The sequence below is a fragment of the Azohydromonas lata genome, assembly GCF_034427735.1.
GTDB classification, from domain to species: domain Bacteria; phylum Pseudomonadota; class Gammaproteobacteria; order Burkholderiales; family Burkholderiaceae_C; genus Azohydromonas; species Azohydromonas lata.
Map to the genome: position 1 here is coordinate 1 of NZ_JAXOJX010000025.1, position 54,567 is coordinate 54,567.

The window sequence follows — 54,567 nt, forward strand, 5'->3', positions numbered from 1 at the left end:
GTTTAATTTCGTTAATAATTTGCTCTCTATTGGCGGAACAAAACAGATAAGCCCTCTGTGTCAATTTTGCATTTTCTGCCTCCTCGCGAGTTCTTCGTTTGCGCTCTGCTTCTCGTGCTGCCTCGACTTCAATTTTGATTTTCGCTTGCCTTGACTGTTCTTCCGTTTTTAGACGTCCAGCGGCAGCGCGCTCCGCCTCTTTCTTGCGTGTATCAAAGCCCATTGGATCGACTGCTCTATCACATGCTAATTGATAAGATTCTGGCTTGAGATTCACGTACCCATATACATACTCAAAGGGCTGTTTTCCAACATAGCCGCCAAAACTGTTTTTTGCATTTACAAATCCACATGCGTTTCCGTTCGGAAAGCGGCGAACTTCGTAGAAGCGTGCTGATTCAGGGTCTTTTAGGATATCCTTTATGGCTTCTTCGACGCCTGAGATCGCGGACTGAGACAAGATTTCCAATATCGCCGCGGCAATAAGTTTGTATTTCATATTTTCACTTGCACAATGCAGTTGGGGGTTATTGGCGAAGGCTTGGCCTCTCGACGACTTTATAAGATCCGAACCTCAATAATTGTGTAGTCACTGCCACCCAACTCGCTCCGCGAGTTGGGGAGCGGTAGACGTTCAACGTTCTACCCAACTCCCTGGCTTAACGTCGAACCCAGGTTTGGGAGGCATTCAGTAAGTCGTGCGGTTGCGGTCTCGGCCAGTTTAGTGTCGCTCGCAAAGGGGTTCTCGGACTTTCAGTGCATTTTGGTGCGGCTCACCGGAAAAAATCTAAAGGGATCAAAAGCTTGCGTGGATCCTGGCTGCTGCCTCGGTAGTTGTCGTATGACGTTTTGCATCAGAAACGCCAGGGCGCTGGTTGCGGCCGGTACGGCCAACGTGGCAAAGCGTCTGGCATGCGTCGTTGACGCCACTTGATCGAACAGCTCCCGCTCTCCGGACCGGCACGCTGCGGACGGCGTCATGCAGCCTCGTGCACGTGCCTAGGGCCCGCGCTATCTCAGGGCGGCCTTCAGCAGCGGTGACCTGCCCGGAGGGTGACCACGTTCAAACCCGGGCCGGCCGGCGCCGCCGCACCACCGCGGCGACGGCACCCAGGCCGCAGAGCATCAACGCCCAGGTCTGCGTCTCGGGCACGGGCGTCAGCAGCAGCGAGTAGCGCAGCGCCGAGCCGGCGGCGACGCCCATGGCCAGGATCTGCCCCTTGTCGTTCACCCGGGTCGCTTCGCTCACGTCGAAGCGCTGCGCCGCGGCGGGTACAAGCAGGTCGTTGAGGTCGAGCATCCGGCCGTCGAGGTAGAGGAAGCCGGCGCTAGCCGTCGTTTCCGAGGACACGCCGCCCACGATCCAGCCGCGGTTGTTGATGTCCTCGGCGGCGGCGTTGCCGTCTGGCCCGGTACCACTGAGCAGCCCCAGGTCGCGCGTGACGCCGCCGCTGTAGAGCACCGCCCGCTGGCCCAGTCCGGGCACGTAGTTCCAGCCGACGACCTGGCGCGCGTTGTTCACGGCAAAGACCGAGGGCAGCGTGCCTTCCTGCAAGCCCGGGATGCGGGTCACGGTGCCGCGCGCGTACAGGAAGGCGAAGGCCTGGGTTGTGGAATCGCTGTAGTAGGCGTTGCCAACGATGACGTCACGGTCGCTGATGTCCGTTGGGCTCATGAAACCGCGTGCGCCCAAGCCCGGCCGTGGCAAAAAGGTCGTGGCTTGGCCGTCGAAGAAGAAGCCGCCCGGGTTCGCGCTGCCCACGAGGCCCACAGCATGCCCCGCGGCATTGAGCCCGGTGGCCAAGCCGGCGCCCCGCCGCGTGGTGTCGGACGGCGTGAGGTCCCGGACCTGGCCGTCGAAATAGATGCCGGGGTAGTAGCTGTGGACCCTGATGTCGCTCACGGCAATCTGGCCATGGTCGTTGATGGCGTACACCATCGCCAGCGGGTCCAGCCCCTGCAGCTGCCTCACCCGGCCGCCATCGTAGAGGAAGGCGCCGGACTCGCCGTCAAAGTAGCGGGTGCCGACCACCTGACCCAGATTGTTGAGCCCAGCAGCGAACGTGTTGGTGCTGGAGTCGCCGATCACGTCCACGCGAAAGCGCGGATCGGCGGCTTGCACAGCGGGAGCGGAGAGCGTGACGACCACGGCCAGACAAAAGGTGCCAAGGTGCCGTGCAAGGAGCTTCATGTGCACACCTCTTCATCGGGAGAAGCCGCACTGGAGCCCGCGGCGCTCTCCCGCACGCCACCGGCTTGGCGAATTGAAGCGCCGCGCCAGGGGGTGCCGGGGTTGAGCCGAAACAGCATCCCGTTGAGCGCGGTGCGGTGATCACGGTAATGGCGCCCTAGACCACCCGGCTCGCTGCCGGAGGGTTCACGGCCTCAGCACTCGCGCAGATCCAGGCGCCGCCGTGCCGTGGCGCCGACCGTGACCAAGCCGACCAGCATGAGCGCATAGGTCGAAGGCTCGGGAATACCGGGCACCGTGCCGTCAGTCTGCACGCCCCACTTTCCCCACAGCACGGCCTTGTGGTCCAAGTCGTTGCGCAGGAGCACCGACACTTGCCCTGTCGCGTGCTGGAAGTCCGCCGGTGACGCCGCGCTGGTCTGGGCGCTGATCTGCAGGCTGGGAGCCGTGCCTTCGATAAACGGGCTTTGAAACTTGAAGCTGGCAAAGGACGTTTCCGTGCCGTCCAGATCGCGGTAGTCGTGCGGCGCATCCGTCCACGGCGTGGCCCAGGCATCCAGCGTGTACTGGGCCGTGATGCGTAGCCCGGTGTGGGCCGATAGCACGAACAGCGGCTGCCCGGGCTGCGTGCGGTAGCGGGCAGCGGACACGTAGGCGGGGCCGTGCGGCGGCCCCCCCGAAGGGAACATGCTGTTGTCAAAGCTGCCGCCGGCAAACAGGCCAGCCGGCGTGACCGAAGCAAAACCGGCGAACGCGCCCGTACCGTAAGCAAGATCGGCAAATGCCGGCACCGAGAAAGTGCCCGTGGCCCGGTTGCAGGCAGCGTCAGAGCCGCAGTAATGGCCCAAAAAGGTCTGCGCTAGCGCCGCGCTTGTGAAGCCCACCGACGGGGTGATGCCGTCGTCGCGGGCCAAGTCCACCAAATCGTAGCGCAGCCCCGTGAGGCTGGCGCTAGCGCCAATGGCAGCCATTGCGGGGGCCGCCAAGGCGGCCAGCAAGGGAGTGAACAGCAACTTCATCACGGCAACTCCATCGCAACGCGAGCTGGGTTGCCCGGCGCTTGCGGCGGCGTTGATGCCGCAAACGCGACAGCCCATACCCCGAACACGATGGATGCGGCAGGCCACGTCAAAAAGCCAGAAAGCGTCACGGAAGTAAGCACATTTGTGACGCGACCCGACCAACCGCTGCAGGCTTGTCTGGCGACAAAGCCTACGCTGCGATCGAAAGCTTCACTCAAGCGGCAGTCGGGGCCGCGGTGGAACTGCGCACGACCAATTCGGGCATCAGCACACGCGTGGAGGGCGCCAGAGCCGGGTCGCGCAGGTGCTCCAGAAAGAGCGCCGCGCCCTGCGCGCTCATTCCCTCCACCGGCACGCGCACGGTGGTCAGCGGCGGGTCTATCAGGTCCACCAAGGGCATGTCGTTGTGGCCCACCAGCGAAACGTCGCGCGGCACCGACAGCCCGCGCTGCCTCAGCACGTCCAGCGTGCCCAAGGCAATCAGATCGTTGGCGGCAAAGATGGCCGTTGGCAGCGAGCCCTGCGCCCCACTGTCGAGCAGCTGCATGGTCGCCGCCTGGCCGGCTGCCCGGGTAAAGGCCTTGGCTTCCACCACCGGGCAGGGCCCCAGCCCCAGGGCACGCGACATCTCGACAAAGGCCTCGCGGCGTGCCCGGCCCGTGGACGACACGGCCGGACCCGCCACGTGCGCGACAGCGCGATGCCCCAGCCCGGCCAGGTGCTCCAAGACCAGGCGCACGCTCTCGCGGTCATCACTCACCACGCTGGAGAAATGGCGGTCGCCGGTACCGCGGTTGATCAGCACCGTCGGCAGCGCGCGCTGGCGCGCGGCCTCCAGCATGGGGTCATCGCACTCGGCGGCCAGGATCAGCAGACCGCTCACCTGCCGGTTGGCCAAGGCCACGATCAATTCCCGCCGTTCCTCGGCCGCTGCCGGCGTTTGCACCACCAGGCACAGCAGGCGCTGCTGCCGCAGCGCCTGCTCCAGGCCCTGCACCAGCGGGCCGAACAGCGGGTTGCCCAGGTCCGGCACCACGATGGCGGCAATGTTGGTCTGCTTGGTGCGCAGCGAGGCGGCCACGGCGTTGGGCTGGTAGCCCAAGTCTCGCGCGATGCGTTCGATCTCGGCCCGCTTGTCCGGCGAAACCTTGCCGCTTACCCCACGCAGGGCCCGCGACACCGTCGCTGGATGCACGCCGGCCGCTTTGGCGATGTCATCGATCGTGACCGGCACAACGGCAGGCTGGCTCATCTGAAGCTCCAAATGCGGGCAAACGATTGCCCCAATTCTAGCCCTTGTGCTCTGAGGCTTGGCAAGGTCGGCCGCGAAATCCGGTGACTGAACAAGGAATGCGTCTTGACCTGGGGTAAATGCGTCGCCTAACCTTAAGGCAATCGATTGCCCTCAAGGAGACCACGCAATGGCGACGACCGACAGATCTCTTCCCTCTACCAACCCTGAGGCATTGCTGGCGGCCGTGCTGCAGGCCAATGAAGGCACGGCCAACCCGCGCCTGAAGCAGGTGCTGGCGGCGGGGATACGGCACTTGCATGCCTTTGCCCTGGAGGTGGATCTCGCGCCGCAGGAGTTGCAGGCCGGACTGGATTTCCTGGTGGCCATTGGCAAAGCCACGGGGCCGCGCAAGCACGAGGGCATCTTGTTGGCGGACATCCTGGGCCTGGCCACGCTGGTGCAGTTGCGCAGCGCGCGTCACGCCATAGAAGCCGGCGGTACCGAACCGGCACTGGTGGGCCCGTTCTGGCGCGCCAACCAGCCGCTGCGCCCAAACGGCACGACGATCAGCTCACCCAGCACGCCCGGGCCGCGCTTGCAGGTGTTCGGCCGCGTCACCGCGCTGGACGGCAGCCCCATCGCCGGCGCGCGCGTCGAAACCTGGCAAGCCTCGCCCAAGGGCATGTACGAGAACCAGGACCCGGAGCAGGAGGACATGAACCTGCGCGCACGCTTCGAGACGGACGAGGACGGGCGCTTCTCCTTCGTCAGCGTGCGGCCCGCGGGCTACCCGGTGCCCATAGACGGGCCCTGCGGCGAGCTGCTGGCCGCGCAGGGCCGCAAGGTTATGCGCCCCGCGCATCTTCACTTCATCGCAGCGGCCGAAGGCTACCGGGTGCTGGCCACGCAGTTCTTCGACATCGAGGACCCGAACGCCTTCGAGGACGTGGTGTTCGGCGCCGTGGGCTCGCTGCTGCGTAGGTTCGAGCCGGATGGCGAGGGCGGCTACCGCCTTGAGGTCGAGCTGCGCCTTGAACCGGGCGAGACCCGGCTGCCTCACTGCCCGCTACCCTGAATTTCCCTGTGAGAGATCCCATGCAAGACAGAAGCTTTGCTCCCCTGGAGCGCCTGGACGGCGAAGTGGCCGTGATCACGGGCGGCAACGGTGCCATCGGCGCCGCGACGGCCCGCCGCCTGGCCGCGCTGGGCGCGCGCATCGTGCTGCTGCACAAGGGCAACCCCGCGCAAGCCGCGGAGATGTTGGGCACGCTGCCTGGCAACCAACATCTGGCCGTATCGGCCTCGGTGACCGACAGCGCCTCGCTGGCAAGGGCCGCCCAGGAGGTGCAGCAGCACACCGGCGGCGCGTCCATGCTCGTGAACGCCGCCGGCTTCACGCGGCCCGTGCCGCCGGCCGACCTGGACGGGCTCACCGACGAGCTGATCGACGACATCTTCGCCGTCACATGGCGTGGCAGCTTTGCCGCCATCCGCGCCTTCGCGCCGCAGCTGCGCGCCTCGGGCGAGGCGCTGGTGGTGAACGTGTCCTCCATTGCCGCCTTCACCGGCCTGGGAAGCAACCTGGCCTACGCCGCGGCCAAGGCCGGTGTGGACGCAACCACCAAGGCACTGGCCAGGACGCTGGGGCCGCAAATCCGCGTGCTGGCCGTCTCGCCCGGCGTGGTGGACACGGCCTTCGTTTCGGGGCGCGATGCCGACTTCAATGCCCGCGTGGGCGCCACGCTGCCACTCAGGCGCGTTGGCACGGCCGACGACGTCGCCGCCGCCATCACGGCCTGTGCCACTTCGCTGCGCTACGCCACCGGCTCCATCCTGGTGGTCGATGGCGGGCGTCACCTGGGCTGAAAAGGAGAACGACCATGGACCAAGTCACCGTCCTGACTTGCGCCGTCACGGGCAATCTCACGCGGCCTGAGCAGTCGCCGCACCTGCCAATCACACCGGCACAGATCGCCGAGGACAGCCTCGCCGCCGCCGAAGCGGGCGCCGCGGCCGTGCACATCCATGTGCGCGATCCGCAGACCGGCGCGCCGTCCATGGAGCTGGACCTCTACGGCCAGGTGGTGCAGACCATCCGGCGCCACAACCCGGACGTCATCATCAACCTGACCACCGGCCCCGGCGGGCGCTTCGTGCCCAGCGATGAGGACCCGCGCCTGGCCGGCCCCGGCACCACGCTGCTGCCGCCCGCGCGCCGGGTGGAACACATTGCGGCCTTGCAGCCCGACATCTGCTCGCTGGACCTCAACACCATGAATTCCGGCGAGCAGGTGGTGATGAACACGCCCAGGAACGTGGCCCGCATGGCGCGGCTCATTCGCGAGGCCGGTGTGGTGCCGGAGCTGGAGTGCTTCGACAGCGGCGACCTGGTACTGGCCAGGAAACTCATGGGCGATGGTGTGCTGCAGGCGCCGGGCCTCTTCACCCTCGTGCACGGCGTGCACTACGCCATGCCGTTCTCGCCGGCAGCCCTGGCCTACGCGCAATCGCTGTTGCCTGCGGGCGCCTCCTGGTCCGCCTTTGCCATCGGCCGCCAGGCTTTCCAAGCCGTGGCTCAGGCCTTCTTGCTGGGTGGCAACGTGCGCATCGGCCTGGAGGACACCGTCTACCTCGAGCGCGGCGTGCTGGCCAGGAGCAATGCCGAGCTCGTGACCAAGGCCAGGCGCATTGTCGAAGACCTGGGCGGGCGCCTGGCTTCAGCCGCCCAAGCGCGCGCGATCTGGCAGTTGCCCCCCAGCAACAAGCGTTGAGCCCAATCCCAATCCCTATCCCGCCCGGCCACCTGCCGGACCAATGATCCTTTCACGGAGCCCCTGATGACCTTCACCAACGCCGGACGCAAGCTCGTCCTGACCGCCAAGGCCGCTGATGCCCAGGCCATCTCACCCCAACTGCTGCCCGCGGAGTTTCCGGTTGCGCCTGAGGGCCACGCCGTCGTTGAAGTCAAGGCCGCTGCCGTCAATCCCAGTGACGTCAAGGCGGCGCTTGGGCTGATGCCCCATGCCGTGTGGCCGCGCACCCCGGGGCGCGACTTCGCCGGCGTTGTCGTGGCCGGTCCCGGCGAATGGCGTGGCGTCGAGGTCTGGGGCACCGGGGGCGATCTCGGCATGGTCCGCGATGGGACCCATGCCCGCTACCTTGTATTGCCGGTGCAGGCGCTGAGCCGCAAGCCTGCCAGCGTGTCGCTGGCCGCTGCTGCCACGGTGGGGGTGCCCTTCATCACCGCCCACGAGGGCCTGCGCCGCGCCGGGCTGCGCGGCCGCGGCCAGACCTTGCTGGTGCTGGGCGCCAACGGCAAGGTCGGCCAGGCGGCCATACAGCTCGCCACCCGCGCCGGCGCGCGGGTGCTGGGTGTCGAGCGCGACGCCGGCCGCTACATCGGCCACGCCAGCGGCGACGTGCAGCGATTCCGCGCCAATGATCCGGAGCTTGCCGAACGGATCAAAACCGCCACGCAGGGCCGCGGCGTGGACATCGCCTACAACACCGTCGGCTCGCCCTACTTTCAGCTGGCCTTGGAAACGCTCGCCATCGGCGGCACGCAGGTGCTGATCTCCACCATCGAGCGCAGCGTGCCCTTCGACATCCTGGCGTTCTACCGGCGCAATTTGCAGATGCTCGGCGTGGACAGTCTCAAGCTCACGGCGTCCGAATGCGCCACCACGCTCAACAGCCTGCTGCCCGGCTTCGATGACGGCTCGCTCAAAGCCTTCGAAGTGGACGACGCCACGCTGCTGCCGCTGGAGCAGGCCGCCGAGGCCTATCGCCGCGTGCTCTCCGGGTCTACCGAGCGCATCGTGCTGGCGCCCTGAGGGATTGTCTGCCATGCATGACGTTCGCATAGAAGACGCCCCGCGCTACGACGCGCCGGGCCATGCCCTGATGACCATGCGCCGCCTGCAGGGCCGTGAAGCCGGCCCGGCCGACAGTCTCTGGATAGGCCTGTCGGTCATCGAGCCCGGTGGCGGCACAACCCTCAGCGCCTCCGGAGTCGAGAAGTTTTACGTCGTCCTCGAAGGTGAGCTGGAGGTCAGCACGCAAGGCGAGGCCGCGGCGACAGCCACGCTCAAGCCCCTGGACAGTTGCCGCATCGCGCCGGGTGAGCCACGCCGGCTGCACAACCGCACGGCCATGGCCTGCAAGGTGTTGTTGGTCATGCCGCACGAGAACAGCCAAGCGGAAATCCACCGTGTCGAAACGTCGTCTTCAAGGGCTTAGACCCATGGGATGCCCGTTTGAACCTGTCTCACAGGATTTTTCGACCTAAAAGGCAATCGATTGCCTTTTACCAATCCGGGTACCCGGAAGAACAGGAAACCATGCATCACGGGAGACAAATGAAGGTGGCGGCGGCTTGGGTGGCGTTGCTGGGCTGGGGGTCGTGCGCTTGGGCACAGGCACCGGAGGCCAACCATGTGAATGTCTACGGCCGTATCAACACGGGCATCGAGCATGTACGCATCAGCGGATCGGACATCGGGTCACTGACGCGGTTGAGCAATTACCGCTCGGTGGTGGGCTTCCGTGGCGAAGAGGCGCTGGGAGACGGCCTGAAGGCGTTGTGGCAGATCGAAGGCGGCTTTTCCCTGGACAGTGGCGCGGGCAACATGGCCAACCGCGACACGCGGGTGGGGCTGGCGGGCCCTTGGGGCACGGTCTTCGCCGGCGTGTGGACGCTGCCCTACACCTCGGCCACCTCGACCTTCGATCCCTTCTACCCGACCACGGCAGGCTACATGGCGCTGATGGGCAACGGCTCCGCGCCGAACGCCACGCACCTGTCGGACACCAGTTCCTTCGACCGCCGCCAGGCCAACCAGGTCCAGTACTGGTCGCCCAATTGGAAGGGTTTGTCGGCCCGCGTCGCACACGGCCTGCGAGAGGATGTCAATCGTGACACCGGCGCCAAGCCATCGCTTTGGTCCGCCTCGGTGAGCTGGGAGGCCGGCCCATGGCTGCTTACCGCCGCGCACGAGCGGCATGGAAACTACCAGACGGCCACGACCACCGACACGGCCAGCAAGCTGGGTGCGGCATGGCAGTCGGGTCCGGTGCGCCTGGCCGCGGTGGTGGAGCGGCTGCGCTACGGCACAGCCACGGGCGAGCTCAAGCGCAACGCGTGGTACCTCTCAGGCACCTACCGCCTGGGTCCCGGCAGCGTGCGCGTGGGCTACACGCGCGCGGCTGACGGCAAAGGCCCGTCCGCGGAGACCGTCGGTTTCTTCCGCAGCGGTGCGGACACCGGCGCCTCGCAACTCACGCTGGGCTACGAATACCCGCTGTCCAAGCGCACGGCGCTGCAGGCGTTCTACAGCCGCATCCGCAACGATCGGGATGCGATTTATGACTTCGCCATCAACGAGCTTGGCGTCGGTCCGGGCGAGCGCCCTTCCGTCGTGGCCGTAGGCATGCGCCACAGCTTCTGAGCTGCGGCGCGACATCGTCTGTTTGCACGAGTCCTGTCCTCTTGAAGGAGTCATCATCATGATCACCACCTTGAAATCCGCGCTCACTGGCTTCGCTGTCACGCTGGCGCTTGGCATATCGCCCGCTTTTGCCCAGTCGCCGGCCCCTTTTTCGAGCAAACCCATCACTTTCGTGGTCCCGTTCACGGCCGGGTCGGGCACCGACGTGGTCGCGCGCGTCATCAGCGACCACCTGTCCAAGGCTTTGGGCCAGACCATCGTGGTGGACAACAAGGCCGGCGCCGGCGGCACCCTGGGTGCGGCACAGGTGGCGTCCTCCACACCGGACGGCCTCACCGTGCTGATTCATTCGGCCGGACACGTGGCCAACGCGGCGCTCTATCCCAAGCTGAAGTACGACACGCTCAAGGACTTCACGCCCGTGGCGATGCTGGCAACGCTGCCCAACGTGCTGGTGGTGTCACCGGCCAGCGGCATCAAGTCCGTGGAGGACCTGGTGCGCAAGGCGCAAGCCAATCCCGGCAAGATGACCTACGCTTCCGCCGGCAATGGCAGCGCCACGCATATCAATGCCGAGAAATTCCGCATTGCCGCGCGGATTCAGGCATCACACGTGCCTTACCGCGGCACACCGCCCGCGCTGATGGACGTGGCAGGCGGCCAAGTGGACTGGTTCTTCGCACCCCTTGTCAGCGCGCTGCCTCTGATTCAGGAGCAGAAGGTCGTGCCGCTGGCCGTGGGCTCCCAGGCGCGCTCCGCGGCCATGCCCAAGCTGCCGACCACGGTGGAAGCCGGCTTCCCTGGGTCCGACTACACCTTCTGGGTTGGGATGTTCGTACCGGCCAAAACGCCGGCCGATACCGTCAAGCGCCTGGCCGATGCAACTTCCAAGGCACTTCAGATGGCCGAGGTCAAGGCAGCACTTGAGAAGATCGGTGCCGAGGTGCCCACCCTGAGCCAGCAACAATTCGCGGACGGCGTGGCAAGGGAGATGTCATCCACCTCGGCCTTGATCCGACAGGCCGGCATACGCGTCGATTGAGCTGATGCCGCGGTGTCGGTCGATGCCGGACGGCTTCTTCGACACCCTGGAAGACGTTAAAGAGCTTCTACCGCGAAGCCAGCAGCGCTCCAGCTCCCGGCACGACCGGTTCGAGGCCCAAGTGATCGAGCATCCTGCGCGCCGTGCACACCGCCGTGGACACGGTCGGGATACCCAGCATGTCCTCGATGCGCTGCAGCGCCGGTAGCGAAGGCATCTGCACGCAAGCCGAGGCCACCACCACATCGGCACCGTCGGTGTCGAGCCGCCGGACGTCCTCGATCAGCTGCATCGGGTCGCGCCGGCCGACTTCCAGGTTGTCGGGGATATCGAAGCTCAGGGAATCGATCACCTCGATGCCCTCGTGCTCGATGTACTGCACCACCAAGTCGGTGAGTGGCCGCATATACGGCGCCATCAATGACACCCTCTTGGCACCCAGCGCCTTGAGCCCGTCGACCAGCGCGCCGGCAGAGGTCATCACCGGCGCCAGCGAGTGATTGGCGCGTGCAATCTCGGTGAGTTCATGCTCCACCTGCCGGTGGTATCCCGGGCCCATGGCCATGATGGCCACCAGGCAGGCGGTACTCATGACGTCCACGCGTGCATCAGCCAACTCGGCGGCGCAGCGCAGGCCCTCCTTGTTCATCGCTTCGAGCTCTTCCCTGGTCACCTTGTGCATGCGCATGCGGCTGGAGTGGAAGGTGAAGTGCGCCTCGGGTCGCAGTGCCTCGCGAGCGCGCAGCATCGCAGGAATCTCAGTTTCCATCGTGGTGTTGGAGCTCGGCACGATCTGGCCGATGCGGTAGGTCCGTGCGTTCATGTCGGGGTCCTGTTGGCGCTGGATCAGTCGAGCTGGATGCGGGCCTGCTTGACGATGTCGGCAAAGCGGCGGGTGTCGGCGTCGATGGCGGCGGCGACGTCCGAAGGCGCCCCGCCCCACGGCTCGAAGCCGAAAACGGCCAGGCGCTCCCGGACTTCAGGAGCCATCAGCGCACTGCCGACCCCAGCGTTGATCTTCTCGATCACGGCCTTGGGCGTGCTCTTGGGCGCGAACAGCGCCACCCAGGTCTTGAGCTCGAAGCCGGCCGGTCCGGCAGCCTCGGCCACCGTGGGCACGTCGGCGTAGCCCGGCAGGCGCTTCGGCGCCGCCACGGCCAGCAGCCGGACCTTGCCGGCCTTGTGGAGCGGCCCCACGGTGGCCGCGGTGCCGAAGGCCCAGGCCACCTCGCCGGTAGCCACGGCCGAGTAGAGCTGGGGCAGCTCCTTGAACGGCACGTGCGTCATGCGGGTACCGGTGGCCGCCTCCAGCATCGAGGTACCGACATGGGCGACGCTGCCCATGCCCCAGGTGCCGTAGGTGAGCCTGCCGTCCTCGGCCTTGGCCGCCGCCACCAGGTCGGCCACCGTCTTCCAGGGCGAGTTGCCCGGCACGACGATGAAGAAGTACGTCGAGTACAGCGGCGACACCGGCTCGAAGTCCTTCGTCGGCGAGAACGGCAGCTGCTTGTACAGGTGCGGCTGCAGCGTCACGTGGGTGTTGTCCACGGCCAGCAGGGTGTAGCCGTCCGCCGGCGCACGCCTGACGTCGCCCACCGCCAGCCAGCCGTTGGCGCCGGGCTTGTTGTCCACGATGACCTGCCGGCCCCAGTCCTTGCCCAGCTTCTCGCCCACCTGGCGCACCACGGCGTCGGGGCCGCTGCCCGCGGAGTACGGCAACACGGCCCGCACTGCCTTGGCGGGAAACGTCTGCGCCGCGGCGTGGGCCACCAGGCCCAGGGCCAGGACGGTGCCGGCGCACAGCCGGCGATGTTTCAGCAATGTCGTCACGGTCTTGTCTCCGGTCATGGTGGTCGTGCCGTCAGGCCGCCACGGGTTGTGGATGCAGCTGCTCGTAAGCCGCCGTGAAATGCGGGTCGCGCCGGCGCAGGTCCTCGTGCGTGACCTGGCCCGTGCGACGCATGTAGTCATAGGCGAAGCTCACCGGGTCCAGGTGCATGCGGACGGCAACGTTCTCGTACCAGTCGAGGCTGCGGGCCGCGGCAGCCTGGAACGTGGACGACGCGGGGCGCCGGGTGCCCTCGAAGGCTGCGAAGGCTGCGTCCAGATCCGAGGGATGCTCGGCGATGGCGTGGTGCAGCGCGATCGCGTCCTGCATCGCCATGCGCGTGCCCGAACCGAGCGAGAAGTGCACGGTGCGCAGCGCGTCGCCAAGCAGCACGATGTTGCGGTGCGTCCAGCGCTCGTTCTTGACGATGTTGGCCTCGAACCAGAGCGAACGGTTGGTCAGCAGCTCGTTGCTGCCCAGGTCGGCGGCGAACACCTGCGCACAGTAGCGCCGGCTCTCGTCCTCGCTCATGCGGTCCAGGCCGGCACGCTGCCACGTGTCCGGATTGACTTCGACCAGGAAGGTGCTCAGCTCAGGGCTGTACTGGTAGCTGTGCGCAATGAAGACGCCGTGCTCGGTCTCGCGGAAGATGAGCGACACCGGGTGGAAGCGCTGGCGCGTGCCGTACCAGGCGAACTTGTTGCGCCGCTTCTCGAAGCTGGGCTGGAAATGCTGCGCGTACTGCCGGCGCACGGCGCTGTTGCCGCCGTCGGCCGCGATCACGAGGTCCACCTCGCGCGAGAGCGCCTGCACGTCCTCGATGCGGCGCCCGTACTCCACGTGGATGCCCTGGCGCTCGCAGGCGCGCTGCAGCACCCCCAGCATGTCGATGCGCGAGGTGCGCGAGAAGTGGTTGCCGTGCACCTGCACGCGCGTGCCGCGGTGCACGATCTCCATGTAGTCGCAGCGTTCGTGGTGCGCCGTGAACTCGGTGAAGAACTCGGGATCGGCCTCGCGCAGGAAGCCCAGGCCCACGTCGGAGAACACCACGCCCCAGCCATAGGTGGCATCGCGAGGGTTTTGCTCGACGACGTGGATCTCGTGGCGAGCGTCATGCTTCTTGGCCAGCAGCGAGAAGTACAGGCCGGCCGGGCCGGCGCCGATGACGGCGATCTTCATGGGGTGGTCTCCTGGTGGGATGCGTGGAGGCGGCAGTCGGCCTGGTAGCGCTGCAGGGCCGCTCGGAAGGCGGTCGGAATCGAGATTGAGCGGCGCTCGTCACGCGCCACGCACACCGGCGTCAGGCGCGACACGAAGACCACCTCGTCGTCCGGCGTGCGGGCAGTGACGTCGAGCACATAGGTGCGCTCGTTGATGGCGGCCACCGTCACCGTCATGTCGAAGACGTCGTCGGGCCGCAGCGAGCGCCGGAAGTCGAACTCCAGCGCCCGGGTCGGCGTGCCGAAGCCTTGCTCATGCTTGGCCCGCTGCGGCGTGGTGTCGAAGAGTGCGCCGTAGAAGAGCTCGGCGGCGCTGATGACGTAGTCGGCGAAGGTGGCGGTGTAGACGACGCCGGCGGGGTCGCATTCGCCCCAGCGCACGCGCCGGCGCACCACCAGCGGCACAAGGCTGATGACCTGTTCGGTGCTGATCACGGCCGGCTCCCTGCGGCCGCGGCGGCCTCGCGCGCCAGCGTTTGGGCGATATGGCGCTTCAGTGCCGGCTTGTCGAGCTTGCCCACGCGCGTGACCGGAAAGGCCTCGATGCTCTCGACGCGCTCGGGGCACTTGTACTTGGCCAGCCCCTGCGCCACCAGAAACTGCGCCAGCTCGGCCACGTCGGGCGCGCGCTGGCCCGGGCGCGGGATGATGAAGATGCAGCCCTTCTCGCCATAGAACGGGTCGGGCATGGCCACGAGCTTGGCATCGGCCACGGCCGGGTGCCGGCTCACGAAGGACTCCACCTCCTCGCAGCCGATCTTCTCGCCGCCGCGGTTGACGTTGTCGCGCAGCCGCCCTTCAAAGGCGTAGCAGGTGACGCCGTCCACGACGTGCGCGCTCATCATGTCGCCGGTGCGGTAGAAGCCGTCCGAGGTGAAGGCCCGGGCATTGGCCTCGGGCGCGTCGAAGAAGCCCGGCAGCGTCGCGGGGCCGCGAAAGCACAGCTCCCCCATCGCGCCGGGTGCCACCGGCGTCTCGGAGCCCGGCTCCAGCAGCCGGATCTCGTCCTGGGCACAGCCCGAGGCGCCCTGCGTGTGGTGGCGGCGCGAGGTGCTCGCGTCGGGCCCCGAGCCCAGCAGCAGCCCCTCGGTGATGCCGTACAGGTTGGAGCACGGCAGCCCCAGGTGCGCCTCCAGGCTGTCGGCGCGGCTCATCGTTGCGTAGAGACGCAGCGACGACAGGTCGTGGCGCGAGAGCTCGGTATAGGCCAGCAGCTGTGGCGCGATGGGCCCAATGGACAGGGCATGCGTGATGCGGTGCTGCTCGATGAGCTCAAGCATGCGGCGGATGTCCACGCGGGGCATGAGCACCGTCGTGACGCCCAGCAGCGCGACCGGGATCAGGGCATAGAGCTGGCCAGCGTTGTGCAGCAGCGGCAGCGACCAAATCAGGCGGCTGTCGGCACTGATGCCGTAGGTACGCATCCAGCCCGCGGCGTGTCCCAGGTACTCCGCATGAAAGCGCGGGATGATCTTGGGCAGCCCCGTGGTGCCGCCGGAGAGCTGGAAGCTCAGCACGTCCTCGGGGCCTACGGGGACGTCGCGCAGGCGCCGGCGCGCTTCCTCCAGCGGCATGGCGTCGATGAGCGCTTGCAGCCCGGACAGCCCCTGGGCTTCGCCGCGCACCACCACCAGGTGCTGCAGCGCGGGCACCTGCTGCGCCATCTGCCGGGCGAAGCCCACGAGGTCGAAGCTGCCGAAATCGGCCTGCACGAAGTAGCCGCGCGCGCCGCTTTGCCGCGCCAGCTGCCCGATCTCGACCTCGCGGTGCTGGGGCAGCGAGCACACCGGCACGATGCCCGCCTTGAAGCAGCCCAGCAGCACGAGGGCCGTTTCCACCGTGGTGCCGAGCTGGAAGATGGCGCGGTCGCCGCTGGCCAGGCCCAGCGCCAGCAGCGCGGCGGCCAGGCGCTCCGTCGCCTCGTCAAGCTCGCCGAAGGTGATGCTTCGCTCATCGCTGACAAAGGCCGGGCGTTCTGGGTGGCGGCGCGCGCTGTCGCGCAGCGCGTCGCCGACGGTGCTGGCAATCCAGGCGCCGTCGGCCAGCCATCGGCGGGCGTCCTCGGCGCGGTGGTAGGTGACGCCCTCGATCGGGTTCAGGGGACCGGACATGGCTTGTCTCCTCGGAGTGATGTGCTGCAAGCGCCGGCGTGTCTTCAGGCCGCCTGCGGGACGATGCGCACGCGGTCGCGGTCAAAGGCCTCAATGGTCCCGTGCAGTCCTCCGGTGAAGAGGCCCCACCAGACTGCCGGCTTGAGGCCAAGCTCCCGGCGGCTGAACTCGACGGGCCCGTCGGCCTCGATGACGTGGTAACCCGGGGCCTCGCTGACGCGGCAAGCGCTTCGCCCACGCGCGGCCCGTACCAGGGCAGCGAACTCCTCCACCCGCGGCACGAACAGGCGCACGCCCGCGCCCCGCTCGCGATCGCGGTCGAGCAGCGCGCCCTTGCGTGACCAGACCTCGTCTATGCGCGTGACGCGGCGGCCGGCGTGCGCGGCCTGCGCCTCGGCCTCCATGGCCGCCTGCAGCGTCAGCGCGGCGTCCTCGGCGTCGATCTCGGTGAGTGGACGCAGCTTGCGCGTGAACTCGATGAAGTAGCCGTTGGGGTCGCGCACGTAGATCGACTCGATGACCTCGTGCGTCGTTTCCACCGAAACATTCAGGCCCCGCGATTCGAGCCGCTCCTTCCAGCCGCGCAGCGCCGCGGCATCTTCGACCAGCCAGGCGGTGTGCGTCGCGTCGAAGACGTGGTCCTCGGGCAGCGGCGAACGCCCCGGGCGGTCCCGCAGCGACGCCGGCTCGTCGCTGCCCAGGTAGTAGAAGAAGGCGATCGTGCTGCCGTTGCCGCTGTCGAAGAAGAAGTGCAGGAAGTCCGGGTGCGTGGCCGGGCCCCAGCCGCGGGCGGAAATCACGTGCACCAGCGGCAGGCCCAGCGTGTCGCGGTAGAACTCGACCGTCTCGCGCAGCTTCCACGTCGGGCGCGCGGTGTGGTCCACGCCGCGCAGCACCAGCCGCGACGGCACTGAGGATTGAGCCAACATGAAGGTCTCCTCCAGGGAGTGAAGAAAGGCAGAGAAAGGGAAGGAATCAGCGCGGGAAGGTCTGGCGCAACCAGGCGGCGAGGTGGCGGCCGGCGGCCAGGCGGCCCGGCTCCCCGCCACTGGAAAGAGCGCGGCCGTGGTGGTCGCCGCGCACGCGCAGGTGTCGCTTCTCGGTCGAGGCAATGGCCTCGACGATGCGCCGCACGTCGCCAGGAAAGCACGCCTGGTCGCCCGTGTACTCGATGACCAGCGCGGGCTGCACCAGCGCTGCGGCAGTCTTCTCCAACGTGGCGTTGGAGCTCAGGCCCGACCAGGTCGAGAGCCAGCTCTCGGGCGTGCACTGGCGCGCGAAGCCCACGGCGCCGTAGTTCGATGCAAAGGGGTCGCTGCCCCAGAGCGAGCCGAAGCGGCGCTCCGAGGGGTCGAGCGAGAGGTCGAAGCAGCGCAGGTCCGCGTCGGTGCGCCAGACGTTGATGATGGGCGTGTGCGCGGCCATGCGGCGGTCCGCGGCCGGGGCGGCGGCGCCCAGGTCCTTGACGCGGGCGCGCCCGGCCTGCCGCGTGGCGATGAGTTCGCGCGCTCGGTGGTCAATGCGCTCGACGCGCGCACGCTGCGCGGCGCGGTAGCGCTCGACGAAGGCTGGCGCATAGCGCGTGCCCTCGCGGCCGCGGTAGCCGTTGTCGGGATTGAGCGGGTCGAGCGACGCATCCACCGACAGCGCATCGCCTTCGTCGCGGACCGAGGGGTCAATGCAGTTCATCAGCAGCGCACCCTGCCCTGGGTGCGGTCCCACGAAGACCAGGCCGTCCACGGTAGGCATGTCCAACTCGGCCAACTGCGTCGGCCGCCCGCCCGGCGTGCGCGCGATGCGTTGCACCCCGGGCAACGAGGACTGCTGGACGTAGAAGGCGTAGAGCCCCGCCCCACCCGAGTTGCCCAGCAGCACGATGCGTTCGAAACCGTGCGCGCGCAGGAACGCCAGACCCGCGGCCACGTCATGCAGCGCGGACTCGTGCTCCAGGCGCAGGTCGTTGCCCACCGAGCGTGGCGACTGCGACCAGGCCGCGCAGCCCGCCGCGACGATGTCGGGAATCAGGTAGTGGCAGGCCATGAACTCGCGCGGGTGCATGACGCACACCACGGTGCGGCTGCCGCCGGCTGGCGTGTACAGCGAGCCCCCAGTCGCCGCGCCGTCCGCGGTGCGCAGCACCACGTTGCGAGTGACCGTGCCGCCAGGAATGTCGCGCGGATTCCAGTCGGTGTTGAGAAAGCCGGCAGTGGGCTGGGCCAGGGGCTGACGCATCGTCCTCACGCCGCGGCAGCGGCGCCTCTCGTTGACATGAATCAACGATAGACGCGATAGACACACACGTCAAACGTTTGACGCTTGTGTCAGATCAGGTATTTCCCGGGCAACTTGTGCTCAGTCCGGCGGCTGGCGTGTCTGTGCCTCCAGGATGTCGAGGTGCTCGCGCAGCAGTCGGATCGACTCCGTGACCGACGCCGGGCGCTGGTGGCGCTGCCGGTCGCGCACCACGCAGCGCAGCGCCAGCTCGGTGAGCGCCTGCGCCATGGGCTCGACGGCATTGCCGTCAGGCTCGAACCACCAAGCGCTCCAGTTGCACATGCCGATGACGGCCAGGGCGGCGGTGCGGGCGTCGGGCGCGACGAAAACACCGGCATCGATACCGCGCTGGATGACGTGCACGAAGTGGTCGAGCACCGAGTGGCGCGCTGCGCGCGCCGCGGCACGCCGGGGCTCGGGCAGGCTGCTCTCGCTGCGCTCCACGACCCGAAACTGCAGCGGGTGGGTGAGGATCAGCGTGGCGTGCTGGGCAACGAGCTGGCGCAGCGCCTGTTCGGGCGGCAGCTCGTCGTGGCCGCTGACGCTGCGCGCGAGCTCGCCGGCCTGCTCGGTCACTTCTTCCGTGAGCGCTTCCAGGATCGCTTCCTTGCTCTGGAAGTAGTAGTAGACGGCAGTGCGCGTGGCACCCAGCGCGTCGGCGATGTCGTTGATGTTGGTGCCGCCGAAGCCCTTGTCGATGAACAGCAGCGAGGCTGCGTCCAGGATCGACTGGCGATTGAGCTCGCCACGGGGCTGCGCGCGGGACTTGGTGAGGGTGGTGGCCTTGGGCATGGCATCTCCATGAATGGCAAGAGCTTGCCACGGCGCATCGGGCACGCCGCTGCAGGCAAGCTCGCCCAGGCATTGCAATGCGTGCCCGCCTGCAGGCGCGTGCGCTTGCGCGCGGAAGCGTAATGGCCGTGGCGCGGGCCTGCGGCGCGCCCACCGACATTGACGAGGCCGCTGCCTTTGCCCGCGCACGGAGCAGCCGACATCACAAGACCTCGATGCTGCAAAACGTGGAGGCCGGCAGGCGGATGGAAATCGACTCGCATCGTCGGCGCGCTGCTCGAGTTGCCGCAGCACCAGCGCATCGAAGTACCGACGCTGTGCTCCATTGATGCATGCCTGCGCCTTATCGACCATACGCTGCGAGACGGGCCGATTCGCCGGGCCTGATTATTGATAACGGCCAAGTGCATTGCCGGTTTAATCAAACACATCAGAATCAGGCAGCCTGGGCCGATCAAACGGCTGCCTCCAGGTGTGCCACGGCATTCGCACGCGCGCCATGGCCCTTGTCTGCGACGCTCCGTCTGGACAGGCGCCGCTCCAGCGCCATGGCCAGGCGCGACAAGCCAAAACACAGCACGAAGTAGCCCAGCGCCAGCAGCGTGTAGACTTCAGCGGCGCGGGTGAATACCAACGTGTTGACCTGCGTGGCCACGAAGGAAAACTCTCCCAGGCCGATGATGTAGCCCAGCGAAGTGGCCTTGATCGTGGCCACGAACTGGTTCACCAGCGAGGGCAGCACGGCACGCAGCGCCTGCGGCAGCACCACCCAGCGCAGCGTCGCAGCCTCACTCATGCCCAGCGCACGTGCCGCGTCGTGCTGACCGCGCGGCACGCTGCGCAGGCCCGCGCGCACGATTTCCGCCAGGTAGACGGCATCGAACAGCACCAGCGCCATCAGCATGATGCCGAATTGCCCAGTGCGCTGGCCCGTGAGCGCCGGCAGGAAGAAGTAGGCCCAGAACACCACCATCAGCAGCGGCAGTGCACGCACCACAGTGATCAGCGCTGCCACCGGCCAGCGCAGCATGCGCCGTCGGCTGGCGCGTGCCAGCGCCAGTGCCAGGCCCAGCGGCGTCGCGGCCAGCAGCGCCAGCGCCGACAGCAGCACCGTCAAGGCCAGCCCGCCCAGCGGACCATTGGGGTACTGGCCGATCAGAAAATACAGGCCAAAGTCGTGAATGAGATCCAGCATGGCGCTCTCAGGCGCCGCGCGGCGTCCAGCGCCGCTGCAGCAGGGCCGCCAGCGCAGTCAGCGCCAGCGAAACGGTCAAGTAAGCCAGCGTCGCGAAGGTGAAGGCTTCGGCGCTGCGAAAGCTCGCCGACTCCACGCGCGCGGCCTGGTACATCAATTCGCCCACGCCCACCACGGTGGCCACGCTGGAGTCTTTCCACAGGTTCAGCGTCTGCGACAGCAGCGGCGGCAGCGTGGTGCGCACGGCCTGCGGCAGCACCACGAGCCGCATGGCAGTGACGTAGCCCAGGCCCAAGGCGCGCGCAGCGTCCAACTGCCCCGCGGGCACGGCGCGCAGGCCGCTGCGGATGTCCTCGGCCATGTAGGCCGCGGCATACAGCGTCAGCGCCACCGCCGCGCCGGCGAACTCGACGTCATGTTCGTAAAGCGCCTGCTTCCAACTTTCCGGCAGCAGCTCCGGCGCACCGAAATACCAGAACAGCAGGTGGGCCAGCAGCGGCACGCCGCGCACGCCTTCCACGTAGCCGGCGGCCATCGCGCGCAACGACCGCTGCGGCGCCATGCGCATCATCGCCACGGCCGCGGCCAGGGGCAGCGCACACAGCAGCGCCACCAGCGTGAGCCGCAGCGACGTCAGCAGGCCTTGCCACAGCCAGCCGGCATAGGTGCCGTGCAGCAGCAAGTCAGGATCGAAACTCAAGATCAGTACCCGAAAAAAAACTCTGCCGGGCCCCGGGGGCCGCGGCAGAGCTCAAGGAAGAGGCGCCTCCAGCAACCCCTCCACAGCTCCAAACTCAGCGGCCCCGCGTCAGATGCGATCGCTGTCGATCTTGAAAGTGCGCTTGTCGAATTGCAGCCTGGTGCTCGGCCCGTACCATTTGAAGAACAGCTTCTCGGCCTCGCCGGACTTTTCCAGGTCGCGCAAGGCGCCATCGACGGCCTGCTTCAGGCCGGCCTCGCCCTTGCGCAGGCCCAGCGCCAGCGGCTCCACGCTGATGCTCGTGGGCAACACCACGTAGTCCTTGCGGACGGGGCCCAGCTTGGCGTGGTCGTTGTAGATGGAGGCCTCGTCGTTGACGTAAGCCACGCCCTTGCCCTGCTGCAGCGCCAGGAAGGCCTGCTGCGTGGTCTCGAAGGTCACCACGTCCACCGAGGGTACGGCCTTGCGGATGTTGGGCTCCTGCGTGCCGCCCTTGACGGTGAGCACCTTCTTGCCGGCGAGCTGCGGCACGTCGGTGATGCCGCTGGCGGCCTTGACCAGCACCTTCTGCCCCGTCACGAAGGTCGTGAGCGAGAAGTCGATCTGCGCCTCGCGCTCCTTGTTGTGCGTGAGCGAGGCGGCCAGCACGTCCACGCGGCCCTGCTGCAGCTCGGGGATGCGGGCGGCCACTGACAGTTGCTTGAACACCGGCTTGACGCCTATCCTTTTCGCGATGGCCTGCGCCAGGTCTACTTCGTAGCCGATGACCTCGCGCGTCCTCGGATCGACGAAGCTGTTGGGCTCGTCGGTGCCGAGCACGCCGAACACGATCTCTCCCTTCTTCTTGATGTCATCGAGCTGGTCGGCGTGGACGGCGGCGGAGAACAGGCCGGCACTCAGGCCGGCCAGCACCAGCAGGTGCAAACGTCGTTTCATGAGCAAACCGCAACGGGTAGGGAGTCAAACAGGCGTTCAGCTTAGGTTGGGCCTCGGCGGTTGCGAACGAATCGAGACGAATATCGAAATTCGCCATCACTGCGCGGCGTGCGAGACATGGGCTGCGCTTTGCCGCGCGTCCATCACTCAGGCGAGTGCCGGCGCGTCCTGACGCTGCTGCAACCCCGCCTCATGCTCAGCCACCAGGGCACGCACGCGAGGGATGAGCTCGCGGCCGAAGTCCACGGCGTCGTCCAGCGGATCGAAGCCGCGCAGGAGCAGCGTGCCCACGCCCAGCTCCACGTACTTCAGCAGCGCCTGCGCCACCTGCTGCGGCGTGCCCACCAGCGCGGTGCTGTTGGAGCGCGCGCCGGTCTCGCGCGCTACCGCGGTCCACAGCCGCTCGTCCACCACGTCGCCGCGCTCGGCCGCGGCCAGCAGGCGCCGTGCGCCCTCGCTTTGCTGCGGGCCGCCGCGCGACCAGCCGGCCTCGGTGCGCAGCCGCCGCGTGTCGGCCAGGATGCGCTCGGCGCGGTCCCAGGCCTGGCCTTCGGTCTCCCCAAGGATGGGACGGAACGACACCGAGAAGCGCATGCCGCGCCCATGCTGGGCCGCCTCGGCGCGCACGCGCTGCGTGAGCTCGCGCGTCTGCGCCAGCGACTCGCCCCACAGGGCATAGGCATCCGCATGCTTGCCCGCCACGCGCAGCGCGGCCTCGCTGGCGCCGCCGAAGAAGATGGGGATGTGCGGCTTTTGCAGCGGCTTGACCTCGGAGAAGGCCTTCTCGTAGCGGTAGAGCGGCCCCTGGTGGTCGAAGGGAGCATCGGCCGTCCAGGTACGGCGCAGCACCTCCAGGTACTCGTCGGTGCGCGCGTAGCGCTGGTCATGGTCAAGGAAATCGCCGTCGCGGCGCTGCTCCTCGTCCGACCCGCCGGAGATGATGTGCACGGCCAGGCGGCCGCCCGTGAAATTCTCCAGCGTGGCCAGCTGCCGCGCGGCAAAGGCGGGGCCTATGAAGCCGGGACGGTGCGCAAGCAGGAAGTTCACCCGCTCTGTGACACTGGATGCGTAGGCAATCACCTGGCTGGCATCCGGCCCGGTCGAGTGCTGCGGCACCAGGATGCGGTCGAAACCCGCGGCCTCATGCGCCTGCGCGAAGCGGCGCACGTAGTCGCGGTCGATGACGGGGCCCTGCGGGCGGATCGTCTCGGACTGCAACTGGGTGGTGATCATGCCGATGATCTCGACGCTCATGGAACGCGCTCCTTCCTGTGCCGTGCGGCGTGTGGGGTTGAGGAGCGACACCGTAGAGCGGCACGGCACATCAACACAAATAATCAAAACCACTATTCATGCTTGAAATGCATGTTTGACCGGGCAGGCGGCGCGCTCCTACGCTGCGTCCCCAGATCAGTACTGCATGGATGGCTGCATGAGCCTTGACCTCTCGCCCATGGCGCCGCCGAGCGCCCCGCCTGCCGGCCGGCAGGCCTTTGCCCGCGCCCCGGCGGCCGGCCTGGACGCCGCGCTGCTGGGCGACATCACCCGCGCCCTGGCCGCCACCGCGGCGGACCTCGACGCCCGCGGCGCCTTTCCGCACGCCAACTTCGAGCTGCTGCGCCGCCACGGCCTGCTTGGGCTGACGGTGCCGCGCGAGTTCGGTGGCGCCGGCGCGAGCCTGGCCGAGGCGCGCGAGCTGGTCGCGGCCGTGGCGCGCGGCGAGCCCGCCACGGCGCTGGTGCTGGTGATGCAGCTGCTGCTCACGCGGCTGCTGGGCCAGCCGGACTGCCGCTGGCCCGCCAGCGTGCGCGAGAAGGTGCTGCGCAGCGCGGTGCGCGACGGGGCGCTGGGCAACCACCTGCGCGTGGAGCCGGAGCTGGGCACGCCGGCCCGCGGCGGGCTGCCGGGCACCGTGGCACGGCGCACCGCCGAAGGCTGGCTGATCTCCGGCCACAAGCTCTACACCACGGGCATAGACGGGCTGCGCTGGCTGGTGGTGTGGGGCCGCACCGACGAGGCCCAGCCGCGCACCGGTCCCTTCCTCGTGCCGGCCGACGCTCCAGGGCTGCAGGTGCGCCGCAGCTGGGACCACCTGGGCATGCGCGCCACGGCCAGCGACGAGGTGCTGCTGCAGGACGTGCCCATCCCGCTGGACCACGCCGCGGACCTGCGCCCGCCGTCCGACTGGCTGGCCCGCCCCGACCCCGAGCAGCAGGCCTGGATGGCGGTGCTGCTGGCCACGCTCTACGACGCCGTGGCGCGCAACGCGCGCGACTGGCTGCTGGACTTCCTGCGCGAGCGCGCCCCGGCCAGCTTGGGCGCGCCGCTGGCCACGCTGCCCCGCGCTCAGGAGGCGGTGGGCGAGATCGAGCTGCTGCTGCTGTCCAGCCGGTCGCAGCTGGAGGCGGCCGCCGCGGCCGCCGACGCCGGCCGGCCCTGGGGCGCGGCCGACAGCGGGCTGCTCAAGGTGGCCGTCACGCGCAACGCCATCGCCGTGGTGGAACTGGCGCTGCGCCAATCCGGCAACCACGGGCTGGACCGCGCCAACCCGCTGCAGCGCTACCACCGCGACGTGCTGTGCGGCCGCGTGCACACGCCGCAGGACGACAGCGCACTGGTGGCCGCGGGCCGCGCGGCGCTGCAGCCGGCCAGGGGCTGAGCCCGGGCCGCACGAATTCACACCCCACAGGAGAGCATCTTGAGCACTGCCCCCTTGCGCGACTTCGTGGCCGCGCTCACGCGGGAGTTCGAGCACGAGACCGACGAGCCCTCTCGCCTGGCCGCCGTGCGCCCCCACCTGGCCCGCCTGGTGGCGCGCGACGACTGGCTGCCGGACGAGCTCGCGCAGCCCCATCCGCAGCACTACCGCCAGTACCTGCTGCACGCCGACCCGCTGGAGCGCTTCTCGGTGGTGAGCTTCGTCTGGGGGCCGGGCCAGCGCACGCCGGTGCACGACCACACGGTGTGGGGCCTCATCGGCATGCTGCGCGGCGAGGAGCTGGCGCAGGACTTCGCGCAGGACGCCGCGGGCCGCCTGGTGGCGCGGAGAGGACCGAAGCGGCTGCGCCCGGGCGACGTGGAGGCCGTTTCGCCCACGTTGGGCGACGTGCACCAAGTCAGCAACGCCTTCAGCGACCGCACCTCCATTTCCATCCACGTCTATGGCGCCAACATAGGCGCAGTGCAGCGCCACGTGTGGACCGAGGACGGCAAGGTAAAACCCTTCGTGTCCGGCTATTCCAACCCCTGGGTCCCCAACCTCTGGGACCGCTCCAAGGAGACCTCCTGATGCCCGCTTCCCCCGCCCTGCCGCGCCTGACGGTGGCAGACGTGCGCGCCGCGCTGCTGCAGCGGCGCGAGATCGCGCTCATCGACGTGCGCGAGGAAGACCCCTTCGCGCAGGCGCATCCGCTGTTCGCGGCGCAGATCTCGGCCGGCCGCATCGAGCTGGAAGCGCCCTGGCGGTTGCCGCGGCGCAACGTGGACATCGCCGTCTATGACGACGGCGAGGGCCTGGCCGAGCCCGCCGCGCGGCGGCTGCAGGCGCTGGGCTACACGCGCGTGCACCTGCTCGAAGGCGGCTTGCAGGGCTGGCGCGACGCCGGCGGCGAGCTGTTCCGCGACGTGAACGTGCCCAGCAAGGCCTTCGGCGAGCTGGTAGAGCACGAGCGCGGCACGCCGTCGCTGCCCGCTGAAGCCGTCAAGGCGCTGCTGGATGCCCAGGCCGACGTGGTGGTGCTGGACGCGCGGCGCTTCGACGAGTACCAGACCATGAGCATCCCGGGCGGCATCAGCGTGCCCGGGGCCGAGCTGGCGCTGCGCGTGCGCGACCTGGCGCCCAACCCCGCCACGCGCGTCATCGTCAACTGCGCCGGGCGCACGCGCAGCCTCGTAGGCGCGCAAAGCCTCATCAATGCCGGCATTCCCAACCCCGTGGCCGCGCTGCGCAACGGCACCATAGGCTGGACGCTGGCCGGCTTCGAGCTGGACCACGGCGCACAGCGCCGCTTCGGCCCGAGCGGCGAGGCCCAGCGCCGCGCCGCGCAGGCCGCGGCCCAGTCGCTGGCCGACCGCGCCGGCGCGCTGCGCCTGACGGCCGCCGGCCTGGCGGACTGGGAGCAGGACGCCGGCCGCACGCTCTACCGCTGGGACGTGCGCACCCCCGAGGAATACGCCGCCGGCCACCTGAGCGGCTTCGGCAGCGCGCCGGGTGGGCAACTGGTGCAGGAAACCGACGTCTTTGCGGCCGTGCGCGGCGCGCGCATCGTGCTGGTGGACGGCGGCGCGGCCGCCGACGGCGTGCGCGCGGCCATGACGGCGCACTGGCTGGCGCAACTGGGTTGGGAGGTCGGCTGGCTGGTGGACGCCGACCCGGCCCAATTCACCGAGACCGGTGCGTGGAAGGCGCCCCATGCGCCCTTCCCCGACGTGCCCTCGGTGACCGTGACGGAGCTCCAGGGCCTGCTGGCCTCGCCCGGCACGCTGCTGCTGGACCTCACCAGCAGCGCCAACCACGTCAAGGGGCACATCCCGGGCGCGTGGTGGGCGCTGCGCTCGCAGCTGCCCAGGGTGCTGCAGCAACAGCCGGGGCCGGACCGCATCGTCCTGACCTGCGGCAGCAGCGCGCTGGCGCGCTTCGCCGCGGCGGACCTGGCCCGCGTGAGCGACGTGCCGGTGGCGGTGCTCGAAGGCGGCAACGCCGCCTGGGCGGCGCAGGGCTTGCCGCTGGAGGCGGGCGCACAGCGCCTGGCCAGCGAGCGCATGGACCGCTACCGCCGCCCCTACGAGGGCACGGACGCGCCGCGCGAGGCCATGCAGGCCTACCTGGACTGGGAGTTCGGCCTGGTGGCGCAGCTCGAGCGCGACGGCACCCACGGCTTCAAGGTGTTGGGCGCGGCGTGACCGAGCGGGACCAGCCGCCGCGCGGCGCTCGCCTGGAGACGGTCAATCCGGCCGATGCCTTGGCGGCGGCCGGGGCGGGAGCGTGGCGGGCAGGCGATACAGTGCCTGCAAGTTCCCGCCTGCAGACCGCCTCGATGAAAACAGAAGACCTGCGCGCCTTCGATGCCGTGGTGCGCCACGGCTCGATCAGCATGGCCGCGCGCGAGCTGGGCCTGACCCAGCCGGCCACCACGCGCCGCATCCAGAGCCTGGAGGAGGCGTTGGGCGTGCAGTTGCTGGACCGCAGCATCAAGCCGCCCAAGCCCTCGACGCTGGGCCTGCGCGTGCACGCGCAGACGCGCGCCGCCCTGCGCGAGATCGACGCGCTGCGCCATCTCGTGGCCACCGACGCCGTGCCGCAGGGACGGCTGCGCATGGGCCTGACACACTCCATGGGCTCGCTGGGCCTGGTGGAGCTGCTGCTGGACGTGAAGGCGTCTTTCCCGGACCTGCAGTTGCAGCTCTGCACCGACTGGAGCGCCCGGCTGGTGGACGCCGTGCTGCACGGCCGGCTGGACGCCGCCGCGGTGTTCATGCCGGGCTCCAAGGTCTGGGCCGACGGCCTGGCCGCGCAGCGCCTGGCGTCCACCGAAGTGCTGGTCGTGGCGGCCAAGGGCCGCTTCACGCGGACGAGCGTGCGGCTGCGCGACGTGTTCGAGGCAGGCTGGGTGCTCAACCCCGATGGCTGCGGCTTTCGCGCCGCGCTGCAGCGCGCCCTGTCCGAGCAGGGCCTGCCCTTCCAGCTCAACCTGGAGACGCACGGCAGCGAGCTGCAGCTCAGCCTGGTGGCCGCCGGGTTGGGCCTGGGCCTGGTGGCGCGCCCGGCGCTGCAGTCCAGCCGCCTGGCCGAGTCGCTGGACGTGCTGAGCGTGCGCGATTTCAGCCTGGCGCTGGACGTGTGGATGGTCAGCCCAAGCGCCCAGGGCAACCTGCAGCGCGCCATCGAGCATTTCGGCGCGGCGCTGGTGCGCGGCATGAGCCCGGCCGGCACGGAACCGGCTGCGCGCGCAACCAGGCGCGCAAAACGCTGAACGGCAAGGCGGCGCCCGCCGCCGCGGATCATGCGCAACGCATATGAATCCGTTCAAACATTATTTGCGGAATCAGGGTCCACCCGGTGCAATGGCGTTGTTCAACGCAACGCCATGGAGGACCGATGAAACCGCCCGCAGCCGACACCCCCCCGCTGACTCCCCTGACCCGCCGCCAGTTGTTGGGCGGCGCCGGTGCCGCCGCGCTGGTGACGGCCGGCGCCGGGCTGGGCGCGCACCGCGTCGCCGCGGCGCAAAGCAAGCCGCTGACGCTGGCCTGGAATGCCAATGCCATCTGCCTGGCCCCCGTGCCGGTGGCGGACCAGCTGGGCTTTTTCAAGAAGCACGGCGTGAAGGTGGAGCTGACCAACTTCAGCGGCTCCACCGACGCGCTGCTGGAGTCCATTGCCAACGGCAAGGCCGACGCCGGCGTGGGCATGGTGCACCGCTGGCTCAAGGCGCTGGAACAGGGCTTCGACGTCAAGATCACCGGCGCCTCGCACGGCGGCTGCACGCGCATGGCGGGCTTGCGCTCGGCCGGCGTCACGGACCTTCAAAAGCTCAAGGGCAAGACCATAGGCGTGAGCGACCTGGCCAGCCCGGGCAAGAATTTCTTTGCCATCCTGCTGACCCGGCACGGCATTGACCCGAACAAGGACGTCGAGTGGCGCCAGTACCCGGCCGACCTGTTGGGCCTGGCGGTGGAAAAGGGAGAGATCCAGGCCATCGCCGACGGCGACCCCAACCTCTACCTCATCCAGAAGCGCAACAAGGACCTGGTGGAGCTGGCAACCAACCTCTTCGGCGACTACGCCGACAAGACCTGCTGCGTGCTGGGTGTGCGCGGCTCGCTGGTGCGCGGCGACAAGGCCACGGCTGCGGCGCTCACGCGCGCCATCGTCGAGGCCAGCGACTGGGTGGCCAACAACCCCAACGAAAGCGCGCGCATCTTCACCAAGTTCTCGCCCGTGCCGGAAGCCGATCTGCGCGCCGTGCTGGGCACGCTCACGCACAACCACCACCCGTCGGGTATCGCGCTGCGCCAGCAGATCGAGTTCTATGCCCGGGACTTCAAGACCATTGGCGTGTTCAAGCCGGGCACCGATCCGGCGAAGTTCGCCAACCACGTCGTGGCCGACGTGCTGGCCTGAGGGAAGTGCGATGAGCAGTGTGTGGCCTGATGTTTCGCGCGCGCCGGGCAGCGCGCCTTTGGGAGCGGCGAGGCGGTCCGTGCCGGTGTGGTGGACCGGGGCGCTGGCCGCGCTGGCCTGGGCCGCCTTTGGCTTCTTGACCTGGCGGCTGCCCAACGTGGAGCTGGGTTTCACGGAGTGGGCCTACACGGCCGAGCTTGGCGTGGCGGCGCTGCTGGGCGCAGCCCTGCTGCTGCTCGTGGCAGCCACGCTGCCGGCCCTGGCGCCCGCGCACCGCGCCCCGGCGCGGGCGCTGGCTGCCCTGCGCCGGGTGGGTCCCTGGCTGGTGGCGCTGCCGCTGCTGCTGGCGCTGTGGGAGCTGGCCACGGCCAAGCTGGCCTGGTTGCCGGCACCCTTCTTCGCGCCGCCGCAGTCGCTCATCGAGGTCTATGCCGGCGACTGGCGGCGGCTGGCCGAATGCGCCGCGCACTCGCTGGCGCTGCTGGGCTCCGGCGTGGCCGTGGGGGCGGTGGCGGGTTTTCTCACCGGCGTGACCATCGGCTGGTCGCGTGGCGCGGGCTACTGGATCCACCCACTGCTGCGCTTCCTGGGGCCCATTCCCTCCACGGCGCTGCTGCCCATGGCGTTCTTCCTGGCGCCGTCGAGCTGGTCGGCCGCGGCCTTCCTCATCGCGCTGGCCACGGGTTTTCCCGTGACGGTGCTGACCTGGTCCGGCGTGGCCGGCGTCAACCGGCAGTACTACGACGTGGCGCGCACGCTGGGGGCGAGCGAGTGGTTCCTCATCTGGCGCGTGGCCGTGCCCGCGGCGCTGCCGCAGGTGTTCGTGGGCCTGTTCATGGGTTTGGGGGCCAGCTTTTCCGTGCTGGTGGCTGCCGAGATGATGGGCGTGAAGGCCGGCCTGGGCTGGTACCTCACGTGGGCGCAGGGCTGGGCCGCCTACACCAACATGTTCGCCGCGCTGTTCGTGATGGCGGCACTGTGCTCCGGGCTGATCACGGCACTCTTTGCCGTGCGCGACAGGGCCCTGGCCTGGCAGAAGGGGACGCTGAAATGGTGATGGCCACGCGGGAAGCACCCACGGTCACCGCGGGCGCGCACATCGCCGTGCGCGGCGTGAGCCACGCCTTCGAACGCCCGCAGCAAGGTCCCTTGCCGGTGCTGCAGGACGTGAGCATCGACATCCGCCCCGGGGAGTTCGTGGCGTTGCTGGGCCCAAGCGGCTGCGGCAAGAGCACGCTGCTGCGCCTGGTGGCCGGGCTGGAGCCGGCTGGCGCCGGCAGCATCAGCCACGACGGCCACCCGGTGCGCCGCCCCGAGCCCTCGCGCGTGGTCGTGTTCCAGGACCCGACGCTCTACCCCTGGCGCACGGTGTGGGACAACGTGGCATTGGGCCTGCAGGCGCGCGGCGAGCTGGCGGCCAAGCGTGCGCGCGTGGACGAGGCGCTGGCGCTGGTGGGCCTGAGCGAGTTCGCGCGGGCCTATCCCCATGAGCTCTCCGGCGGCATGGCGCAGCGCGCGGCGCTGGCGCGGGCGCTGGTCAACGACCCGGCGCTGCTCATCCTGGACGAGCCGCTGGGCAAGCTGGACTCGCTCACGCGGCTGGCCATGCAGGCCGAGCTGGTGGCGCTGTGGCAGCGCGCGGGCCTGAGTGTGCTGATGGTCACGCACGACGTGGAGGAGGCGCTGTTCATGGCGCAGCGCGTGCTGGTGATGGGCCCGCGCCCGGCGCGCGTGCTGGCCGAGCTGCACGTAGACCGTCCCTACCCGCGCCACCGCGGCGACGAGGCCCTGGCCCAACTGCGGCACGAGGCCTTGCGCCACCTCGGCCTGGACCAAAGCTGGTAAGCAGCCCGGGGCGCCCGCCCCGGAACACGGAGCACACCCATGGAAGAGGGTTGGTGGCGCGGCCCGGGGCTGGACGCCCTGATTGCCGCCGTCTCGGCGCTGGAGCGGGGTTCATGGGCCCTGCTGCATGCGCTGGGACTGGCGCCGCTGGTGCATGGCCAGCCGGCCTGGCCGTTTGGCGCGCGCGTGTCGGTGGCGATGCTGACGCTGGACCCCAGCCACGCGCGTCGCGTCGGCATGGTGATGCTGCTGTTGGCCGCCGCCGTGCTGGCCGGGCTGTTGGCGGCGCTGCTGCGCTGGCCCTTGCGCTCGCGTAAGGCGTCCGCCGTGGCGCTGGGCCTGGGCGCGGCGCTGCTGGCCGGCGCGGCCTGGACGTGGCCGGCGCCGGAGCTGCTGTGGGCGCCGGCCGTTCCCACCAGTTTCCACCGCCTGCCGGACGCCGTGGCGGGCGAGGCCGCGCTGCATGGTGGGCGGCTGTACGCGCAGCACTGCGCGGCCTGCCACGGCGCCAACGGCGATGGCGACGGGCCGCAGGCGGAGGGTGGGCCGCGCTGGCCGCCCACGCTCAACCGCGGCCTGTTGTGGCGGCGCAGCGATGGCGAGTTGTTCTGGCACCTGCGCCACGGCATGGCGGACGGCCAGGGGCAGCCCACCATGCCCGCGCTGCCGCACGAGCTGCCGGACGACGCGGCCTGGGCCCTGCTCGCATGGCTGCAGCTTCATGCCGCCGGGCAACAGCTCGCACGCGCCGGCGAGTGGCAATTGCCGCTGGCCGCCCCGGCGCTGGATGTGCGCTGCGACGGCGCGGCACCGCGCGAACTGCAAGCGCTGCGCGGGCAACGCCTGCGCATCGTGGCCCTGCGGCCGGACCAGCCGGCGCTGCGCGAAGACCCGCGCTTCCAGACGGTCACGCTGTCCCCGGCACCGCGCGCCCAGGCTGAGGGCTGCGAGGCCGTGTCGGAGGCCGCCTGGCAGGCCTACGCGCTGGTGGCCGGCGTGGCCCCCGACGCACTGGCGGGCACGGAATTCCTGGTCGACCGCGACGGCTGGCTGCGCGCTCGCCGCAAGGCCGATGACGCCCCCTGGAGCGATGCCATGCTGGTGTGCCGCGGCAGCGGCGCTGCCAGCGGCGCGATGGCCGACGCAGGCGCCGACGGCCTGGAGCGGCTGTTGGCCCGCATGGACGCCGAGCCGGTACGGCCCGTGCGTGGCGGGCGACTGCATTGACGCGAGAGGGCGCCCAGGCCGCGCCCTCTCGCGTCAGCCCGCCCGTGCCGCCGCAGCCGCCGTGCCGCCAGCCAGCACCTTGTCAAAGGTCCGGTCCCACAGCGTGGCCATGGGCGCGGGGCCGTCGAGCACGCCCAACTGCTGGAAGGTGTCCGCCACCTGCTGGTGGCCGGCGATGACCTTGGCGTCCACCGGGCGCAGGTCGTAGTCGGTGCTGCGGTTGTTCCACAGCTCCACCAGGTCGCCCACGGGCACGCGCGTTTCGGCCGACTGCGCGCGCGCATAGGCCAGGTAGTTGGCGTTGGCCCAGTGGTAGGCCTGGCGCAGGCGCAGCAGGTAGTCGGCGATGGCGGCCTGGCGGGCCGGGTCGGCAATGGCCTTGGGGTTGGCGTAGATGGGGAAGTTGCCCGACAGGTAGCCGTTGCCGGTCTTGAGCACGCGGGCGCCGTACTTGAGGCGGGCGATCTGGCCGTTGTAGCCGTAGATGGCCCAGGCATCGAGGTCGCCGCGGTCGAAAGCGGACAGGCCGTCCGAGGGCGTGAGGTTGAGCGCCGTGATGTCCGAGAAGGAAAGGCCTGCCTCCGCCAGTTGCCGCGCCAGGAAGTAATGCGCCGTGGTGGCGCGCACGTAGCCCACGCGGCGGCCCTTGAGGTCGGCGAGGGAGCGTATGGGCGCGTCCTTGCGCGCCAGCGTGACCTGGTTGTTCAGGTCCTCGCGCACCACGGCGATCAGGCGCAGGTTGGACGCCTTCTGGCGCGCCGCGAACAGCGGCGGAATCTCGCTGCCCGACCCCAGGTCCAGCGCGTCGGCATTGAGCGCCTCCACGTGCAGCACGCCGTTGTTGAGCTCGTGCCACTCGATGCGGTAGGGCGTGCCGGCCACGCCGGCTGCCGTCACCAGCGCCCGCCACAGGCCCTTGTAGGTGCCCACGCGCAGCGTCACGCCGGCCAGGGCCGAAGAGGCCGGCGGGGTGACTGCCCGCGCGGGCAGCGCCCCCGCCAGCGTGCCGGCCAGGCCGCCCAGCACCAGTTGCCTGCGGCGCAGGGTTTGACCGTCGAAGCGCATCGTCTTGTTCCTTGTCATGGCATTCACGCGTCGAAGCCCGGGCTGTCGCGCTGGACCTTGCGCTCCATCGCCTGCCAGATGAGCGCATCGCGCTGCGCCCGCTCCTGCGCGCTGCGCACGAAGCCGCCTGCGGCCTGGCGCCGCACCTCCTCCTGCGCGGTGGGCGGCGCGATGAGCACGCCCTCGCGCCCGCCCGCCAGCGTGCGCACCTGGGCCGAGCAGGCCTTTTCCAATTGGTAAATGCGCGACCAGGCCTGGGCCGCGGTGCCGCCCAGCGCCAGCGTGCCGTGATTGCGCAGCAGCAGGAGGTTGCGCCGGCCCAGGTCGGCCACCAGGCGCTCGCGCTCGTCCAGGTTCAAGGCCACGCCCTCGTAGTCGTGGTAGGCCAGGTCCGGCAGCACGGCCAGGGCGCGCTGGTTGAGCGGCAACAGCCCCTCGCGGTGGGCGGAAGCGGCCATGCCGTCGTCGGTGTGGAAATGGGCGATGAAGTGGGCGTCCTCGCGCGCCTCGTGGAGGGCGGAGTGGATGACGTAGCCCGCCTGATTGATGCCCCAGCGGCCGTCGATGATGTTGCCCTCCAGGTCCACCTTCACCAGGCTGGAGGCGGTGACCTCCTCGAACCACAGGCCGAAGGGGTTGAGCAGGAAGTGCCTGTCCGGCCCCGGCACGCGGGCCGAGATGTGGGTGTAGAGGAAATCGTCCCAGCCGTGCAGTGCCGCCAGGCGGTACAGCGCGGCCAGTTGCACGCGCACCTCCCATTCAGCGGCGCTCACGCGGTTTTTCAGCGATTGGACTTCGGCGTTCATGCAGCGATGCTCCCGGGGTGTGGAAAGTGTTGGGCAATGGATTCGATGGTGCCGGCCGCGATGGCCAGGCCCCATGGCGCACCACCTTAGGCACTCATGAACATGTACGTCAAACATGCTTTTCACGCATGAATATGCAGCGCCCCGGGTTGCGTGCGCCGTGGCGGGGCCTGTACGGTGCGGGCTTCCTGCACTTGCAATGGCCGGATTCACGATGAACGACACAAGCTTTGTCCCTGTCCTGTTGGTTGGAGGCATCACGGCATGAGTGCCCTGGTGGTCGCCAGCCAGTTCGGCAGCGAGTTCGACGAGCGGCTGCGCCTTGCCCGCCCCGGGCTGGAGCTGCTGACGCTGCCGCGCGAGCCGCACTGGCCGGTGCTGCGGCAGGCCTCGGTGCTGCTGGCCCTGCCCTTCCCGGCCGCGCTGCGGGCGCAGCCTGAGCCCGCGGGCTGGCCCTTTGGGCTGCGCTGGACGCAACTGGTCTCCATAGGCATAGACGCCTATCCGCCGTGGTTCCTGCGCCGGCCGCTGGTGAGCACGGCGCGGCGTGTCGTCGCAGACCATTGCCGAGTACGCCCTGGCCTGCGTGCTGCAGCACGCGCTGCGGCTGCAGGAGCGCCGCGTGCGCGACCCGTCGCAATGGGCCTTGTCGCCGGCGCCGGGGCTGGTGGGCCGCACGCTGGGCCTCTACGGCTTTGGCGGCATCGGCCAAGCCCTGGCGCACAAGGCGCTGGCGCTGGGCATGCGGGTGCTGGCCCTGCGCCGCAGCGACGCGCCGCTGGAGGTGCCGGGCGTGGCGCGCACGGCCAGCCTGGCCGACCTGCTGGCGGCCAGCGACCACCTGGTGCTGGCCGCCCCGGGCACGGCGGCCACGCGGCACGTGATCGACGCCGAAAGCCTGGCGCACGCGCGCCCGGGGCTGCACCTGGTGAACGTGGCGCGTGGCAGCCTGGTGGACCAGGAGGCGCTGCGCGCGGCGCTGGACGACGGGCGCGTGGGCTTCGCCTCGCTGGACGTGGCCGAACCCGAGCCGCTGCCCGCGGGGCATTGGCTTTATCAACACCCGCGCGTGCAGCTCACGCCGCACACTTGCGCCATAGGACCGCAGGTGCAGGACGCGCTGCTGGACAAGGTGCTGCAAGGCCTGGACGCCCTGCAGCGCGGCGAGGCGCCAAGCGACCTGGTGAACCTGCAAAGGGGGTACTGATGCAACGACGAACACTGCTGGGCCTGGTGGCACTGCCCACGCTGGGCGCCTGCGCGGGGCGCCCGCCACGCGACCCGGATGCAGCGCCGGCCGACGCGCAGGGCGCCCGCCTGGCCGCCGTCATCGCCGGGCCGCAACGCAGCGCGGCCAATCGCGCACGCGACGCGGCGCGCCATCCCTATGAAACCTTGCGCTTCTTCGGCGTGGCGCCCGGGCAGACCGTGATCGAGATTGCCCCGGGCGGCGGCTGGTACACCGAGATCCTGGCGCCCTACCTGCGCGGCAACGGGCGGCTGTACGCGGCGCACTACCCGGCGGACGCCGCGGACCCCGGCCGGCGCCAGTCGCGCGAGCGCTTTGCCGCCAAGCTGGCCGCCGAACCGGCGGTGTACGGCGAGGTGCGCCTGGGCACGCAGCCCGTGGACGCGCGCGGCTTCGTGGACATTGCGCCTGAGGGCGGCGCGGACCGCGTGCTGACCTTCCGCAACGTGCACAACTGGCTGCAGGACGGCCACCTCGACGCCTCGCTGCGCGCCTTTCACGCCGTGCTCAAGCCCGGCGGCGTGTTGGGCGTCGAGGAGCACCGCGCGCCGCCGGGCACACCGCTGGAGCGCATGATGGCCACCGGCTACGTGACCGAGGCCCTCGTCGTCGAACGCGCACAGGCCGCCGGTTTCAAGTGGGCGGGGCGCAGCGAGGTCAACGCCAACCCCCGCGACAGCCACGACCACCCCGACGGCGTGTGGTCGCTGCCGCCCACGCTGCGCGGCGGCGCGGTGGACCGCGATCGCTTCCTCGCCATAGGCGAGTCCGACCGCATGACGCTCAAGTTCGTCAGGCCCTGAAGGCGGGTGCGAGCGCTGGTTGCGCGGGCATCCGGCGCATCGCGCGCTGCACCGGCAAGGGCGGCCGCACCAACCCTGTCATTAACGATGAGCATTGTTACTGGCATCGATCATGCTCAGGACGCATGCCGTTCTGCACAATGCTTCGTTCCGGTCCGGGTCGGTGGCGGGTACGGTTGAGGCCATGAATACCCGTCAAGTCACCCTCGTCATCGGCAACGTCAGCGAACGCTCGCGCACCAAGGCGCTGGCGCAGGCCATTGCCGACGCACTGGCCCAGCGCCTGCCCATTCAGTTGCGCGTGCTGGAAATCCATCAGCTCGCGCCCTCCATTGGCGTGGGCACGCTCACGCAGGAGCTGCCTCCCGCGGGCCGCGCGGCCGTGCAGGCCATAGAGAACGCCGACCTCGTGATCGCCGTGACGCCGGTCTACAAGGGCTCCTACAGCGGGCTGTTCAAGCACCTGTTCGACCTGGTGCATCCCGAGGCGCTGGTGGACCGCCCGGTGCTGCTGGCCGCCAACGGCGGCAGCCCGCGCCACGCGCTGGTGGTGGACCACCAGTTGCGCCCGCTGTTCGCCTTCTTCCGCGCCTTGACGGTTCCCTCGGCCGTGTACGCTTGCGAGAGCGACTTCGACGGCTACGCCGTCGGCAGCGATGCGCTGCAGCAGCGCATCGCCGAGGCGGTGGACCAGGCCGCGCGGCTGCTGCTGTCGCGGCGCGAAGCGGCCGTGCCGCTGCGCGAGGCCGCCTGAACGTCTGGCGCCTGCACGGGCGCCGAGTCGGTTCAGTCCTCGTCTGGTGGATCGCGGCGGCGGGTACGGTCGGCCTCGCCGCCCCAGGCGCCGCCATCCCACGGCCCACGCAGCAGCAGGAAGGCGATGAGCAGCGCGAGCCCTCCAATGATCCAGAACATCGGGTCGGAGCGGTCCATGGCGTTCACACCGGAGGCCGCCACACGCCCAGGTCGGCCAGGTGCACCTTGCGCGGCAGCACGCTTTCGGCGGTGAAGGCGTCGGCGATGCGCTGCAAGTCGGCCAGACCGTCGGCGTCCACGGGCTGCACCTGGTAGCTGCGCCGGGCGTTGGCCGCGGCCACCGTGGCGGCGTCCAGGCCGATCACCGGCGCGTGCCACTGCGCCGCGGCGTCCGGATTGCGCTTGATCCACACCCCCGCTCGCAGCAGCTCGGTGTAGACCACGGCCAGCACATCGCCGCGGCGCTGCGCGAAGGCGCTGCTGGCCAGGTAGAAGCGGCGGTAGTCGGACAGGCCCACGCTCTCGCTGAGTACGTGTGCGCCGGCCTGGCACTGCACCGCGGCCAGGAACGGGTCCCAGATGGACCAGGCCGCGATGTCGCCCTGCTCGAAAGCGGCACGCGCGTCCGCCGGGTTGAGGAAGGCCGGCTCGATGTCGCGCATGGACAGCCCCGCGCGCTTGAGCGCGGCCAGCACCAGGTAATGCGCGCCCGCGCCCTTGGCAAAGCCCACCTTGCGGCCCTTGAGCTGCGCGACGCGGGTGATGCCCGCATCGGCACGCACCACCAGCGCCTGTGCCTGTGGCGAGGGCGACTCGGCGGCCCAGCAGCTCAGCCGCGCGCCGGCGGCCAGCGCGAACGGCGGCACCGCGTCGGCCACGTCGGAGCTGACGTCCACGGCGCCGACGTTGAGCGCCTCCAGCAGCGGCAGCCCCGAGGTGAACTCATGCCAGCTCACGCCCACGTCCAGCGGGCCCAGCGCCGCCTCCAGCGTGCCGCGGCTCTTGAGCCAGATCATCAACGTGGACGACTTCTGGTACCCGATGCGCAGCCGCTCGGGCGCGGCGCTCACGCGGGCAGGCCAGACGGCGGGCAGTGCCAGCGCGCTGGCGAGGACATGGCGGCGATGGGGCATGGTCTGAAGAGGGCGGCGAGCCTGGTTTTTAAGACTTGAAATTGATGAACTGCGCCGACGACCAGGCCTTGCTGTCGTCGCGCTGGCGGCCGTGGAAATACACCGGGCGGAAGCCAAAACCGGCGTTGCGCGGCTCCACCACCACTTCACCCGCGATATCGCGCGGCAAGGGCGCGTCGGTCAGCCGCTCCAGCGCCAGGAACAATTCCGTTCCGCCCAGCGGCCATTCCAGCCGCCCGGCCTCCAACAATTGCGCGCCGGTGATTTCCCAATCGAAGTCCGGGCGGTGCACGAAAGGGTTGCGCTGCAGCGGGTCGCCCACCTTCACGTAGCCGTCGATGGTGCCTTGCACGCGCAGGCGCAGCGAGGCCAGGTCGCTGACCTCCAGCTCGATGCTGTCGGCGTCGCCATAGGTGTCGCTGCGAAACGCAATCTCGGCGGGGCCCGTTCGCCAGCTCGACTCCTCGGCGTGCTCGAAGCCCAGGCTGCGAAAGCCCTGGATGGTGGCGCCCAGCACCTGCAACCGCCCCTGCCACGCTGCCCAGCGGTAGCGGTCGCGGATGCGCGCGCCGCCCCAGCGCAGCCGGATGCGCCGCGCGGAGTAACCGAGCTCGCGGTGCAGGTCGCGCTCCCAGAGCACGCCGTCGTGGTCGTGCGCGGCGAGGTATTCCCAACCCGCCTGGCCGAGGAAGCGGTATTGCAGGGTTGCGGGGCCCTCGTGCTCGAAGGCATCGCCCTGCCGGTGCGCGCCGCAACGCACCAGCACCGCGGCATGCTCGCCCGTGGTGGCCCAGGTGTGGCGCGCGCGCAGCGCGCGGGCGACGCTGCGCGCGTCCAGCGCATCGGCCAGCACGCCGGTGAGGCCGCCGTGCACGCCAAAGACCTGCACGCCCGGTGCGCCCGCGCCGGGGCGGCCGCGGTGCTCGTCGCTGTTGGCCGCCACGCCGAGCTGGTAGCCGCGGCGGATCACGTCCTGGTAGAGCCAGCCGAAGTGTCCCCAGGTGGAGGCGATCTCCACCAGCCGCTCCAGCTTGGGGTGGTGCCAGTCCGGGATGTAGCGGCGTCCGCCCACGTGCGGCATCACGAGGTGGTTGTCGGCGTCGTCCACGTAGGCGCCCCACAGCTCCTCCACCGGCCAGCGACCGACGGTGACGGCTTGGCCCCTCATGTCCTCGTTCCACTGGAAGGTGCGGTTGTGCTCGCCGCGGGCGTTGTACGGGAAGGCCGGGGGCGCGTCGCCCAGGAACACCACGTTGTGGTCGCCGCCCGCCGTGGAGCTGCCGCACCATTCCTGCACGGGGTAGACCACGAAACGGCCCAGCTCGTGGAACTGCCTGACGGCCTCCACGCCCTCGGTCCAGTGGCGGTCCGTGATCTGGAAGTCGTTGGCGGTGTAGCCGAACACGTCTATGCCGCCGACGTCTCGCGCATAGGCGGCGTTGTAGGCCGGGCTGTTGGTGCCCACGGTGTCGTGCGCGTGCACGTGCAGGTCGGCGTAGAAGGGGCGCGCCACGGGAAAATCCGGCGCCACGGCGAGGTGGAATTCCGCCGCAGGCAGTGCCGGCAGCCCGGGCAGGTCCGCCACCAGCCGCCAGGCGCCGGCGGGCAGTTGCCAGGCGGGCAGCGCAACGCTGCTCCAGCCCGCTTCAGGCAGCGCCAATAGAGCCTCGTGCGCCGGCTGGTGCGCGTCGTCGGCATAGGCACGCAGCCGCAGGCTGCCCGGCAGCGACTGCACGATGTTGCCCCAGCGGTCCAGCGCGGACAGGCGACCCGACAGCGCCGCGTCAGACCGCAGGAAGCGGGGCGCGTTGAGAAACAGCCGCGCCGCTGGACCGTGCGCGACCTGGATGACCACGTCGTCCACCGCCGCGAAGCGCGAGGTGCCCAGCGGGTCGACGTACAGCCGCAGGCGAAACGCGTCTTCCACGAAGGTCTGCACCCGCGTGCCCGGGCCGCCGCCACGGCGGTCTCCCAGGCGGATGAGGATGTGGTCGCCGGCATTGAGGTAGCCGTCCACCACGTCCACGATCACGGCCTTCTGGAACGGCCGCTCGTGGCCTTTCTGGTCGAAGCGTATGGACAGCGACTGCACCGTGCCCGGGCTCTGGCCGGGCAGCAGCGGCCCGGCCTGGTACTCGGCGCTGATGTAGTTGGCGGCGGTCGGGTCGCTGGTCTGGAACAGCGCCCAATCCGAGTAGAAGCGAAAGGCCAGCTTGATCCAGGCGCCGTCGGCGATGCCGCTGGCGCCGACCTCGTAGTCCAGCACAATTTCCTGCCAACTGCCCGCCTCGACGCGGCTGACGCTGCAGTCCACGCGGCCCAGAAAGGGGCGCTGCTTGTCGCGCAGGTACAGCCCGGCGGGCGCGGTGTGGGGCCCCAGCCGCTCGCGCAGCGCGGCGTGGCGCTGCTGCAGCTCCAGCGGCGTCGTCTCGGTGGTCATGGTCTTGTTCTCCTTCATTCGTGCTTGAGCCCCACGGTGCGCACCAGCGCGGCAAAGCGGTCCGCCTCCTGCCGCACCAGCCCCTGGAACTTGTCGGCCGGGTAGCCCGTGGCGCGTATGCCCTGGGCGGCCAGCTCCGTCTGCGCCTGCGGTTGCAACAACAACTGGTGCGTCTGGGCGGCGATGGCGGCCACCGTCGCGGCCGGCGTGCCGGCCGGCGCGAACAGGCCGAACCAGGTGCCGGCACGAAAGCCCTTGTAGGTCTCGGCCACCGTGGGCAGCTCCGGCAGCAGCGGATGGCGCTGCTCGCCGCCGCTGGCCAGCGCCACCAGGCGGCCGCTGCGGATGTGCGGCAGCGCCGGGCCCACGGCGATGAACATCAGCTCCACTTGGCCGGCCACCACGTCGGACAGGCCCAGCGGACCGCCGCGGTAGGGAATGTGCGTGACGTGTATGCCCGCGGCCTGCTTGAGCGTTTCCATCGCGAACTGCTGCGGGCTGCCATTGCCCGCCGAGGCGTAGTTGATGCGCCCGGGCTCGCGCCGCGCCGCGGCGATGAAGTCGGACAGCCGTTGCCAGCCGGTGCGGGGATGGGCCACCAGCACGAAGTCGGTTTCGCCAAGGGACACCACCGGCACCAGGTCGCGCCTGGGGTTGTAGGGCAGCGGCGCCTGCAGGCTGGGCAGGATGGTGATGGGACCATCGGCGCCCAGCAGCAGCGTGTGGCCGTCGGCCGCGGACTTGGCCACGGCGTCGGCCGCCACGATGCCGCCGGCGCCGGCCTTGTTCTCCACCGTCACCGGCTGCTGCCAGGCCTCGGCCAGCCGCGTGGCCACGAAACGCGCCGCCACGTCCGCCGCGCTGCCGGGCGTGTTGGGCACCAGCACACGCACCGCGGCGTGGGGGAAGGTGCCGCTGCCGGCGGTGTCGGCCTGCGCCGCCAAGGGCAGCAGCAAGGCCATCAGCGCAGCGGCCCAGCGGCGCCCGAGCAATCGGAGGTGCATGTCGAAAGTCCCTTTTGAGAAATTGCCCGGCAGTGTGAAAAGGGCCGCGGGCACGGACAACGAAGCTTTGGGACCTTGCTTACACGGAAGGCTCATATGCACGCCCGCCGGCGGCACGCTGCCTCGCTCAGGGCATGTCCTTATCCGGATTCCTGATTTGTCACGCCTGCCGGCCCGCGGCTACGGTGGCATCGATGCGGCAGTCAACCAGATACCAGGCATGCCACGCATCCGAAGGGCTGCCTGTCAACACCAAGACCCATCATGAGCCTGCAACGAAAGCCGGAATTTCCCGTGGATCCGATGTTCACCTGCCGCTGGTCGCCACGTGCGTTTGACGGCGAGCCCATGGACCGCACCACGCTCATGCGCCTGTTCGAGGCGGCGCGCTGGTCGCCCTCAGGCTTCAATGCCCAGCCCTGGCGTTTCATTTACGGCAGACGCGACACGCCGGCATGGGCTCCATTGCATGACGCACTCAACGAGTACAACCGCAGTTGGGCCCATCGCGCCGCGGTGCTGGTGGCGGTGCTGTCGAAGACACGGTGGGTGCCCCCTGGCAAGACCCAGTGGCAACCCCTGGCGTCGCACTCCTTCGATGCGGGCGCGGCGTGGGCCAGCCTCGCCTTCCAGGCCACGCTGCTGGGCTGGCATGCACATGCCATGGGCGGGTTCGACCATGAGCAGTTGCGCCAGGCGCTCAAGATTCCTGAGGACTTCGCCATCGAAGCCGTGTTGGCCATCGGTTGGCGTACCGACAAGAGCGTGCTTCCCGAGAGCCTTCAGGACCGCGAGGTGATGACGCAGCGCCTGCCGCTGGACGCCATCGTGGCGGAGGGCCGTTTTTCGTTCGAAGGCACCGGCGTGCAGCCGCTGCCGGCCGCTCCGGAACCGGTGCTCGACAAGGCGTGGCCGTGAGCGTCGTTTCACGGCAGCGCTTCCTCGCTTTTCGCGCATCCAACTTTGCAATGCTTCGTTCGTCCGTTCAGGGGGACTGCCTAGGCTCACGACCTGTGTCCATAACCACCGCGCCGCAAAGGGCATGACGCCCGCGAGCCGCTTCAGTGACCGACCTCATTGCCGCCAGGAACCACCACCATGTCCGCCGTTCTCCTCGACGTTTTCTTGCATCCCGTTCTTGAGCAGGCGCTCGACGCCGCGCGGCGCGCCCATCTGGCCTATGCCGGTGGCGTGCCGCCGCGCGCGGCCTGGGCGCTGGTGCAGGCCGGCAACGCCACGCTGGTGGACGTGAGGACGGCCGAGGAGCGCAAGTTCGTCGGCATGGTGCCGGGCAGCGTGCACGTGCCCTGGGCCACGGGAACGTCGCTCACGCGCAACCCGCGCTTTGCCCGCGAGCTGGAAGCCAAGGTGCCGCGCCACCAGCCGCTGCTGCTGCTGTGCCGCAGCGGCAAGCGCTCGGTGCTGGCCGCGGAAGCGGCGGCCAAGGCCGGCTTTGCCTTGGCCTTCAACGTGCTCGAAGGCTTCGAGGGCGAGCTCGATGCCGTGCAGCAGCGCGGCCGCAGCGACGGCTGGCGCTTCCACGGCCTGCCCTGGGTGCAGGACTGAAGCGCTCACGCCGCCGCGCCCGCAAGAAAACAGCCTTCAGGGAAAATCGCCATGCCCAACATATTCGAGGACAACTCGCTGTCCATAGGTCGCACACCGCTGGTGCGGCTGAACCGCACCACCGATGGTGCCGCCGCCGCCGTGCTGGCCAAGATCGAAGGACGCAATCCGGCGTACTCGGTGAAGTGCCGCATAGGCGCGGCGCTGATCTGGGACGCCGAGCAGCGCGGGCTGCTTGGGCTCGGCAAGGAGATCGTGGAGCCCACCAGCGGCAACACCGGCATCGCGCTGGCCTTCGTGGCGGCGGCGCGCGGCATTCCGATCACGCTGACCATGCCCGAAACCATGAGCCTGGAGCGGCGCAAGCTGTTGCTGGCCTATGGCGCCAAGCTGGTGCTCACCGAGGGCGCCAAGGGCATGAAGGGCGCCGTGGCCAAGGCCGAGGAGATCGCCGCCGCCGACCCCGGCCGCTACGTGCTGCTGCAGCAGTTCAAGAACCCGGCCAATCCGGCCATCCATGAACGCACCACCGGCCCGGAAATCTGGGAGGACACCGAGGGCGCCATCGACATCCTGGTTTCCGGCGTGGGCACGGGCGGCACCATCACCGGCGTGTCGCGCTACATCAAGCAGGCGCAGGGCAAGCCCATCGTCTCGGTGGCAGTGGAGCCCTCGGCCAGCCCGGTGCTCACGCAACGCCGCAATGGCGAGGAACTGAAGCCCGCGCCGCACAAGATCCAGGGCATTGGCGCGGGCTTCGTCCCCGACGTGCTGGACTTGTCGCTGGTGGACGCCATTGAGCAGGTCAGCAACGAGGAGGCCATTGCCGCAGCGCGGCGCCTCACGCGCGAGGAGGGCATTCTTGCCGGCATCTCCTGTGGGGCGGCCACCGCCGCCGCGTTGCGCTGGGCCCACCGCGCGGAGAACGCCGGAAAAACCATCGTGGTCATCCTGCCCGACAGCGGCGAGCGCTATCTCAGCTCCGTGCTGTTCGACGGCGTTTTCGACGCCAGCGGTCTACCCCCGGCGCCCGTGGCGGCTGCGGCGGCGTGATGCAGGCACGCAGAGGCGGCGGGCGCATGGGCACGGTGGCATGGCGGTGGGCAGCGTTCTTGCCCGCAGTGGCGCCATCCATTGCCGTTTCAAGGTGCCGCCATGTCCGCCCTGCCCTCCGAGCTTGTCCTGCATCCCTTGCTGGCCCAGGTGCAACTGGAGGCCTGTCTCACGGGCCTGGCCTGGGCAGGGCATGTGCTGCCGCGAGAGGCATGGGGGCTCGTGCAAGCTGGCGCGGCGGTGCTGGTGGACGTGCGCAGCCCGGAGGAGCGGCACTTCGTCGGCCGCGTGCCGGGCAGCCTGCACGTACCCTGGGCCAGCGGCACGGCGCTCACGCGCAACCCGCGCTTCGCGCGCGAGCTGCAGGCCAGGCTGTCGCCGCGCCAGCCGCTGCTCATGCTCTGCCGCAGCGGCGAGCGGGCGCAGGCGGCGGCCGAGGCGGCCACCCGCGCCGGCTTCATGTACGCCTTCAGCGTGCTTGAAGGTTTCGAAGGCAACCTGGACCCGGGGCAGCGCCGTGGGCGCCTCAACGGCTGGCGCTTCCACGGCCTGCCCTGGACACAGGATTGACATTGCGCGCTTCGCGGCGGCGCCCTTATGCAAAAAGCGAAGTTCTCAAACAGCTCCTGGTTATGTAGCCTTGAGGCTCGATGTACCCGAGCTTGCTCGCTCCGGCGCAAGCGTTGTCGGTTGCCCTGCGCAACCGCTTGCGTTGTGCCGGCAACGTCCGCGTGGGCTGCCCTGTCGAGGCAGCCGCAGCATTGATCCATTCCCGGGCCCCGTGGCCGGGGCGTTTGCCTGCCGGGCTGTTGGGCGGCAAGAGTTTTAAGTCATCGATGAACAACCACAGTGAATGGGACAGCCCGGGTGCGGGCGCCGCCAATTCGGGGCTGGAGCTTGAAGGTATCGTCGCGGCGCTGCGCCGCACGCGCGAGCGCTGGCGCGACGCGCAGCAGCGCCCGCGCGAGGTGGGCGCGCGCGAGCTGCCATCGCCGGAAGTGCTGCGCGGCATCGTGGCGGGCCTGCGCGGTGCGCTGTTTCCCATGCGGCTGGGCCCCGCCGACCTGCGCCAGGAGAGCGAGGACTATTACGTCGGCCACACGCTGGACTCGGTGCTGGGCACGCTGCTGTCGCAGGTGAAACTGGAGCTGCTGCACCTGCGCCGCCAGGCCGCGCGCGGCGCGCTGCCGGCCGAGCCGCACCCGCGGCTGCTGGACGAGATCGCGCAGCAGGCGCAGGCCATCGTGCGCGATTTCGCCCACACCCTGCCGCGCCTGCGCGAGCTGCTGGACAGCGACGTGATGGCCGCCTTCCATGGCGACCCGGCCGCGCTCAGCGTGGACGAGGTGCTGCTGTGCTACCCCGGCATACAGGCCATGATCCACCACCGCCTGGCGCATGAGCTGCACCGGCTGGGCGTGCCGCTGCTGGCGCGCATGGTGGCCGAGCTCGCCCACGGCGAGACGGGCATAGACATCCACCCCGGCGCCACCATCGGCCCGGGCTTCTTCATGGACCACGGCACGGGCATCGTCATCGGCGAGACGGCGCGCATAGGCGCCAGCGTGCGCCTGTACCAGGCCGTCACGCTGGGAGCCAAGCGCTTCGAGCTGGACGAGCACGGCCACCTGCAAAAGGGCGGCACCCGCCACCCCGTCGTCGAGGACGACGTGGTCGTGTATGCCGGTGCAACCATCCTGGGCCGCGTGACGATAGGCCGCGGCTCCACCATAGGCGGCAACGTCTGGCTCACGCACAGCGTGGCTGCGGGCAGCCACATCACGCAAGCGCGCACGCGAGACGAAGGACGGCCTCATGCCGACGCAGCCTGACCTCTGCCCGCGTGGCGCCGGTCCGCCCGCCGCAGCGGGCTGAGCCCGCACCTGATTTTCCCGCGCCTGAGCAGCGCGCAGGACCCATCCGACGCTTTCACGCCCTCATGTCCCGGCGTGCGGATGTGCTCATGCCGGCGACGGCGCTTGCAGTCTTCGCAGCACCCATTTTTTCGCTTTGAAGCGAATTCTTCGCGCAAGCCCCGCTTGCCAGTTTTTCACCAAGGAGCCCACGCATGAACCTTCCCGCCGAGCCCGTCGCGGCCGACCACGCCCCTGCCCACACCGTGCTGGGCGACAGCGCCGCGCGGCAGTTGGCCAACGCCACCAAGACCACGCCCATTCTTGCCACCGTCACGCCGCGCTGGCTCACGCACCTGCTGCAGTGGCTGCCGGTGGAAGCGGGCGTGTATCGGCTCAACCGCGTGCGCAACCCGCAGGACGTGAAGGTGCTGTGCGCCAAGCGCGACGAGTCCGAGCTGCCCGCCACCTTCGTGGACTACGAGGAGCAGCCGCACGAATACTTCCTCAGTGCCCTGAGCACGGTGCTGGACGTGCACACCCGCGTCTCCGACCTCTACAGCAGCCCGCACGACCAGATCAAGGAGCAGTTGCGCCTGACAATAGAGACGATCAAGGAGAAGCAGGAAAACGAGCTGATCAACAACCCGGACTACGGGCTGCTGGCCAGCGTGCACCCTGACCAGATCGTGTACCCGCTCACCGGCGCGCCCACGCCGGACGACCTGGACGAGCTGCTGGTGCGCGTGTGGAAGGAGCCGGCCTTCTTCCTGACCCACCCGCTGGCCATTGCCGCCTTCGGCCGCGAGTGCACGCGCCGCGGCGTGCCGCCGCCCACGGTGAGCCTGTTCGGCTCGCAGTTCCTCACCTGGCGCGGCATTCCGCTCATTCCCAGCGACAAGGTGCCCGTGGCCGACGGCAAGACCAAGATCCTGCTGCTGCGCGTAGGCGAAAAGCGCCAGGGCGTGGTGGGCCTGTTCCAGCCCGGGCTGCCGGGCGAGCAGAGCCCGGGGCTGTCGGTGCGCTTCATGGGCATCAACCGCCATGCGATTGCTTCGTACCTGATCAGCCTGTACTGCTCGCTGGCGGTGCAAAGCGACGACGCGCTGGCCGTGCTGGAAGACGTGGAGATCGGCAAGTACCACGACTACCCGGACACCTACAAGTAATTCGAGAGGCAGCCCATGCCCCAACTCACACCCTCCGACGCGGCGCCGCCCGGCTTGCCGGATGCCGCCGCCCTGGCGCGGCTGGCCGGCGAGCTCTTCGCCGCGCTGCCGGGCCAGGACGGCGCGCCCAACGCGCTGCTGCAGCGGCTGTTGCCCGGGCGCGACCTGCGCAGCCCCGCGCTGCCCGCGGCCGGCGCCCTGCCTCTGCCGGCACAGCCGCAGCCCGCGGGGCTGACGCTGCCGCCGGGCACGTTTGGCCCGGCCACGCCCGCCTCCGTGCCCTTCGGGGCGCTGCCGCCGGGGCACCAGGCGGTGCCGACCTCGCCGCAGTCGGCCGCCAACCTGCCGGCCTCGCTGCCCTCGCGCGTGCCGCATGCGCAAGCCGCCAACGGCGTGCCGGACCTCGTGCTCGGTGCTGCACCGGCCTACGAGCCGCGACTGGGCAGCGCGGCGCAGGACGTGCCGCAGGCGGCGGCGTCACCGGCATCCGCTTCCTTGCAGCGCGGCGATGGCGCCCCGCCGTTGGCCACGGCGGCGGAGCCCGCCGCCACAGCGGCAGCGCCCTACTACTTCCTGGACCTGCCAAAACCCACCGCGGCCGGGGCCGAGCCCGCCGCTGCGGGCCGGCCCACGCTGCCCGGCCTCGGCGCTTTCGAAGTGCCCAGGCTGAACACGCCAACGCCGCCCTCCACCCCGGCCGGGGTGCCCGGCGGCAGCGGCTTCTACTTCCTGCAGCACGCCACGCCGGCCGTGGTGCAGGCGCCGCCGCAGGTGGGCGCCACGGCCACGCATCCGCCCTTTGACGTGCACGCCGTGCGGCGGGACTTCCCCATCCTGCAGGAGCGCGTCAACGGCCGGCAGCTGGTGTGGTTCGACAACGCCGCCACCACGCACAAGCCGCAGGCCGTCATCGACCGGCTGGCGCACTTCTACGCGCACGAGAACTCCAACATCCACCGCGCCGCGCACGCCCTGGCCGCGCGCGCCACCGACGCCTACGAGGGCGCGCGCGAAACCGTGCGCCGCTTCATAGGCGCCGCGTCGGTGGAGGAGATCGTCTTCGTGCGCGGCACCACCGAGGCCGTCAACCTCGTGGCCAAGAGCTGGGGCGCCAAGAACATCGGCGAGGGCGACGAGATCATCGTCAGCCACCTGGAGCACCACGCCAACATCGTGCCCTGGCAGCAGCTCGCCGCCGAGAAGGGCGCGAAGCTGCGCGTGATCCCGGTGGACGACTCGGGGCAGGTGATTCTTGAGGCGTACCAGCGGCTGCTCAACAGCCGCACCAAGCTCGTGTCGGTGACGCAGGTCTCCAACGCGCTGGGCACGGTGGTGCCTGTCCAGGAGATCGTGGACATCGCCCACCGCCACGGCGTGCGCACGCTGGTGGACGGCGCGCAATCCGTGAGCCACCTGCGCGTGGACATGCAGGCGCTGGACACGGACTTCTTCGTGTTCTCCGGCCACAAGATCTTCGGCCCAACCGGCATTGGCGTGGTCTACGGCAAGCGCGAGGTGCTAGAGGACATGCCGCCGTGGCAGGGCGGGGGCAACATGATTGCGGACGTGACCTTCGAGCGCACCGTGTTCCACGCTCCGCCCACGCGCTTCGAGGCCGGCACCGGCAACATCGCCGACGCCGTGGGCCTGGCCGCCGCGCTGGAGTACGTGGAGCGCATCGGCATCGAGAACATCGGCCGCTACGAGCATGCGCTGCTGGACTACGCCACGCAGCACATGCGCCCCATTCCCGGCGTGCGCCTGGTGGGCACAGCGCGCGACAAGGCCAGCGTGCTGAGCTTCGTGCTCGACGGTTACGGCACCGGCGAGGTGGGGCAGGCGCTCAACCAGGAAGGCATTGCCGTGCGCACCGGCCACCACTGCGCGCAGCCCATCCTGCGCCGCTTCGGCCTGGAGGCCACCGTGCGGCCCTCGCTGGCCTTCTACAACACCTGCGAGGAGGTGGACCGCATGGTGAAGGTGGTGCGCCAACTGGCCGGCAAGCGGCGCTGAGGCCGCGCCCCCCGCAGGCGGCGCGGCTGCTGCGTCATGCCCGCTTCGGCGGGCATGACTTTTTGCGGGCGAGGCGAAAGCAGCCCGCCTCAAAGATCCGCGCGCCCGCCTCGCCCGCCGCGCCTTCCAGCGGCGTGATGCGCAAGCTCCCCACGCCGTCCACCGTCTCCTTGTCAGCCACGCCCTCCCGCATGCAACCGCGCACGTTCCCGGGACGGGAGTGCGCGAGCCACAGGCCAGGCGTGGCAGCAGAAAGCGGACAGGAGATTTCCATGCGACACAGCCCTGCAAGACATTGGAGAGGCCGCTTCTGTGGAGGCCTTTGCGGCGCGTGAACGCAGGCCTTTAACTTTCGATATGCGACGCAGCCGCGGGCTGCGCGGCAACTTCCACCACCATGCGGCCAACAGAATTTGAAATTTTCAAATCGGAGTATGGCGCGACGATCAGGATGAGAGACGCAGTTGAACAGGTTGACGCACCGGGCCAGCGCCGCTACGGCATTCAGCAAGCTTGGTGTGCTTTGCTGGAAAAAGTCTTTTCGCGGTCGAGCCACTTCAACAGGGTCGCATACAGCGCTTGCGGCTGCACCGGCTTGGTCACGAAGTCGTCCATGCCGGCGGCCAGGCAAGCGGCACGGTCTTCGGCAAAGGCGTTGGCCGTCATGGCCAGGACGGGCAGCGTCTGCAGTCCGGGCAGCGCGCGCAGTGCCCGCGTGGCCTGCAGCCCGTCCATGACGGGCATCTGCATGTCCATGAGCACCAGGCCGTAGCGGGCCTGGACCACCTTGTCCAACGCGGCTTGGCCGTTCTCCGCAAAGTCCACCTGCAGCTCCACCGCGCGCAGCAGCGCGAGCGCCACCTCGCGGTTGATGACGTTGTCCTCGGCCACCAGCACCCGCGTACCGGCATGGCGCTGGCGCAGCTCGGCATCGGCGCGTGCCGGTTGGGCAGGGTCCTGAGCCTGTGCACCGGCGCCACGGCCCAGCCATGCCGTGAACCAGAAGAGGCTGCCGCCCTTCTCGCGCGGCTGCGCGCCCGCACCGCCGCCCATGAGCTCAGCCAGACACCGCGTGATGGCCAGCCCCAGCCCGGTGCCGCCGTGCTCACGCGTGGTGGAAGCGTCGGCCTGCTCGAAGGCCTTGAACAGGCGCGGCAGTTGCGCCGCATCGATGCCCACGCCGCTGTCCTCGACTTCGAAGCGCACCAGCAGCCTGCCCTCGCGCTCCTGCAGTTGCCGCGCGCGCAGCACGATGCCGCCTTTGGGCGTGAACTTGAGGGCATTGCCTGCGTAGTTGAGCAGCGCCTGGCGTAGCCGCGTCTCGTCGCCGCGCAACCACCGCGGCAGCCCGCCGGCGTCCACCGCCAGGTACAGCCCTTTCGCAGCGGCGCCTTCGCTCAAGAGGGAACGGACCTGCTCCAGCAGCGCGGGCAGCTCGAAGTCACGTTCTTCGAGCTGAAGCTTGCCGGCCTCGATCCGGGAGAGATCCAGGATGTCGTTGATGATGGACAGCAGGTGCCGCGCCGCGTCCTCGATGCGGGCCACCTGTTCAGCCTGGCGCGGCATCAGGCCTTCGTGGCCGAGCAGGTGCGCCAGGCCAATGATGGCGTTCATGGGCGTGCGGATCTCGTGGCTCATGTTGGCCAGGAAGGCGCTCTTGGCCCGATTGGCGTCTTCGGCCTGGTAGCGCGCCGAGACGTCGAGCACGAATTCGAGTACCTCGTCGCCCACCTTGCGGGCCGCGAACAGGCCCCACCAGCGCGAGCCGTCCTTGCGGATGTACTGTTTTTCGTAGGGCGTCGTCTCGCCCAGCGTCAGCACGTCCTGCACCGCGCGCAGCGACGCCGCGTGGAACTCCGGCGGGGTGAATTCCTGCCAGGTCCGGCCCAGCGCCTCTTCGCGCGTGAAGCCGCTCATGCGCAGGAAGGCATCGTTGACCTGCGTGAGCCCGAAGCCCTCCCCCCAGAACAACACGCCCACCGTGGCAAGCGAAAACACGCCCTGCAGCCGCTCTTGCGCGGTACGCCGCGCCGTGACGTCCCATTGCACGCCCTTGACGCCCGCGCGGCCGGTGGCGGCATCCGCCACCCAGCGGCCCCGTTCCTCGATCCACACCAGCTTGCCGTCGCACGGGCGAAGCACGCGGTATTCGCCAAGCCATTCGTGGCCGCATGCGCCGGCATCGAGCAAGGCCGCGCGGTGCCGTGCCACATCGTCAGGGTGGATGAGCTTGAGGAACGTTTCGATGTCCAGCTGCCGGCTGCCCGGCAACAGGCCGAAGATCTCGGCTGACTCATCGGTGAGGCCGATGCAGCGCGTCGCCGGGTCCCAGTCGAAGACGCCCATCGTGGCCGCCCGCAACGCCATCTCCAGTTGCTCGCGGCTGTTGCGCAGCGCGGTTTCCGCGCGTGCACGCTCCACGGCGGCCCAGGTGCGCTCGGCCGTCTCTTCCACCAGTGCCAACTCCTCGTCGCTCCAGTGTCTGGGTGTGGCGCTGTGCACGGCCAGGATGGCCACCAGCACGCCCTCCTTGACCAGCGGCACGCCCACGGCGGCAAGAATCTGCACGGCGGCATGGGCCTGCCGTTGCGTGGGTGAGAAGCGCGGGTCAGTGCCACTGTCATGGAACACGAGGCGCCGGCCGGCGCAATACGTCGCCATGATCCAGTCGCCGAAGGTACGGGCCGAATACGGTCCATCGGCCAGCGACACGGTTGCGCGCTCGTAGCCTTTGACCACCATCCAGTCGTCGCCCTCGACCTCGGCATAGAAGGCCCGGTTCACGCCCAGCGTCTCACCCAGCAGCCGCGTGGCCTGGCGCTTGATGGCCTGAGCGTCCTGCAGCGGACGCAGCGCGTCGCTCAGGCGCAGCAGGAAGTCCTGTCGCGCTTGGCCTTGACGCAGCGCAGCTTCGGCACGCAGCCGCCGTGTCGTCTCGATGACGGTGACGAACACCGCCACCACGCGCCCAGCCCCGTCGCGCACAGGGCTGTACGTCAGCGAAAACCAGACGTTTTTCAACACGCCTGAACGCGCGAGCGGGTAGAGCGCGTCTTCGAACACCGATGACTCGCCGCGCCAGACCCGCTCGAAGATCGGCTCGTTGATGTGCCACACCTCGGGCCAGCACTCGCGTGTGGGCTGGCCCAGCCCCTGGGGATGCTTGACACCCGTCAAGTCCCGGTAGGCGTCGTTGTAGATCTGGATGAGCCGCGGCCCCCAAAGCACGATGCAGGCAAAGGGGTGCTCAAGCACGAGTTGCACTGTCGTGCGCAGGTTGGCGGGCCAGTGCTCGATGGGTCCTAGCGGCGTGGAAGCCCAGTCATGCACGCGTACACGCTGCGCCATCTCTCCAGCGCAGAACGGCCACCGGCCGGTGATGTCTTCGTCGGCGTTATCCATCTGCCCGGCAGCGTAGCCCATCCCAAGTGCGCCCTTGCCAAATCCGGCCACGATGCCCAGCACCTCGCGCGCCCTCGGTGCTCACGCCCACAGCCACGCTCACGACGCGCCCCGTGCGCTGGGGCGCCAAGAACTCGGGGAAGTAGCTGCCTTTGATGCGGGAGGGCCGCCCCTTATCCCGCGGCGCAGCGTGCTTCCCATGCGAGCCGGCGGTGCTACCGGATATGTCTTCTCCTGCAGTTGCACCCGCGCCGTAGCGGTGGCTGGCCTTCAATCTTTCAGAAGCCTTTACAGGGACATCACGTTGCCAATGGCAGGCATTTCTTCCGTGAGGCTCGCACCGCCCGGGCTGCGGCAATCTATGTCTATGGCACCGCCTTCGAGCGCCTGCGCCAGGCTTCGCTCAACCATGGAGAATGCATTTCTTATCGTTTTATAGATCGTTTCATGAAATAAGCATAACGAGGTTGAATAGCTCCATATATTGAGTTCAGATCGTCATTAAAATCGTTTCATGCCCTTGCCTGATGACCTTCTCCACACATTGCGGACCTGGCATCGCGCTCCGGCCGGGCAGTTGGTCGAGCGGCTGCAGATCAGCCGCGCGACGCTCAAGCGCGCGGTGGATGCGCTGGGGCCCTCGGTGGTGGCCCTTGGGCGAGCCCGCCGCACGGCCTATGCAGCACGGCGGGCACTGCGCGGCAGCATGCAGCCGCTGCCGCTTTTCGAGGTGGACCCCCAGGGGCGGCTGCACGAAGTGGCCAGCCTCTCGCCCACCTATCCCGACGGCTGTGCCGTGGAGTTCCTGCAGCCACCGGCGTGGCCCCTGGAGGAGGACATGCGCGATGGCTGGTTCGACGGCCTGCCGTACTTCCTGGACGACATGCGCCCCCAAGGCTTCCTCGGACGCAACTTCGCACGCCACCATGCCGCCTTGCTGCAGGTGAGCGAGCATCCCCAGGACTGGTTGGAGGACGACGTGCTGCATGCGCTGTCGCTGCTGGGCGTCGACCAGCCGGGCAGCTACATCCTGGGCGAGACGGCTTGTCGGCAATGGCTGGAGCACTCGCGGCATGAGCCGGCTGTTCTGGGCGACGAGGATGTCGCGGTCGGCTACCCCGCGCTGGCTGCACAGGCGATGAGTCTTGGCGTGGTCGGTTCCTCTGCCGGCGGCGAGTTTCCCAAGTTCACGGCCATGCGAAGCACTGGCGGCGTGCTGCGGCACGTCATCGTCAAGTTCTCGGGCTCGGATGACTCGGCCGGAACCCAGCGCTGGTCCGACCTGCTCGTGTGCGAGCACTTGGCCTTGAACGTGGTAGCACAGCACCTGCAAGCCGGCGCCGCAGGCAGCCGCATCTATCAGGTCGCGGGCCGGACCTTCCTGGAGGTCGATCGCTTTGACCGGCATGGCCATCTCGGCCGTTCACCGGTGTGTTCCTGGGCGGCCCTGAATGCGGCGCTTTTCGGTGCCAACGGCTTGCCCTGGACGGGCGCTTCGGCGGCGCTGCACGGGCGCAAGCTTGTTGACGCAGCAACGCAGTCGGCCATCGACGAGCTGTGGCATTTCGGCAGGCTCATCGCCAATACCGACATGCACGACGGCAACCTGTCGTTCAGGCCGGGGCTGGCGCTGGCACCGGCCTACGACATGTTGCCCATGCTGTACGCGCCGGCCCGGGGTGTGGAGTTGCCGACAAGGAACTTCTCGCCGCAGCTGCCCCTGCCTGCCGAGCGTACGGCGTGGGGCGCTGCCGCAGCCGCCGCACTGGACTTCTGGCAGCGCGCGTCAGGAGATCCCAGGATCAGCGACGGCTTTCGCCGCATCTGTGAGCAGAACCATCGAATGCTTGTCGCAATGGTGCAGTCGGCCTGAGCGCCAACCAGGGCATCTGACCTTGCTCCTGTTTCCCGTAGTTCTTATTGACTCGGCATTAACGAACTTGACTCAGGCGGCATAACGAACCAGCTCGTGCTCGAAGTAGCTGCAGATACGTTCAGGCCGGCGCTGCACGCTGCGCAGGTGCTGCGCGGTGGCCTTGACGAGTTGCAGCTTCGTGCGTGCTGACGC

Annotated in this window: 52 protein-coding genes and 1 pseudogene (1 of these 53 only partly in view); 27 read left to right on the forward strand and 26 right to left on the reverse strand. The window is 69.3% G+C overall.

From position 1 onward, the window contains the following. The 4 genes from SM757_RS15680 to SM757_RS15695 form a co-directional block, all read right to left on the reverse strand. A partial coding sequence (locus SM757_RS15680; protein ID WP_322466198.1) for a hypothetical protein occupies window positions 1–499 on the reverse strand: 499 nt, incomplete at its 3' end. A gap of 564 nt (window positions 500–1,063) precedes the next feature. Continuing rightward, a complete protein-coding gene (locus tag SM757_RS15685) occupies window positions 1,064–2,191 on the reverse strand; it encodes a hypothetical protein (protein WP_322466199.1) in 1,128 nt (375 codons plus the stop codon). A 194-nt stretch (window positions 2,192–2,385) separates the two neighbouring features. Beyond that, the gene (locus SM757_RS15690; protein ID WP_322466200.1) at window positions 2,386–3,210 is read right to left on the reverse strand and encodes a PEP-CTERM sorting domain-containing protein; all 825 of its coding nucleotides are present in this window, start codon (window positions 3,208–3,210) and stop codon (window positions 2,386–2,388) included. A 217-nt stretch (window positions 3,211–3,427) separates the two neighbouring features. Beyond that, the gene (locus SM757_RS15695) at window positions 3,428–4,465 is read right to left on the reverse strand and encodes a LacI family DNA-binding transcriptional regulator (protein ID WP_322466201.1); all 1,038 of its coding nucleotides are present in this window, start codon (window positions 4,463–4,465) and stop codon (window positions 3,428–3,430) included. 169 nt (window positions 4,466–4,634) lie between these two features. On the opposite strand from SM757_RS15695, the gene SM757_RS15700 reads away from it, so the two are divergent. The 7 genes from SM757_RS15700 to SM757_RS15730 all read left to right on the forward strand — a co-directional run bounded on the left by SM757_RS15700 (window position 4,635) and on the right by SM757_RS15730 (window position 10,936). Further along, window positions 4,635–5,522, forward strand: a complete 888-nt coding sequence (locus SM757_RS15700) for a dioxygenase family protein (protein ID WP_322466202.1) — start codon at window positions 4,635–4,637, stop codon at window positions 5,520–5,522. A 20-nt stretch (window positions 5,523–5,542) separates the two neighbouring features. After that, window positions 5,543–6,313: an SDR family NAD(P)-dependent oxidoreductase gene (locus tag SM757_RS15705; RefSeq protein WP_322466203.1), complete on the forward strand. Its 771-nt coding sequence runs from the start codon at window positions 5,543–5,545 to the stop codon at window positions 6,311–6,313. Between the two features lie 14 nt (window positions 6,314–6,327). After that, window positions 6,328–7,218 carry a BKACE family enzyme gene (locus SM757_RS15710; protein WP_322466204.1) on the forward strand — a complete coding sequence of 297 codons (891 nt, stop codon included), beginning with the start codon at window positions 6,328–6,330 and terminating at the stop codon, window positions 7,216–7,218. Between the two features lie 66 nt (window positions 7,219–7,284). Continuing rightward, complete coding sequence (locus tag SM757_RS15715) at window positions 7,285–8,280, forward strand: quinone oxidoreductase family protein (protein WP_322466205.1); 996 nt, start codon at window positions 7,285–7,287, stop codon at window positions 8,278–8,280. 13 nt (window positions 8,281–8,293) lie between these two features. Next, window positions 8,294–8,686, forward strand: a complete 393-nt coding sequence (locus SM757_RS15720; protein WP_322466206.1) for a cupin domain-containing protein — start codon at window positions 8,294–8,296, stop codon at window positions 8,684–8,686. A 101-nt stretch (window positions 8,687–8,787) separates the two neighbouring features. Beyond that, on the forward strand, window positions 8,788–9,894 hold the full coding sequence (locus tag SM757_RS15725) for a porin (protein ID WP_322466207.1): 1,107 nt from the start codon (window positions 8,788–8,790) through the stop codon (window positions 9,892–9,894). 58 nt (window positions 9,895–9,952) lie between these two features. Then, window positions 9,953–10,936 carry a Bug family tripartite tricarboxylate transporter substrate binding protein gene (locus SM757_RS15730; RefSeq protein ID WP_322466208.1) on the forward strand — a complete coding sequence of 328 codons (984 nt, stop codon included), beginning with the start codon at window positions 9,953–9,955 and terminating at the stop codon, window positions 10,934–10,936. Between the two features lie 67 nt (window positions 10,937–11,003). Here SM757_RS15730 and SM757_RS15735 read toward each other — a convergent pair whose 3' ends face one another. From SM757_RS15735 to SM757_RS15770, 8 genes are all read right to left on the reverse strand, one after another. Next, window positions 11,004–11,759 carry a maleate cis-trans isomerase family protein gene (locus tag SM757_RS15735; protein ID WP_322466209.1) on the reverse strand — a complete coding sequence of 252 codons (756 nt, stop codon included), beginning with the start codon at window positions 11,757–11,759 and terminating at the stop codon, window positions 11,004–11,006. 23 nt (window positions 11,760–11,782) lie between these two features. Further along, window positions 11,783–12,766: a Bug family tripartite tricarboxylate transporter substrate binding protein gene (locus tag SM757_RS15740; RefSeq protein ID WP_322466210.1), complete on the reverse strand. Its 984-nt coding sequence runs from the start codon at window positions 12,764–12,766 to the stop codon at window positions 11,783–11,785. Between the two features lie 31 nt (window positions 12,767–12,797). Beyond that, window positions 12,798–13,943, reverse strand: coding sequence for an FAD-dependent monooxygenase (locus SM757_RS15745; RefSeq protein ID WP_322466211.1), 1,146 nt, complete (start codon window positions 13,941–13,943; stop codon window positions 12,798–12,800). Continuing rightward, window positions 13,940–14,419 (reverse strand): acyl-CoA thioesterase, encoded by a 480-nt coding sequence (locus tag SM757_RS15750; RefSeq protein ID WP_322466212.1) that lies wholly within the window; start codon window positions 14,417–14,419, stop codon window positions 13,940–13,942. The genes SM757_RS15745 and SM757_RS15750 overlap by 4 nt, the downstream gene beginning before the upstream one ends. After that, complete coding sequence (locus SM757_RS15755; protein WP_322466213.1) at window positions 14,416–16,095, reverse strand: AMP-binding protein; 1,680 nt, start codon at window positions 16,093–16,095, stop codon at window positions 14,416–14,418. The genes SM757_RS15750 and SM757_RS15755 overlap by 4 nt, the downstream gene beginning before the upstream one ends. Before the next feature lie 44 nt (window positions 16,096–16,139). Beyond that, window positions 16,140–17,024: a VOC family protein gene (locus SM757_RS15760; RefSeq protein WP_322466214.1), complete on the reverse strand. Its 885-nt coding sequence runs from the start codon at window positions 17,022–17,024 to the stop codon at window positions 16,140–16,142. Window positions 17,025–17,070: 46 nt separating this feature from the next. Further along, window positions 17,071–18,327 (reverse strand): alpha/beta fold hydrolase, encoded by a 1,257-nt coding sequence (locus SM757_RS15765; RefSeq protein ID WP_322466215.1) that lies wholly within the window; start codon window positions 18,325–18,327, stop codon window positions 17,071–17,073. Between the two features lie 120 nt (window positions 18,328–18,447). Next, window positions 18,448–19,161, reverse strand: a complete 714-nt coding sequence (locus SM757_RS15770) for a TetR/AcrR family transcriptional regulator (protein ID WP_322466216.1) — start codon at window positions 19,159–19,161, stop codon at window positions 18,448–18,450. Window positions 19,162–19,283: 122 nt separating this feature from the next. Here SM757_RS15770 and SM757_RS35570 point away from each other — a divergent pair, with 122 nt between their 5' ends. Then, the gene (locus SM757_RS35570; protein WP_407655768.1) at window positions 19,284–19,490 is read left to right on the forward strand and encodes a ketopantoate reductase C-terminal domain-containing protein; all 207 of its coding nucleotides are present in this window, start codon (window positions 19,284–19,286) and stop codon (window positions 19,488–19,490) included. Between the two features lie 125 nt (window positions 19,491–19,615). On the opposite strand, the gene SM757_RS15775 is transcribed toward SM757_RS35570, so the two are convergent. The 4 genes from SM757_RS15775 to SM757_RS15790 form a co-directional block, all read right to left on the reverse strand. Continuing rightward, window positions 19,616–20,356 carry an amino acid ABC transporter permease gene (locus tag SM757_RS15775; RefSeq protein WP_322466217.1) on the reverse strand — a complete coding sequence of 247 codons (741 nt, stop codon included), beginning with the start codon at window positions 20,354–20,356 and terminating at the stop codon, window positions 19,616–19,618. Window positions 20,357–20,363: 7 nt separating this feature from the next. Next, window positions 20,364–21,059, reverse strand: coding sequence for an amino acid ABC transporter permease (locus SM757_RS15780; RefSeq protein ID WP_322466275.1), 696 nt, complete (start codon window positions 21,057–21,059; stop codon window positions 20,364–20,366). Between the two features lie 105 nt (window positions 21,060–21,164). After that, entirely contained in the window at window positions 21,165–21,992 is an 828-nt protein-coding gene (locus tag SM757_RS15785; RefSeq protein WP_322466218.1) for an ABC transporter substrate-binding protein, read from the reverse strand. 147 nt (window positions 21,993–22,139) lie between these two features. Further along, window positions 22,140–23,246 carry an LLM class flavin-dependent oxidoreductase gene (locus SM757_RS15790; RefSeq protein ID WP_322466219.1) on the reverse strand — a complete coding sequence of 369 codons (1,107 nt, stop codon included), beginning with the start codon at window positions 23,244–23,246 and terminating at the stop codon, window positions 22,140–22,142. Window positions 23,247–23,424: 178 nt separating this feature from the next. On the opposite strand from SM757_RS15790, the gene SM757_RS15795 reads away from it, so the two are divergent. The 8 genes from SM757_RS15795 (at window position 23,425) to SM757_RS15830 (ending at window position 32,187) form a co-directional block, all read left to right on the forward strand. Beyond that, window positions 23,425–24,651 carry an acyl-CoA dehydrogenase family protein gene (locus SM757_RS15795; RefSeq protein WP_322466220.1) on the forward strand — a complete coding sequence of 409 codons (1,227 nt, stop codon included), beginning with the start codon at window positions 23,425–23,427 and terminating at the stop codon, window positions 24,649–24,651. Between the two features lie 39 nt (window positions 24,652–24,690). Further along, the gene (locus tag SM757_RS15800; protein WP_322466221.1) at window positions 24,691–25,281 is read left to right on the forward strand and encodes a cysteine dioxygenase family protein; all 591 of its coding nucleotides are present in this window, start codon (window positions 24,691–24,693) and stop codon (window positions 25,279–25,281) included. Beyond that, complete coding sequence (locus SM757_RS15805; protein ID WP_322466222.1) at window positions 25,281–26,894, forward strand: rhodanese-like domain-containing protein; 1,614 nt, start codon at window positions 25,281–25,283, stop codon at window positions 26,892–26,894. Before SM757_RS15800 ends, SM757_RS15805 begins: the two co-directional genes overlap by 1 nt. A gap of 134 nt (window positions 26,895–27,028) precedes the next feature. Next, entirely contained in the window at window positions 27,029–27,964 is a 936-nt protein-coding gene (locus SM757_RS15810; protein ID WP_322466223.1) for a LysR family transcriptional regulator, read from the forward strand. A 125-nt stretch (window positions 27,965–28,089) separates the two neighbouring features. Next, window positions 28,090–29,115: an ABC transporter substrate-binding protein gene (locus SM757_RS15815; RefSeq protein ID WP_322466224.1), complete on the forward strand. Its 1,026-nt coding sequence runs from the start codon at window positions 28,090–28,092 to the stop codon at window positions 29,113–29,115. A 10-nt stretch (window positions 29,116–29,125) separates the two neighbouring features. After that, a complete protein-coding gene (locus SM757_RS15820) occupies window positions 29,126–30,172 on the forward strand; it encodes an ABC transporter permease (RefSeq protein ID WP_322466225.1) in 1,047 nt (348 codons plus the stop codon). Beyond that, a complete protein-coding gene (locus tag SM757_RS15825; RefSeq protein WP_322466226.1) occupies window positions 30,166–30,960 on the forward strand; it encodes an ABC transporter ATP-binding protein in 795 nt (264 codons plus the stop codon). Before SM757_RS15820 ends, SM757_RS15825 begins: the two co-directional genes overlap by 7 nt. Before the next feature lie 39 nt (window positions 30,961–30,999). Then, window positions 31,000–32,187, forward strand: a complete 1,188-nt coding sequence (locus tag SM757_RS15830; protein WP_322466227.1) for a cytochrome c — start codon at window positions 31,000–31,002, stop codon at window positions 32,185–32,187. Between the two features lie 33 nt (window positions 32,188–32,220). Here SM757_RS15830 and SM757_RS15835 read toward each other — a convergent pair whose 3' ends face one another. After that, window positions 32,221–33,270, reverse strand: coding sequence for an ABC transporter substrate-binding protein (locus SM757_RS15835; RefSeq protein ID WP_322466228.1), 1,050 nt, complete (start codon window positions 33,268–33,270; stop codon window positions 32,221–32,223). Window positions 33,271–33,275: 5 nt separating this feature from the next. After that, window positions 33,276–34,058 carry a class II aldolase/adducin family protein gene (locus SM757_RS15840; RefSeq protein ID WP_322466229.1) on the reverse strand — a complete coding sequence of 261 codons (783 nt, stop codon included), beginning with the start codon at window positions 34,056–34,058 and terminating at the stop codon, window positions 33,276–33,278. A 547-nt stretch (window positions 34,059–34,605) separates the two neighbouring features. Here SM757_RS15840 and SM757_RS15845 point away from each other — a divergent pair. The 3 genes from SM757_RS15845 (at window position 34,606) to msuE (ending at window position 36,864) form a co-directional block, all read left to right on the forward strand. Next, window positions 34,606–35,265, forward strand: a complete 660-nt coding sequence (locus tag SM757_RS15845; protein WP_322466230.1) for an NAD(P)-dependent oxidoreductase — start codon at window positions 34,606–34,608, stop codon at window positions 35,263–35,265. Continuing rightward, a complete protein-coding gene (locus SM757_RS15850; RefSeq protein WP_322466231.1) occupies window positions 35,265–36,110 on the forward strand; it encodes a class I SAM-dependent methyltransferase in 846 nt (281 codons plus the stop codon). Before SM757_RS15845 ends, SM757_RS15850 begins: the two co-directional genes overlap by 1 nt. A gap of 184 nt (window positions 36,111–36,294) precedes the next feature. Further along, entirely contained in the window at window positions 36,295–36,864 is a 570-nt protein-coding gene (gene msuE / locus SM757_RS15855) for an FMN reductase (protein ID WP_322466232.1), read from the forward strand. A gap of 32 nt (window positions 36,865–36,896) precedes the next feature. Here msuE and SM757_RS15860 read toward each other — a convergent pair whose 3' ends face one another. Genes SM757_RS15860 through SM757_RS15875 form a run of 4 tightly spaced genes read right to left on the reverse strand, consistent with a single transcriptional unit; the run spans window position 36,897 to window position 41,443 of the window. Continuing rightward, window positions 36,897–37,043: a hypothetical protein gene (locus SM757_RS15860; RefSeq protein ID WP_322466233.1), complete on the reverse strand. Its 147-nt coding sequence runs from the start codon at window positions 37,041–37,043 to the stop codon at window positions 36,897–36,899. A gap of 5 nt (window positions 37,044–37,048) precedes the next feature. Next, window positions 37,049–37,999, reverse strand: coding sequence for an aliphatic sulfonate ABC transporter substrate-binding protein (locus tag SM757_RS15865; protein WP_322466234.1), 951 nt, complete (start codon window positions 37,997–37,999; stop codon window positions 37,049–37,051). A gap of 28 nt (window positions 38,000–38,027) precedes the next feature. Then, window positions 38,028–40,439, reverse strand: coding sequence for a CehA/McbA family metallohydrolase domain-containing protein (locus tag SM757_RS15870; protein WP_322466235.1), 2,412 nt, complete (start codon window positions 40,437–40,439; stop codon window positions 38,028–38,030). Window positions 40,440–40,453: 14 nt separating this feature from the next. Next, window positions 40,454–41,443 carry a Bug family tripartite tricarboxylate transporter substrate binding protein gene (locus SM757_RS15875; RefSeq protein ID WP_322466236.1) on the reverse strand — a complete coding sequence of 330 codons (990 nt, stop codon included), beginning with the start codon at window positions 41,441–41,443 and terminating at the stop codon, window positions 40,454–40,456. 264 nt (window positions 41,444–41,707) lie between these two features. Here SM757_RS15875 and SM757_RS15880 point away from each other — a divergent pair, with 264 nt between their 5' ends. From SM757_RS15880 to SM757_RS15910, 7 genes are all read left to right on the forward strand, one after another. Then, window positions 41,708–42,361 (forward strand): nitroreductase family protein, encoded by a 654-nt coding sequence (locus SM757_RS15880; RefSeq protein WP_322466237.1) that lies wholly within the window; start codon window positions 41,708–41,710, stop codon window positions 42,359–42,361. 180 nt (window positions 42,362–42,541) lie between these two features. Further along, window positions 42,542–43,009, forward strand: coding sequence for a rhodanese-like domain-containing protein (locus tag SM757_RS15885; RefSeq protein WP_322466238.1), 468 nt, complete (start codon window positions 42,542–42,544; stop codon window positions 43,007–43,009). Window positions 43,010–43,060: 51 nt separating this feature from the next. Further along, window positions 43,061–44,062, forward strand: a complete 1,002-nt coding sequence (gene cysK / locus SM757_RS15890; protein WP_322466239.1) for a cysteine synthase A — start codon at window positions 43,061–43,063, stop codon at window positions 44,060–44,062. Window positions 44,063–44,164: 102 nt separating this feature from the next. Continuing rightward, window positions 44,165–44,632, forward strand: a complete 468-nt coding sequence (locus SM757_RS15895) for a rhodanese-like domain-containing protein (protein WP_322466240.1) — start codon at window positions 44,165–44,167, stop codon at window positions 44,630–44,632. 266 nt (window positions 44,633–44,898) lie between these two features. After that, complete coding sequence (gene epsC / locus SM757_RS15900; protein ID WP_322466241.1) at window positions 44,899–45,894, forward strand: serine O-acetyltransferase EpsC; 996 nt, start codon at window positions 44,899–44,901, stop codon at window positions 45,892–45,894. Between the two features lie 236 nt (window positions 45,895–46,130). Beyond that, window positions 46,131–47,084, forward strand: a complete 954-nt coding sequence (locus SM757_RS15905; protein ID WP_322466242.1) for a family 2A encapsulin nanocompartment shell protein — start codon at window positions 46,131–46,133, stop codon at window positions 47,082–47,084. Window positions 47,085–47,099: 15 nt separating this feature from the next. Next, window positions 47,100–49,097 (forward strand): family 2A encapsulin nanocompartment cargo protein cysteine desulfurase, encoded by a 1,998-nt coding sequence (locus tag SM757_RS15910; protein WP_322466243.1) that lies wholly within the window; start codon window positions 47,100–47,102, stop codon window positions 49,095–49,097. A gap of 34 nt (window positions 49,098–49,131) precedes the next feature. Here SM757_RS15910 and SM757_RS15915 read toward each other — a convergent pair whose 3' ends face one another. The 3 genes from SM757_RS15915 to SM757_RS15925 form a co-directional block, all read right to left on the reverse strand. Beyond that, window positions 49,132–49,371, reverse strand: a complete 240-nt coding sequence (locus tag SM757_RS15915) for a hypothetical protein (RefSeq protein WP_322466244.1) — start codon at window positions 49,369–49,371, stop codon at window positions 49,132–49,134. 230 nt (window positions 49,372–49,601) lie between these two features. Continuing rightward, window positions 49,602–52,520, reverse strand: coding sequence for a response regulator (locus tag SM757_RS15920; protein ID WP_322466245.1), 2,919 nt, complete (start codon window positions 52,518–52,520; stop codon window positions 49,602–49,604). A gap of 267 nt (window positions 52,521–52,787) precedes the next feature. Next, window positions 52,788–52,910, reverse strand: a complete 123-nt coding sequence (locus SM757_RS15925) for a hypothetical protein (protein ID WP_322466246.1) — start codon at window positions 52,908–52,910, stop codon at window positions 52,788–52,790. A 103-nt stretch (window positions 52,911–53,013) separates the two neighbouring features. Here SM757_RS15925 and yjjJ point away from each other — a divergent pair, with 103 nt between their 5' ends. Then, the gene (yjjJ, locus tag SM757_RS15930; protein WP_322466247.1) at window positions 53,014–54,372 is read left to right on the forward strand and encodes a type II toxin-antitoxin system HipA family toxin YjjJ; all 1,359 of its coding nucleotides are present in this window, start codon (window positions 53,014–53,016) and stop codon (window positions 54,370–54,372) included. A 72-nt stretch (window positions 54,373–54,444) separates the two neighbouring features. Here yjjJ and SM757_RS15935 read toward each other — a convergent pair. Then, window positions 54,445–54,567: pseudogene (locus SM757_RS15935) on the reverse strand (transposase); its annotated part runs 129 nt beyond the window's last position; the annotation flags it as partial.

What these genes read in the sequence shown, in the direction of transcription:
- SM757_RS15685 (WP_322466199.1), bottom strand. Translation starts at nt 2,191, where the DNA reads ATGAAGCTCCTTGCACGGCACCTTGGCACCTTTTGTCTGGCCGTGGTC.
- SM757_RS15690 (WP_322466200.1), bottom strand. Translation starts at nt 3,210, where the DNA reads ATGAAGTTGCTGTTCACTCCCTTGCTGGCCGCCTTGGCGGCCCCCGCA.
- SM757_RS15695 (WP_322466201.1), bottom strand. Translation starts at nt 4,465, where the DNA reads ATGAGCCAGCCTGCCGTTGTGCCGGTCACGATCGATGACATCGCCAAA.
- SM757_RS15700 (WP_322466202.1), top strand. Translation starts at nt 4,635, where the DNA reads ATGGCGACGACCGACAGATCTCTTCCCTCTACCAACCCTGAGGCATTG.
- SM757_RS15705 (WP_322466203.1), top strand. Translation starts at nt 5,543, where the DNA reads ATGCAAGACAGAAGCTTTGCTCCCCTGGAGCGCCTGGACGGCGAAGTG.
- SM757_RS15710 (WP_322466204.1), top strand. Translation starts at nt 6,328, where the DNA reads ATGGACCAAGTCACCGTCCTGACTTGCGCCGTCACGGGCAATCTCACG.
- SM757_RS15715 (WP_322466205.1), top strand. Translation starts at nt 7,285, where the DNA reads ATGACCTTCACCAACGCCGGACGCAAGCTCGTCCTGACCGCCAAGGCC.
- SM757_RS15720 (WP_322466206.1), top strand. Translation starts at nt 8,294, where the DNA reads ATGCATGACGTTCGCATAGAAGACGCCCCGCGCTACGACGCGCCGGGC.
- SM757_RS15725 (WP_322466207.1), top strand. Translation starts at nt 8,788, where the DNA reads ATGCATCACGGGAGACAAATGAAGGTGGCGGCGGCTTGGGTGGCGTTG.
- SM757_RS15730 (WP_322466208.1), top strand. Translation starts at nt 9,953, where the DNA reads ATGATCACCACCTTGAAATCCGCGCTCACTGGCTTCGCTGTCACGCTG.
- SM757_RS15735 (WP_322466209.1), bottom strand. Translation starts at nt 11,759, where the DNA reads ATGAACGCACGGACCTACCGCATCGGCCAGATCGTGCCGAGCTCCAAC.
- SM757_RS15745 (WP_322466211.1), bottom strand. Translation starts at nt 13,943, where the DNA reads ATGAAGATCGCCGTCATCGGCGCCGGCCCGGCCGGCCTGTACTTCTCG.
- SM757_RS15755 (WP_322466213.1), bottom strand. Translation starts at nt 16,095, where the DNA reads ATGTCCGGTCCCCTGAACCCGATCGAGGGCGTCACCTACCACCGCGCC.
- SM757_RS15760 (WP_322466214.1), bottom strand. Translation starts at nt 17,024, where the DNA reads ATGTTGGCTCAATCCTCAGTGCCGTCGCGGCTGGTGCTGCGCGGCGTG.
- SM757_RS15765 (WP_322466215.1), bottom strand. Translation starts at nt 18,327, where the DNA reads ATGCGTCAGCCCCTGGCCCAGCCCACTGCCGGCTTTCTCAACACCGAC.
- SM757_RS15770 (WP_322466216.1), bottom strand. Translation starts at nt 19,161, where the DNA reads ATGCCCAAGGCCACCACCCTCACCAAGTCCCGCGCGCAGCCCCGTGGC.
- SM757_RS35570 (WP_407655768.1), top strand. Translation starts at nt 19,284, where the DNA reads ATGGCCGTGGCGCGGGCCTGCGGCGCGCCCACCGACATTGACGAGGCC.
- SM757_RS15775 (WP_322466217.1), bottom strand. Translation starts at nt 20,356, where the DNA reads ATGCTGGATCTCATTCACGACTTTGGCCTGTATTTTCTGATCGGCCAG.
- SM757_RS15785 (WP_322466218.1), bottom strand. Translation starts at nt 21,992, where the DNA reads ATGAAACGACGTTTGCACCTGCTGGTGCTGGCCGGCCTGAGTGCCGGC.
- SM757_RS15790 (WP_322466219.1), bottom strand. Translation starts at nt 23,246, where the DNA reads ATGAGCGTCGAGATCATCGGCATGATCACCACCCAGTTGCAGTCCGAG.
- SM757_RS15795 (WP_322466220.1), top strand. Translation starts at nt 23,425, where the DNA reads ATGAGCCTTGACCTCTCGCCCATGGCGCCGCCGAGCGCCCCGCCTGCC.
- SM757_RS15805 (WP_322466222.1), top strand. Translation starts at nt 25,281, where the DNA reads ATGCCCGCTTCCCCCGCCCTGCCGCGCCTGACGGTGGCAGACGTGCGC.
- SM757_RS15810 (WP_322466223.1), top strand. Translation starts at nt 27,029, where the DNA reads ATGAAAACAGAAGACCTGCGCGCCTTCGATGCCGTGGTGCGCCACGGC.
- SM757_RS15815 (WP_322466224.1), top strand. Translation starts at nt 28,090, where the DNA reads ATGAAACCGCCCGCAGCCGACACCCCCCCGCTGACTCCCCTGACCCGC.
- SM757_RS15820 (WP_322466225.1), top strand. Translation starts at nt 29,126, where the DNA reads ATGAGCAGTGTGTGGCCTGATGTTTCGCGCGCGCCGGGCAGCGCGCCT.
- SM757_RS15825 (WP_322466226.1), top strand. Translation starts at nt 30,166, where the DNA reads ATGGTGATGGCCACGCGGGAAGCACCCACGGTCACCGCGGGCGCGCAC.
- SM757_RS15830 (WP_322466227.1), top strand. Translation starts at nt 31,000, where the DNA reads ATGGAAGAGGGTTGGTGGCGCGGCCCGGGGCTGGACGCCCTGATTGCC.
- SM757_RS15835 (WP_322466228.1), bottom strand. Translation starts at nt 33,270, where the DNA reads ATGACAAGGAACAAGACGATGCGCTTCGACGGTCAAACCCTGCGCCGC.
- SM757_RS15840 (WP_322466229.1), bottom strand. Translation starts at nt 34,058, where the DNA reads ATGAACGCCGAAGTCCAATCGCTGAAAAACCGCGTGAGCGCCGCTGAA.
- SM757_RS15850 (WP_322466231.1), top strand. Translation starts at nt 35,265, where the DNA reads ATGCAACGACGAACACTGCTGGGCCTGGTGGCACTGCCCACGCTGGGC.
- msuE (WP_322466232.1), top strand. Translation starts at nt 36,295, where the DNA reads ATGAATACCCGTCAAGTCACCCTCGTCATCGGCAACGTCAGCGAACGC.
- SM757_RS15860 (WP_322466233.1), bottom strand. Translation starts at nt 37,043, where the DNA reads ATGGACCGCTCCGACCCGATGTTCTGGATCATTGGAGGGCTCGCGCTG.
- SM757_RS15865 (WP_322466234.1), bottom strand. Translation starts at nt 37,999, where the DNA reads ATGCCCCATCGCCGCCATGTCCTCGCCAGCGCGCTGGCACTGCCCGCC.
- SM757_RS15870 (WP_322466235.1), bottom strand. Translation starts at nt 40,439, where the DNA reads ATGACCACCGAGACGACGCCGCTGGAGCTGCAGCAGCGCCACGCCGCG.
- SM757_RS15875 (WP_322466236.1), bottom strand. Translation starts at nt 41,443, where the DNA reads ATGCACCTCCGATTGCTCGGGCGCCGCTGGGCCGCTGCGCTGATGGCC.
- SM757_RS15880 (WP_322466237.1), top strand. Translation starts at nt 41,708, where the DNA reads ATGAGCCTGCAACGAAAGCCGGAATTTCCCGTGGATCCGATGTTCACC.
- SM757_RS15885 (WP_322466238.1), top strand. Translation starts at nt 42,542, where the DNA reads ATGTCCGCCGTTCTCCTCGACGTTTTCTTGCATCCCGTTCTTGAGCAG.
- cysK (WP_322466239.1), top strand. Translation starts at nt 43,061, where the DNA reads ATGCCCAACATATTCGAGGACAACTCGCTGTCCATAGGTCGCACACCG.
- SM757_RS15895 (WP_322466240.1), top strand. Translation starts at nt 44,165, where the DNA reads ATGTCCGCCCTGCCCTCCGAGCTTGTCCTGCATCCCTTGCTGGCCCAG.
- epsC (WP_322466241.1), top strand. Translation starts at nt 44,899, where the DNA reads ATGAACAACCACAGTGAATGGGACAGCCCGGGTGCGGGCGCCGCCAAT.
- SM757_RS15905 (WP_322466242.1), top strand. Translation starts at nt 46,131, where the DNA reads ATGAACCTTCCCGCCGAGCCCGTCGCGGCCGACCACGCCCCTGCCCAC.
- SM757_RS15910 (WP_322466243.1), top strand. Translation starts at nt 47,100, where the DNA reads ATGCCCCAACTCACACCCTCCGACGCGGCGCCGCCCGGCTTGCCGGAT.
- SM757_RS15915 (WP_322466244.1), bottom strand. Translation starts at nt 49,371, where the DNA reads ATGGAAATCTCCTGTCCGCTTTCTGCTGCCACGCCTGGCCTGTGGCTC.
- SM757_RS15920 (WP_322466245.1), bottom strand. Translation starts at nt 52,520, where the DNA reads ATGGGCTACGCTGCCGGGCAGATGGATAACGCCGACGAAGACATCACC.
- SM757_RS15925 (WP_322466246.1), bottom strand. Translation starts at nt 52,910, where the DNA reads ATGGTTGAGCGAAGCCTGGCGCAGGCGCTCGAAGGCGGTGCCATAGAC.
- yjjJ (WP_322466247.1), top strand. Translation starts at nt 53,014, where the DNA reads ATGCCCTTGCCTGATGACCTTCTCCACACATTGCGGACCTGGCATCGC.